The following is a 55,529-nucleotide window of genomic DNA, read 5'->3' on the forward strand; positions in this document are numbered from 1 at the left end:
GTGGAGGCGGGGTGGTATTCGATCGTGGCCGTCGCCTTTTCGGCCCGCCATCCGCGGCGTCTTTATCTTGCCGCCAAGGGCTGGATCGACGGGGCCGCCGGTGCCGTCATGGGGGGCCTGGGTTTGCGTCTCATTCTTTCGGGCCTGAGCGCCCGCTAGAGCCGAAAAGTGTGCGCGCTTTTTGGACGACATCATGCTCTAACTCTTTAAATTACATCATGATCTCTCCGAAGGCGTAAGCCTTTCGACGACGTGATTCGGTCAGTTGGTGTTGCTGTCGCCGGCTAGCTGCGGCGTCTTGTCCTTGGCGGCGAGTTTCTGCCAGGAATTTGGCTGTGAGAGCATGCCTCGGAGATAGGCGACATTGGCATCGGCCTGTTGCGGCGAAAGTTCGCGTCGGGCGATCTGCTCGGCTTCCGGGAAACGCCCCTGCAGACCGACGACGAGGGCAAGGTTCTGCCTGACACGGCTGTCGGCGGTCGGCTGGCTGGCGGCGGAGCGCAGATAGGTTTCCGCCGTGCGCAGATCGCCGGTCAGCACGTAGGACATGCCGAGGTTGGAAAGGATGGAGGGCTCGTTCGGCTGGATGTCGAGCGCGTCGCGGTAGCGCTGCCGGGCATCGCTTGCCCGGCCCATCTGGTCGAGGATCGCGCCTTGGGCCGAAATCAGCTTCCAGTCCGGACGGTCCGGTGTCTGGGCGCGGCCGATCGTGTCGAGCGCCTGCTGAAACTGACCGGCCGCCGCCTGCGCCTTGCCGTAGGCGGCCAGCACATTGCGGTCGCCGGGATTGGCGATTGCCACCTGCTGCATGACGGCGAGCGCCTGCGTGTCGCGGCCGTTCATGCGCAGCAGATTGGCGTAGTTGACGCCGGTGACGGGATCGCGCGGGTTCTTTTCATAGGCCTGGCCGAGCCGGTCCGTCGCCGAGCGCAGCTCGGTCGCATCCATCTCTTCGACCGGCTTGGTGAGTTTCGGCACCGAGCCCGTTGTCATCCGGTCCTTGGTCGTCGAGCAGCCGGCAAGTGCCAAGACGAGCAGCGATGCCGCAGCGCCCTGCAGGATACGATTGGTGAATGTGGTGGTGAGCGAGGCAGGCATGGCGCGTTCCTGGATTCCGAAATCGGCGCCTGACCTCGAAGCGGAACAGGGAAAGGTTTGACGCGTAATCTTCGCTCCAGCAATAGTCTGTTAACCCTAACAGACCGTTAAGGAACGATTCCTTACGACCGCCGAAGGACAATCATGGCCCCCTATCAGTTCATCGAGAGACCGACCCCTTTCAACGCGAAGGGCGGTTCGACGCTGCCGATCTTTGCCGTCACGCCTGCCCATATCGAGACCGGCACGATCGATCCGATCGCGCTCGATTGGGCGCGCAGGGCAGGCTACAAGGCCGAAAGCGGGTCGCTGCTGCTGATCCCGACGGCCGAAGGCCATCTCGGCGGCGCGCTTTACGGCCTCGGCACCAATCCATCCGAGCAGCCTTACATCACCGGCAGGCTCGCCCGTGCGCTGCCGGCCGGCGACTGGCACATCGAGACCGCGCCGCTGACGGCAAATCGCCTGGCCCTCGGCTTTGGGCTCGGCAGCTACCGTTTCGACCGGTACAAATCCGAAAAATCGCCGGCGGCGACGCTGATGATCCCCCGCGATGCCGACGCCGCCGACATCAAGCGCCAGCTCGCCGGCGTCTTTCTCGCCCGCGACCTCATCAATACGCCGACGAATGATATGGGCCCGGAACAGCTCGAGACCGTTTTCCGCGGCCTGGCCGGACACTACAAGGCGGAAATATCGGTTATATCAGGCGATGACCTGCTCAAGCAGAACTTCCCGCTGGTCCATACCGTCGGCCGCGCCAGCGCCGATGCGCCGCGCCTTCTTGAACTGCGCTGGGGCAAGAAGGGCCATCGCAAGGTGACGCTTGTCGGCAAGGGCGTCTGCTTCGATACCGGCGGTCTCGACATCAAGCCTGCCGCTTCCATGCTGCTGATGAAGAAGGACATGGGCGGCGCGGCGAATGTCATGGGGCTTGCCTTGATGATCATGGACGCCAAGCTGAAGGTAGACCTGCGCGTTATCTTGCCCGTCGTCGAAAACGCGATCTCGTCCAATGCCTTCCGGCCCGGCGACATCTACCGGAGCCGCAAGGGCCTGACCGTCCAGATCGACAATACCGACGCCGAAGGCCGTCTGATCCTTGCCGATGCGCTCGCCTATGCCGACGAGGAAGAGCCCGAGCTCTTGATCGACATGGCGACGCTGACCGGCGCCGCCCGCGTAGCGCTTGGTCCGGATCTCCCGCCCTTCTTCACCGATGACGCCAATCTGGCGCATGATCTGACCGAAGCGAGCCTGGAAACCGACGATCCCATCTGGCGCCTGCCGCTCTATTCCGGCTACGAAAAGGATATCCGCACCAAGTTCGCTGACCTCACCAACGCGCCGGCCGGCGGCATGGCAGGGGCGATCACCGCCGCCCTCTTCCTCAAGCGTTTCGTCAGCAAGGCGAAGAGCTGGGTGCATTTCGATATTTACGGTTGGGCTCCGTCCGAACGGCCGCATTCGCCGGGCGGTGGCGAAGCACAAGCAATCCGCGCGCTCTTTCACCATATCCGCGAAAGCCTGCGCTGAGCCACGCGCAAAAAAGCGTTGAGGCGCGCCGCGTATTCACGCGTTGCGCCCCGCTGCCGATCGTTAAAATTTTATTCACCTTGCCGGGCGGCAATTTCTGCCGCCCCTTGCATGTGCGTGGCAACTGCCGGAAAATGGAACGTTAGCGTAACGATCTTCCGGAGGGGCCGTGCCGATCGAACTGACCGCCTCGCAGGCGCTGGGGCTCTGGCATGGCGTGGCGCTCGATCAGGTCCGCCACGACGACCGCGATTTGACGTTGCGCCAAATGGCGATCCTGCTGCATATTTATCTGGTGCCGCCGCCGCACACCGTGCGCGGGCTTGCCGCCACGCTTGAGGTCACCAAGCCGGTCATTACCCGTGCCTTGGATACAATGGGCGAGATGGGCCTGGTCGATCGTGTGCGCGACGATGCCGACCGGCGCAATGTGATCATCAAGCGCACTGTCGGCGGTGCGCTTTATCTGGAAAAGCTCGGCGATCTCATCCGAGATCAGGCCCGCCGGTTGCCGATCTGAAAGGAATGCGAATGACGATGCTCGACCGCCGCCTGCATGCCTATAGGTCTGATCTCGCGGAAGCGGGGCTCGAAGGCAAGGTCGAGGCGTCGCGTTTTACGCAAGGCGCCCCGGCTCGCGTCGCCGTCCCGGTCGTGGCGTTGCGTCCCGAACCGAACCTTGCCCGCGGCATCGATACGGAACTGCTTCTCGGCGAGGACGTGACGGTTTTCGATCGCGCCGGCGGCTGGTGCTGGGTGAAAGCCGCCTCGGACGGCTATGTCGGTTATGTCGCGGCGGACGCGCTCTCGGAAGGCCGGCCGGCGCCGAACCATATCATCACCGTCCAGCGCACCTTCCTCTATCCGGAACCGGAACTGCGCAAGCCCCACCAGGCGATCCTGTCGATGGGAAGCCGCGTTCATGTCGCCGGTGAGGCGGAAGCGCGCGGCAATCGCTATGTCGTGCTCGAGGACGGAACGGCGATCTTCGCCAAGCATGTCCAGCCGATCGGCGTGCTCGATGGCGCCGATTACGTGGAGATCGTCGCCCGTTTCCTGGAAACGCCCTATCTCTGGGGCGGACGTTCCGGCCTCGGCATCGATTGCTCCGGCCTCGTCCAGCTGGCGATGTTGATGACGGGCAGAGCTGCGCCACGCGATACCGATATGCAGGCGGCAGGCCTCGGCCAGCCGATCGACCGATCCGAAATCCGCCGTGGCGACCTGGTATTCTGGAAGGGTCATGTCGCCGTCTTCGAAAATCCGGAAACCATCCTCCATGCCAACGGCCAGAGCATGACGGTGGCGCGCGAGAATTTCGCGGCCGCGGTCGAGCGCATCGGCTGGCTCTACGAGCAACCGACCGGCTATCGCCGCCCGATCAGCTGATCAGCCGATCGGAGGCTGCGGCCAGGATCTCACTCCGCCGGTCCAGTCCTCGAAGGCTTTCGACAGTCTCAGCACCCGCATGTCGTCGAAGCGCGGCCCGACGATCTGCAACCCGATCGGCATGCCCGATCGGGAGAAACCGCAATTGATCGAGGCGGCCGGCTGCTCCGACATGTTCCACGGCACCGTGAAACCGATATGTTCGAACGGCAGGGCCGGATCATTGGTCGGAGATGCCCATTCGGCCGGATAGGAGATGATCGGATTGGTCGGCGAAAGCAGGGCGTCGACCTCGGTGAACAGCCGTCCGCAGCTCTTGCGCATCTCGATCGTCTGGTTGAAGCCTCTGACCGCATCGACGCCGCGGATGTCGGCGCCGCCCTTCGCCCAATCCCTGATATAGGGCAGGATGCTGTCGCGCCTGTTATCGTCGAGATCGGCGATATCGCCCCACAGCCGGGACCGCCAGAAATTGTCGAGCCCATCCAGCATCGCGCGTGTCAGCACCGGCTGGACCGATAGAATGGTCGCGCCGGCCGCCTCGAACTGTTTCGCCGCCGTTTCGACCGCGGCCCTGATCTCGTCCTCCACCGCAAGCCCGCAGCCGGCATCGAGCATCAGCCCGATCTTCATGCCCGACAGGTCGATGTCGAGATCCATCCAGTTGAAATCATTCGGCGGCAAGCTTGTGCCATCGCGCCAGTCCGGCCGTGACAGCGTCGCCATTGAAAAGGCCGCGTCCTCGACCGTGCGCGCCATCGGCCCGACGCAGCGCCCGACATAATAGGGATCGGCCGGAATGCGCCCATGGCTCGGTTTGAAGCCGAAGATGCCGGTCCAGCCGGCGGGAAGGCGCACCGAACCGCCAATATCGGTGCCGATATGCAGCGGTCCGTAACCGGCCGCTGCCGCTGCGGAAGCCCCGGCACTCGATCCGCCGGGATTCTGCGTGATGTCCCAGGGATTGCGGCTGAGAGGATGAAAGCTCGAAAGGCCGGAGGACAGCATGCCGTAATCGGGGCAGGTGGTTTTGGCGAAGATCACCGCGCCGTCTTCCCGCAGCCGGGCGGCGGCAGGCGCATCGGCGTCCGCGGGTTTGAGTTCCACCGCCCTTGTGCCTGATGGCACCGGCTGGCCCCTCGTGGCGATCAATTCCTTCAGCGTCACCGGGATGCCGTCGAGGGGGCCTAGCGTTTCTCCCTTCGCCCAGCGCTCCGTCGATGCTTTCGCCTGGGCGCGCGCCGATTCCGGATCGTAGAGGTAGAGTGCCGAAATCGAAGGCTCCCAGGCGGCGATATGGTCTTCGAGAGCGAGCCAGTATTCGAGGGCGGAGAGGCTTTTATCGGCGAAGTGCTGCCTGAGTTCGCGAATGGTAAGGTCGGTTTCGGTCATGGCATGGTCTTTCGGGCTTTTCGTCTTGGGAGGACATCAGCGGCTCGCCTCGCGCGGGTCGAGCAGATCGCGCAAACCGTCGCCGAGCATGTTGAAGCCGAAGACGGTGAGCGCGATGGCAAGGCCGGGCAGGATCGCCAGCCAGGGGGCGAGCGCCAGATAAGTTTGCGCATCGGCAAGCATCCGGCCCCAGGTCGGCGCCGGCGGCGCCATGCCGAGCCCGAGGAAGCTGAGACCGGCTTCGGTGAGGATCGCCAGCCCCAGCTGGATCGCGCCATGCACGATGATCTGGCTGATGATATTCGGCAGCACATGGCGCAGCGAAATGGTCAGGCGCGTATTGCCGATCGCGCGCGCCGCCGTCACATAGTCGCGGCTCCAGGCCTGCAGCGAGGTGGCAAGCGTCACCCGGGCAAAGACCGGGATCATGAAGACGGCGATCGCGGTGATCGCAGTGAACCGCCCTGGCCCCAGAAAGGCGCCGAGCACCATGGCCGACAGGATCGGCGGCAATGCGAAGATGACGTCGCAGATGCGCATCAGCAGCGCCTCGAAAGGACCGCGGATTGCCGCTGCCGAAATGCCTGCGATCGAGCCGAGCGTCCCGCCGATCGTAACCGCTGTGATAGCGATCGACAGCGAATTCCAGCAGCCCGCCATCAGCATCGAAAGCACATCGCGGCCGAACTGGTCCGTGCCGAGCAGGCCGAAGCCAAGCGGCGGCTGCAATTTGTGAATGATCTGCATTTTCGCCGGCGGCAGCGGCGTCCAGACGAGCGACAGCAGTGCCACGGCGACCAGCAGGCCAATAATGACAGCCCCTAAAATCAGGTTCATTCGTCGGCTAAGTCTAAAGACCCGACGGTGGCTGGTGATGGCGGTGGATGCGATTGGTACCATGTTTCAGGCCGCCTTTCTCATCCTGGGATCGATCGCCAGATAGGAGAGATCGACGATGAAATTCATCACGATGACGAGGCCTGCGAAGAACAGCACGACATCCTGCATCACGATGATGTCGCGCTGGGAGAGCGCCTGTAGGGCGAGCCGCCCGAGGCCAGGCAGGTTGAACACGTTTTCCACGAGCACCGCGCCGGCGACGAGAAAGGTGAACTGCAACCCGATCATCGTCAGGATCGGGATCAGCGCATTCGGCACGATATGGCGCCACAGCACCGCACCGCGTGACAGCCCCTTGGCGACCGCGGTTCGGGCAAAATCCTCATGCATCGTGTCAAGCACCGCCGAGCGCGCCACCCGCGTCAACACGCCCGCCTGCGGCATCGCCAGCGCGACCGCGGGCATGACCAGCGCCTGCAATGCGGGCGTGAGACCGGCGCTCCAGCCCGGGAAGCCGCCGGCCGGCATCAGCCCGAGCATCGTCGAAAACAGGATGATCAACAGCAGCGCCACCCAGAAGGCGGGCACGGCGATGCTGATCTGCGAAAACAGCGTCGCGATGACGTCGAAGACACCGCCGCGACGCGAGGCGGCCAGCACGCCGAGCGGCAGGGCAATCGCCACCGAAAGCACGATCGCCATCAGCGCCAGCGGCAGCGTTACCGCCAGCCGCTCGACGATCAACCCCGCGACCGGTACGCCATAGGTGAGCGAATTGCCGAGATCGCCGGAGAACACGCCGGTCAACCATTGCCCGTAGCGCAGCAGCAGCGGCTGGTCGAGGCCGAGACTGTGGCGCAGCGCTGCAAGGGTTTCCGGCGTTGCCGAGGTGCCGAGCATGATCGAGGCGGGATCGCCGGGCAGAAGGTCCATGACGGCGAAGATCAGCAGCGAGACGACGATGAGCGTGACGATGAGACCGGCGAAGCGACGGGCGAGGAGTGGGATCATATGATACGTCCGCTCGCTGTTCTTGCGGCGAGTTTAGCTAGAACGCCAACTCCACTCTCCGTCATCCCAGGCCTTGAGCCTGGGATCCATGCCACTGCTGTTGATGGATGCGGTGTGGATGCTCGGCTCAAGGCCGAGCATGACGGAGGGTGGGGCGGGCGGAAGGAGCTATTCATGACTCAGGCGCCCGCACCAGGAATGCCATCCGCCAGCGAAACCAAACAATGTCGGCCCGAGCTGAACCGAAGAAGGGAGAGGGCTGTGCGTCATATCGGCCAAATGCATGTCGGATTTCTCCAAGGCCATCACCTCATCGCGTCCTGCCCCGGTCCGCCACCCTCACCCGTCCCAGGAAACACCAGACAGCACGTTGGAAGGGATCGGCTCGTTTTCCCACAGGCCCCTCAGCTGCTTGTCCCAGACGCCGAGTTTCGGCATGACGAAGAGGTAGAGCGCCGGCACGTCCTCGGCGAGGATCTTCTGCGCTTCGCCATAGATCGCATTCTGCGCGGCAGGATCGGCCGTCTCCTGGACCTTCTTCATCAGCGCGTTGAAAGCAGGGTTCTTGTAATTGAAATAATAGGGATCGCGGGCATAGATGTCGATGTCGAGCGGTTCGGCATGGGCAACGATCGTCATGTCGAAGTTGCGGTCCTTCATGACGTCCTGGACCCACTTCGCCGGAAATTCGGTCGGCTCGATATTCATCGTCACGCCGATCTCGGCAAACATCGCCTGCATCACCTGGGCGCTGCGCGGCGCATAGGTCATCTGCGGCGATTTGATCGTGAAGGTGAAACCGTTGGGGTAGCCGGCTTCGGCAAGCAACGCCTTCGCCTTCTCGACGTCGTAGGGCAGCACGCCTGTCATGTCCTGATAGCCCGGATCGTTCGGCGTGTAGTGGCTGCCGATCGGTGTGCCGAGGCCGGACCATGCGCCGTCGATTACCGTCTTGCGGTCGATTGCCATCATCAGCGCCTGGCGGACGCGTTTGTCGTCGAATGGCTTCTTGGCAGTGTTCATGCCGGCAACGACCTTGAGTTCGGTATTGCCGATCCTGGTGACGAGCCTTGCATCGCCGTCGAAGGAACTCATCAGCTCAGGCGCGGCAAATTCCGGAAAGGCGTCGAGATCGCCGGATTTCAGCGCAGCCGCCTGCGCCTGCGGATCGGCGATGAAGCGGAAGGTCACCTTGTCGAGCTTGGCGGCCGCATCCTTGTTCCAGTAATCGGCATTCCTGGCGAGCTCGACCTTGTCGCCCTTCGCCCAGCTGGCGAATTTGAACGGGCCGGTGCCCACTGGCGTCGTCTTGCCGTCGGCAGCCGTCTTCGGTGCGACCATCACCGAGGCGGGCCAGCCGAGCCAGTAGATCAGGCTGCCGGTCGGGGCCGAGAGATGCAGCACCAGCGTTTCGGCATCGGGCGTATCGATCGAGGCGATCGAGGCGAAAAAGCGCTTCTGTGGATTGACCGAATCCGCGCCGCGGGCGCGGTCGAGCGAAAACTTGGCGGCAGTGGCATCGAAGACCTCGCCGTCATGGAATTTGACGCCGGTCTGCAGCTTGAACGTATAGGTCAGGCCATCGGCAGAGATCTCCCAGCTTTTTGCCAGCTGCGGCTGGATCTTGCCGGCCTGGTCGATCGTCACCAAGCCCTCGAACACATTCTGCCAGGTCACCTGGCCGATCGCGACCGGTGCCGCGATCGTCGGATCGAGGCCAGTCGGCTCGACGCTCATGCCGAGATTGAGCGTGGTCTTCGCCGCCTCGGCCGGCGTCATCGCCGTCATCACCAGGCCGGCCGAAAGCGCGGCACCGAGCGAAAGCCGCCGGGCCAAACGCGCTGAAGGCGAAAACGAAAGCTTGATCATCATGTTCCCTTATCTGGCCGCGCGTCGATGACGAAGACCTTTTGCGAGGAGAGTGGCACTATGCCGGTGCACACACAATGACGATTTTGTGTGCTCAGTGTAGCCGAAAAAGCTACACCGCAAATCCGCGGGCAATGCAAGCCTGAAGCGTCAGTCTTTCGTCTCGCCCCGGCGGTTCGTGCGTTCGCGCATGAACCTCTCGATGAAGTCGAGCAGTTTCGTCGCGGCGAAGGATAGCTGACGGTCCGGCGCGACGCAGAGATCGACATGGGTGCGGATGCCGGTCTTGCCGGCCAGTGGAATGGCAAGGAGCTGACCCGCTTCGGTCTCGCGGCCGACGGTCAGCGCCGGCAGCAGCGTGACCGCAGCTCCGCTGAGCACGAGTTCCTTCAGCATTTCGAGCGAGCTGGTGACGAAGACCGGATCGAGGCTCAACCCTTCCTTCTCGAACAGTGCGTCGAAGGCCTGGCGAAAGCCGAAGGATTGATCCGGCAGCGCCAATGCATAGTCGGCAAGCATCCTCAGCGGGATCTCGGCATGCGCGGCGGCCGGATGCTGCGGCGTGGCGATGAGATCATAGGCGATCTCGGAGCGCAGCCGCACCTTGGTGCCGGACATCGGTGGCGCAAACAGCGTCACCGCAATATCCGCCTCGGCGCTGTTGACGGCATCGACCGCCTGCCGCGCGCTGGTGATCGTCACGGTAAAACGAAGCTTCGGATATTTCAGGCTGAATTCGGCAAGCGCCGGCGCCAGCAGATTGGCGACGGTCGCCCCATCGGCATAGATGCTGACACGGCCGCGCTGCAGGCCCTTCAAGTCTTCGATCAGCTGCTGCACGTGATCGAGCTCGCGCAGCGTCCGGCCGGCGCGGGCGGCAAGCAGCTCGCCGGCGGCCGTCAGCTTGACGCCACGGGCGCTGCGTTCGACGAGCGGCGCGCCAAAATGATATTCGAGGTTCTCGATCTGCCGGCTGATCGCCGTCGGCGCGACATTGAGGTTCTCGGCCGCCTGGCGCATCGAATTGGTCCTGACCAGCTCGTCGAAATACATCAGCGCCCGGATCTGCATTCACGTCTCTCCGCCATTCGGCATATTAGATCTGTAGAGGGTCTGACCCTATTCAATCAGCCGCTGCTCGCATAGCGGTCGCGCCAGGCCTTTTGTGCGCCCTCGACCGGAAGGGCGGTTGCCGCGTAGACGCCACGGGCGATCGCCCGCGCCATGACGAGGGTCGCAAGGTGGCACAGCTCCATCAGGCTTGCCATGTCGTCTCTTCGATGCCGGGCCGTCGAAGCGGCAAAGACGGTATCGCCGTCGAGCGGCAGGTGCGCCGGCAGCAGTGCCCTGCCAAGGCCGTCATGGCCGGCGAGCGAAAGCCGGTGCGCCTCGGCCTTCGTCAGCTGCGCATCGGTCACCACTGCGCCGATCGTCGTTGCCGGCGTGTTCATCCCCTTGAGCCGCATCCGGTGGTCGGCGACATCAGGCATGCCGAGCCCGCCGAATTCCGCGTCTTTTTCAAAGGGTGCCGCCCAGAAATGCGGCCCGTCGCCGATCGTTGCCGAGCCGAGCGCATTGACGGCGACGATCGCCGCGACGCGATGTCCGGCGCTGCTGACGGCGCTGGCCGAGCCGAGCCCGCCCTTGACGGTGGCCGTCGTCGCTCCCGTCCCGGCACCTGTCGTGCCGAGCGCGAATGTGCCCTTGGCCGCAGCCTTCAATGCCGTGTAACCCATGTCGCGATAGGGCGAGTGAAGGCCCCAATCCTTGTCGCCGCCGTTCAGCAGGTCCATCAGGATCGCCTGCGGCACGATCGGAATGCGCACCGACCCGACGGCAAAGCCGCGGCCGAGCTCGCGCAGGCCCGCCTGCACGCCGCCGGCGGCATCCAGCCCGAAAGCCGAGCCGCCGGAGAGCACGAAGGCATCCACGGCATTGACGGTCATCGACGGATCGAGCAGGCCGGTGTCGCGCCCGCCGGGCGCACCGCCGAGCACCGTGCCGGATGCGACGGCCGGTTCGTCGAAGACGATGACCGTGACGCCGGAACCGAGCGCAAGGTCGGTTGCATGGCCGACGGAAACGCCTTCGATGTCGGTGATGAGGTTGAGAAGATCGGGCAAGGGCGGATCCTTATCACGGAAAGGCGGCCGGTAGGACTGTACTGCATAATTCCTGAAATCGGAATCGATTTAAGGATAAAATTATGCAGCAATTCAAAGTGTTACAGCGTCACTTGCGCGTCTGATAAAGACGCGCGGCGCTGTAATGCCCTCAAAAAACAAGACCGGCCCCCTTTGGCGGGACCGGTCGGGCATCGGGAAAAGCCGTCAATTCTAATCGCCGCCTCATGCCCTCAGGCATGAAGCGGCTTCGGATGACGGCGGGTCATCAGGTCATGGATGGCCAGCCGCACCTCGTCCGGCGAGCCGAAACGCTGCTCGTCGAGGTCGTGGACATGAAATTTTACGGCGATGAACTTCAGCCGGTCTTCATCGGGAATGACGATCCCGACGGGAACGCCTGCATATTCGATAACTTGCTTCTTCATAGATAGAACTCCTGCCGCACAACATGCGCAGCCATGGCGAATTGACTTGTCTGGTACCGTTGAAAGGAGGACGAACGTCACATTCGACAGTTCGGGCGGGAGAGGGCGCCCGGACGGTCATTGCCAAGCACAGATCGCCCAAGGAGATCAGCGAGAATATCGATGTCTATCATGCTCGTTCCTTGTGTTGGCGTTGCACTTGAGGGGTCCCGGTAGAGCCCGGGGCCGGTGAAGGTTGTCTTCGATAATCCACTAACTTGGTAGAGATTACCCGACAGCCTGTCAGAAACATATTCCGAAACGTGTCAAAATATCGACGATTCGAAAAAATTCATTCCGTCACAGCCCGAACTTACAGAAAGAAACATATCAGCTCTTCGTTAAATTCGCATGACAGAATCGGAGGTTCGATCGATCACAGCGGCAGACATAGGAAGCCTTGCTGTATCAGGCAATGGCCGTTTCATTAAAAATCGACATGCCTCGAAATGACCGATTTGGTTAATGCTGGAAGCCCTGTGTCACCAGCCTTCTTCGAGCACCTTCTCCAGCATGTCCGCGAAGAAATCGGCGCTGTCGATGCTGAGGCAGAGCGGTGGTTTGATCTTCAGCACATTTTGGTGATCGCCGGTCGGCTGCATGATGACGCCGAGTTCGAAAAGCCGGTCGCAGATTGCAGCCGTCTCTTCCGTCGCCGGCTCCAGCGTCGTTCTGTCGCGGACGAATTCGAGGCCGAGATAGAGGCCCATGCCGTGCACCGCGCCTGCAATCGGATGGCGGTCGATCAGCGCGGCAAGCCGCGCCTTCAGATGATCGCCGACCGTCCGGGCATTTTCCAGCAGCTTTTCCTCGGCCATGATGTCGAGCACCGTCATGCCGGCGATGCAACTGACCGGGCTGCCACCGGTGGAGGAAAAGAAAGTTCCCTCCTTCTCCAGCGATTGCGCGATCTCCCGCGTGGTGATGACGGCGCCGAGCGGATGGCCGTTGCCCATGCCCTTGGCGATAGTGATGATATCGGGCACGACCCCTTGCTGTTCGAAGCCCCAGAAATAATGTCCGAGCCTGGAATAACCGACCTGCACCTCATCGGCGATGCAGAGGCCGCCGCGGGCGCGCACCTGCGCATAGATTTCCCTGAGATAGCCGTCCGGCAGCGGAATGCCGCCGGCATTGCCGTAGACCGATTCGCAGATGAAGCCCGCAAGGCCGTTGCCGCCGGCGTCGATCGCCTCCAGCACCGGCGTTACCGCGCTGAGATAGCCTGCCGCGGTATCGGGACCACGGAATGCGCCGCGATAGGTATTCGGTGAAACGACGGCATGCACCCAGTCCGGCCGGGTGGTCGGTGCCTGCGGATTGTCGGCGATCGAGGTGGAGACGGCATCGCTCGCCGCCGACCAGCCATGATAGGCTTCGAGCAGGCAGAGCATGTTGCGCGCGCCGCTATGGGCTTGCGCGAGCCGAAGCGCCAGATCGTTCGCCTCCGAGCCGCTGTTGACCAGAAAGACCGCGTCGAGCCCATCCGGCGACAGGGCGGCGAGGCGTTCGGAAAATTCCGTGATCGCCGCATAGTGGAAGCGCGAATTCGTGTTGAGCCGCAGCCATTGCGCGCCGATCGCCGCCGCGAACTTGGGATGGCCATGGCCAAGGATGGTGACGTTGTTGACCATGTCGAGATAGGCGTGGCCCTCGACATCGAACAAATGCTCCTTCCAGCCGCGCTCGATTTGCGGCGGTGCCGCATAATAATTCTTCTGCGGCCTTGCGAGATGCGCCCGCCGCCTGGCGAAAAGCGCGGCGGTTTCAGGTTGCGGCGCATCCGCTTGCGGGCTGAGAAGCAACGAAGGCGAAGGGCAGAGCACCGACCAGGCCGCCGCCGCGCGCGGTGAGGCAAAGAGCGGCGGTTCGAGACCGGCGACGCTGCAAAGCTGGACGCGCAGCCCGCCGAGCGACGACGCTTCTCCGAAAACCGTGCCGAGCGAATCGCCGGCGGCAATCTCGGCTCCATCCTCGACCGAGAGGTCGAGCCCATCGAGATGCAGGGTCATGTTGTCGCCGGCGAGCGTCAGATGCTGGTCCTTCCAGCCGATGCGGCCGGCAAAGGGCGCGGCAATGGCGCTGCCTGCGGCAAGGCATATGTCGACATGCAGGGCGCAGGTCGCCTGTCCCTTCGCAGTTCCCGCGCGGGAAAGCCGATATTCGCCGTAGCGCGTCGCTGCCGTACCGTTTTCGGTTGCCATGCGGGCAAGCAGCCGCCAGTCCATGTCGGTATTCAGCCAGTTGCCGGCGGAAAAATGCGGACTTTGCACCCCAAGATCGACATAGGCGATCCCGGCGGGATCGATGTCGGGCAGCAACGGCAGCCATCCCGATGTTTCCGGCGCGGCGACATCTGCACCGGCTGCCTTGAGGATCGCGGCTTCCATGAGTTCGAAGGGAATCGACATCGCCGTATCGAAGATCGTCCGCTCGCGGTCGAGATTGTCGCGGACATAGTCATTGTCGGGATCGACCGAAATCTGCTGCTCGCCGCTGGCGACGAGAATGACCGCGCGTGCGACGATCAACGGCCAGAGCGCCTTCAGTTCCTCGTCGCTCAGCGGATAGATCGCCTGATAGGCGGTGACGGCGGGCAGGATATGAAAAGGGTCGCCATCCGCCTGATGCAGCAGCGAAGCGCAGGTGACGGCGAGGTCGCCGACCAGCCAGCCGCGGATGATGTCGCCGAAATCGATCACCCCGTCGGGGATGATATGGCCACGGGCGTCACGGTGGCCGACGACATTGTCGCCGGTGACGTCGTGGTGCACGGCCTGCAGCCGAAGCGATGGCGCCAACGGCTGGATGCGGCGAACGGCCATCACCATGGTCTTGGCGATCCGGTCGCGCGCCGCACTGTCGGTGATGGCCGAAAGCAGCTGCACGGCAACGGGACCTGCCCGTCTGAGGTCCCATTGCAGGCTGCGGTCGAGACCGGGATGGTCGAAATCGGCAAGCGCCTGCGCCAGCCTGGCGCAGAGCGCGCCGAGGGCTGCAACGGAAGCCGGCGCCAGATAGGTCAGCTCCGTCAGCCCCAGGCCTTCCAGATATTCCAGCAGCCGGACCTGATAACCCTGCCCGCGCACGGTAAGGACGACGATCTCCCGCCCGTCATTGGTGGTGATCACCTTCGGAACGCGCGGCGCACCTTGCCTGCTTTTGAGGTGATGGATCGCCGCATTCTGTGCTTCGAGCTCGCGGGTCTCGTAGGCTGCATGGCAGATCTTCAGGACGTAGCGGCCACGATTGCTATCGACGCGATAGTTCCGATCCTGCTGGCTGCCGAGTTCGACAAGCGTGCCGGAGAGGCTGTAATGAGCAAGGAGGATCTCTTCCGCGTCGGTGGCGGTGACGTCGGGGCGCGGCAGCGCCATGCGATCAACAAGCGCCTCGTCGGTCATGACACCCCTCCCGCAGCATGATTCGATTACCTATTGAAGGCGATAATCAAGTACTTGCCGCTGGCAGGCAACGGGGATTGTCGTTTGCCAGCAAAAGAGATGCAGGGCTGCGCTCAGCCCATGCGTTCGGAGGCGTAACCACCGGGGCTTGCCGGGAAGACCACGGTGCGGTTGCCGTTCAGGAAGGTGCGGTGATGGATATGCGCGTGGATGGCGCGCGCCAGCACCTGGCTTTCGACGTCGCGGCCGATCGATACATAGTCGTCGGGCGACTGCGCATGGGTGATGCGCGCCGTGTCCTGCTCGATGATCGGTCCTTCGTCGAGATCGGCGGTGACATAATGCGCCGTCGCGCCAATCAGCTTCACGCCGCGTTGATAGGCTTGCTTGTAAGGGTTGGCGCCCTTGAAGCTCGGCAGGAAGGAATGGTGGATATTGATGATCTTCCCGGACATTTTCTGGCACATCGCATCCGAAAGCACCTGCATGTAACGCGCCAGCACGATCAGCTCGGTGCCGGTCTGCTCGACGATCTCCATGATCTGGCCTTCGGCCTGCAGCTTGTTCTCCTTCGTCACCTTGATGTGGTGGAAGGGGATGTCGTGGTTGACCACGACCTTCTGGTAATCGAAATGGTTGGAGACGACGCCGACGATGTCGATCGGCAGGGCGCCGATCTTCCAGCGGTAGAGCAGGTCGTTCAGACAATGGCCGAAGCGCGACACCATCAACAGCACCTTCATACGGGCATTGCCGTCATGGATCTCGGCATCCATGGCGAAGCGCTTGCAGATCGGTTCGAAGCCGTCCTTCAGTTCGGCAAGCGGCACGCCTTCCTCGGAGATGAAGCTCACCCGGGTGAAGAACCTGCCGGTATCGAGATCGTCGAACTGCGAACTGTCGACGATGTTGCAGCCCTTTTCGGCCAGATAGCTCGAAATCGCCGCCACGATGCCGCGCGTCGACTTGCAGGATACCGTCAATACGTAATTTGTCATGTCTTTCCCTCTTCCCTCTCCAAGGCCGCCGCTGTGCTTAGATCAAAGCTCGGGCCGCGAACAGGCCAGCGCACTTTCATTCATGCGACAAATTGCAAGAGAAACCATCACGTTTGTGCAAGTTCTCTCATTGCTCAGTCTGAAGCTTAGGAGAAGTTGCGCAAAAAACTGTACCGTCAGCGCCGCTTGGATGCGTATTCTCGCCTTCGTTGCTGAAGTTAGGCCGGCGGCCGGGTCGCCACAGCAACCTTCCGGCGGCGCGGCGTGGTGATCTCATGGATGATCGCGCCGCCGATCGACGAGAGCACCAGCGAGAGGATCACGAAGAGTACCGGCTGCTGCAGGATGCCGATCGGCAGGCGGTCGGCGGCGACCCTGAGAAAAGCGAGCGTGAAGGCGTGGGTGATATAGATGCTGTAGGAGCAGTCGCCGAGATAGTTCAGCCATCCGATCAGCGGCAGCCTGGAAAAATCGATGGAGATCGCGCCGTAGACGATGAAGATCGCCGGGATTCCCCAGGCATAGAACCGGCTTTCCGGTGGCATCAGCGCCTCGTTGATGAAGAGAAACGCAAAGCCGATGGCAAGGGCCGCCCAAGCCCAGCGGTTCGGCAGAAGCACCTTCTGCCCGTAGAGCCAGCCGAGCACGACACCGGCGAGAAATTCCAGCATGATCGGCTCGCGGTAGAACCGGGTCACAGTCGTTTCCGGCAGCAGCCGGCAAGCGATCAGGATGACGGCAAAGACGGCAAACATCGCCGGGATGCGCCGCACTTCCTGTAGCGGCAATAACAGCGCGAAGACGAAGTAGAAGAACATTTCGTAATTCAGCGTCCAGCCCGGAACGACTACCGGCGTGATCGTGCTGGGATCGGCAGGATTGCTCCACGGCAGGAAGAACAGCGAGGCGATGAGATGCGGCAGGTCGAACACCGTCGATTTCAGCAATGATGGAGCGACCAGCGCCACAGTCGCCGAAAACAGCGTCGCCAGCCAGTAGAGCGGCACGATCCTCTTGATGCGCCGGCGGGCGAAATCGATCGGGCTCATCGCGCGTCCGCTCGTCGTCAGCCACATCACGAAGCCGCTCAAGACGAAGAAGATGTCGACGCCGGTTTCGCCATAGACGAAGGCGGTGGCATCGACTGCGGGATTGACCTTGGCAAGCTGCAATACCGCGTGGAAATAGACGACCATCAGCGCCGCGATGGCGCGCAGATACTGAAGCTGGACAAGCATCTTGCTCCCTCGGGCGTCGGTCTCAGCCGCGCCGCTGCGGTCAACTCAATACATCTGCCGGACGACCCTGCCGGATGCGCGGGCTGTCGTGGAAGCGCATATATCCGACGACAAACCACAGGAGACCGGCGATCTTCATCGAGAAGACCGCGGTGCCCCCGATCATCATATTCAGAAAAATGAAAAGAGAAAGTGAATGGGCGCAGCGCCGCTGCGCTGCCGTGCGCCCGGCCGGAAAGAGGCAGACGAACAGCCATAAGGCGATGACGCCGAAGATTGTCGCCGCGTAGATCAGGTAGACGTAGCCGCTGTCGGCGAATTCGGCGACCCGGTCGACCGAAAGCCCAAGGACGGCGAGCGGATCAAGCTCCATGATCTTCTTCATCGTCAGGTTGATGCGGCCGGTGAAATTGTCGCCCGTCGCATTGGGTTTCAGGACGTAGACGAGAAAGCCCGCGGCGACGATCAGCGGCATCAGCGCCAGATTGAAATTCTTCGGGATCTTCGGAAAGACAAAATAGCCGACGATGCAGGCAAAGCAGAAAATCAGCATCGTGCGCGTGTCGTTTGTCACCAGGATCAGCACGGCCGTGCCGATCATCAGCAACCGGTCCCAGCGGCTGAGCTTTTCCCACATCGAAATCAGGTAGACGGCGATGACGCCGCAGAAATTGGCAAGCGACACCTGCTCGAGGAAGATCGACGAGGAACGGTGGTCGATGATGCCGAAGGAGAAGCGCTCCGGAAAGCCGAGCGCGTTCTGGAAGAGGCCCGTCGTGTTGTAGCTCAGCGGCAGCAGTCCGCGCGTATTGGCGAAATAATCGGACGGGTGGACGATGCTGACGTAGAACGGCACGCTGACGATCTCGAAGATCAGGAAGATCATCACGGCAAGGCTTGCCCAGCGAAAGGCGAGCTTCATCGTTTTCTCGTTGCTCCAGCTGCCGAGCCCGGTAAAGCAGAAGATGATCAGCACGTTGCGGAAGTGATCGATGAACAGCATGCGGTTGAGCACGCTGACATAGATGGTCACGATCAGCGTGAACAGCAGGAACAGGAAGGCCGGAAGGTCGGTCTCGTAGATCCCCTTGTGCAGGATATAGATGATGGCGCTCGCCATGATCAGGCCTTCGCTGGCGGCGACATGCGTCATCGAAAGCGGCATGATATTGTGGTTGATGAAGGCGAGAATGCCGTTATAGAGCACAGAGAGCAGGCCGAGCCAGAGCACCGTATAATCGGTGCGCGATGCCTCGCGGGCGGCATCGAGCCGGTTGCCGGCTACGAATGTTGCTGTCCTGTGATCGACGACCGCCATGCTCATTTCCCTGCAGGCTTGACGGCGGAGCAAGTGACGGCACCCGCTTTTGCCACCTCGGCAAGAAGCCGCATCTGCGGCCGCTCAGGACCCTTGCGCGGCTGGACGTTGAACGGCTCGTTCGCCGGCCACCAATCGCCGGCCGCCCAATAGGACCAGCCGAGCCAGACGTCGCTATTATCAGACATGGTGGCGTAGATTTCGGTCAACCCGCTCATGCAGTCCTTGTCGGCGGAGGCGCCGAATTCGCCGAGAAAGCCGCGCTTGTGGTTCTTCTTCAGCCAGGCGGTAACGCCGGTGATCGCCGCGACCGCGGCCCTCGCACCTTCGCAGGTCGGATGGGTGCCGGATGAATCGGCGTCGAGATACTGGTGAACCTCATAAGCGTAGAAGTCGAGCGGGTCTCGCACACCGAGCATCACCGTGCCGTTGGCACCGCCGATCACGTCCTTTTCCCAGCTGCCCGCGCCGCTCCATGCGGTGCCCGGCACCAGGATGAGGTTGCGGGCGCCGACGGCGCGGATGCTGCGGATCGCGGCATTGGCGGCATCCAGCCAGTCCGTCGCCTTGATGTCGTGCGGTTCGTTCATGAGGCCGAAGAGAACGCCGTCCTGATTGGCGAATTCGACGGCGAGTCTTGCCCAGAAATCCCCGAAGGCGGCATCCGTCGCCGGCGCCGTGCCGACCTGGGTCTTGTCGTAATAGCCGAAATTATGCGGGTCGAGCAGAACCGCCATGCCGTGTTTGCGGATCAGGCCGATCGTATCTTTGATCCGCTTGAGCTCATCCTCGTCGAGCCGTCCGCCGAGCGCCGGCTGCAGCCGCTCCCAGCGGAAGGGCAGCCGGATGATCGTCATGCCTTTTTCGGCGAAATAGCCAATCGTATCTTCGCCCGGATAGGTGTAGTTGGTGCCGTAGATGCCGCCGCGCTCGCCATATTCGCCGCCGGACAGATTGACGCCGCGGTAGCAGGGCGCACCAGCCGCAAGGGCCGGCGACGGGATCAGAGCGGCTGCAAGCAGCAGCGCTGTCAGATGTCGTGTCGTCTTCATGGCCATCCTCGCTATCGCGGCAAATCGCAACATCGGCGTCGCTGAGCTTATTTTAACGGTCCGTTAGCTAAGAATTTCTAAAGTATCGGCACCTCGGCTTCAGTCTTTCACGCTGGGCGGGACACGAGTGCGCGTATGAACCAGTATGACAGGAACAGGGTAAGCCGGCTCCCTGGCTGGCGCAGTTTTGAGCCAACTCAGACTGCGCCGGAAGGCGTGCGCATGCGCAGTCCTGTCATCCGCCCGGATGATTTCATCCGGCCATCGCCCGAACCCGCACCGCCCCCCTTCGTGCCGCCGCCAAACATTGCGGAAACCCGCCAATATGAGCGTCCGGCACCGCCTCCTCCGCCGAGACCGCCGGTCGTGGACGCGCCGCCGAATCCAGAGCCCGCGCCTGCCGCACCGCTTCTCGACCTCCGCTCGAGTATCGCCGCGATCTGGAGCCGGCGGCTCATCGTGTTCGGCCTGGCGCTTCTCGGAGCCCTCGCCGGCGGGGCGGTGGCGCCGCTCATCGCCCAGAAATTCACCGCCGTCAGCAGCCTCTATTTCGATCCGCGCCAGATCGGCCTTGCCGATGCGGGCGCGCAATCGTCGGGTCCCTCGCCGGAAATGATCTCGACGCTGATCGATAGCCAGGTGCAGATCCTGACCTCGGGCAATGTGCTGCGCCGCGTCGCCGAAGCCATGAAGCTCGATCAGGACCCCGAATTCACCGGCGGCCGCACGGATGGCGCCGCCGTGATCGGCACTCTGCAGAAGGCGCTGGTCATCACCCGTGAGGCCAGCACCTATGTCGTCTCGCTTGCCGCCACCACCAACGATCCCGAAAAATCCGCAAGGCTTGCCAATCAGGTCGTCACCTCCTTCACCGAGGAAGAGAACAGCGCCTCGAACGGCATTTATGAAAACACCTCCTCGACGCTTGACGGACGCCTCGACGACCTGCGCCAAAAAGTGCTCGAGGCCGAGCAGGCCGTCGAAACCTTCCGCGCCGACAACGACATGGCCGCGACCGAAGGCAATCTGATCTCCGATCAGCGGCTCGTCTCGCTGAACACGCTGCTGGTGACGGCGCAGGAAAAGACCATCCAGGCGAAGGCGCGCGCCGATGCCGTCGCCAATCTCCGCGTCGAGGACATCGTCGCCGGCAACCAGATGGAGGGCGGCGTCACTTCGCCTCTCGTCAGCCTGCGTCAGCAATATGCCACCCAGGCCGCCGCCGTCGGTAGCCTCGAAAGCCAGATGGGCACGCGTCATCCGCGCCTGCAGGCAGCCCGCTCGTCGCTGCAGAGCATATCGGTCGAAATCAAGGGCGAATTGCAGCGTCTCGCCACCTCTGCAAGGGGCGAATACGAGCAGGCCAAGGCCGCCGAGGACAGCATCGCCAAGGAGCTTTCCGTGCAGAAGGCGCTGCATGCCAGTTCATCGGACAAGCAGGTGGAATTGAACGAATTGCAGCGCAAGGCGACTGCGGCGCGCGACATTTACGAGTCGGTGCTGAAACGCTCCAGCCAGACGAGCGAGGAGCAGAACCTCAACCAGAGTAACATTCGCGTCATCTCGCCGGCCGAGCCGCCGGTCAAGGCCGACGGTCCCGGAAAGACGATTTTATTGGTTGCCGGCGTCATCGGCGGTTTTCTCGCCGGTTTCGTCGTCGGCGCCGGTTTTGCGATCCTCGCCGGTCTCTTCGGCCATCCCGTCATCAGAAGTTATTTCAGGAAGTCCCCCGCTGCGACGGCTTGATGACGGTCGTCGCTTTCCCTACATCGGGAGAGCGGTGTGTTGCCCGCAGGAGAGCTCCCATGCGGCTGTTGATGACGCTTCTGATATCGCTCGTTGCCGTGCCTGGCCTCGCACCGGCATCCGCCCTTGCCGTCGACTGGACGAAATCCGTCGATTCGGGCATTCAGCCCCTCTATCCTTATAAGGGTCTTCCCGGCGTCAAGGCGCAGCCGGACAAGAAGGAAGAGGAATCCTACAATTGCCGCACCGAAACCGTCCAGGTTCGCCGTCGTTATGACGAGATCTTCCGCTCCGGCGGCATGCCGACGCTGATGTATGTCTGCGAACGCAACGGCTTCGTTACCACGGGTGGCAAAGTTCCGCTCCGCGGCCACTATCAGCCGGTGCGGTGAGGGGCTTCAGGCGGTCAGCAAAGCCGATGGATGCGCCTGCCGGAAACGTTCGATCGGAAGCTCCATTCTCAGATAGTCGAAGCCGGCATTTGCTTCCGATGGATCGACGATCGAATATTTGACCACGCCTTCTTCCTCGGTGCGCCGCAGCGGCAGGTTTTCGGCCACCGCAAAGCCCAGCCGTGTGTAAAGGCCGATCGCTTTTTCATTGTGGGAGAAGACATGCAGCTCGGCGGTTTCGACCCCAAGCCCGGAAAACATCCACTCCAGCAGTGCCATGCCGCAATGGAACATCAGGTTGCGGGTATCGCTCGCCCGGCCGCGGATGACGTTGTCGAATTCGGCCGAGCCGGGCCGGATGTTACAGATGCCGAAATTGCCGAACCGGTTACCGCCTGGATCGCAAATGACGAATAGGATTCGGTCGGCGGCGGGCAGCGATATGGTTTCGAGCCACCGCCGTGTGCGTTCCTCGGTGGCGCTAAACTGGGTGAGGAAAAACGGCATCGACTGGTTGCGCCACGTCGTCAGATCGTCGATCAGGCCGGGATCGGCAAGCATCGACCTGTCGATGCATTGCAGGTCGCCCACATGCCTGCCGCTATCGTCCCTGATCGGAAGTCGGAGCCGCCTGGCCGGATCCCGATTATCCTTGAGGCTGACGATATCGACCTGCGCCATGAACGACTATCCCTGGTTCCGCTCACGCCTTGCGGCAGATGCAGTAGCCGCCCGGCGAGGAAGACAGCACGAGCTTGCCGTTCAGAACCGGATCGACTTCGAAGCGGTCGGTTTCCGCCAGATAATCGGTGACCGCCTTCAGCGGCTCGTTGCCGCGCAGCCAGACCTTGGAGCGCTTTGTGAAGGCCTGTTCCTCGGTCAGGTGGCCGATGAGCGTGTCGGCGACGACGAGGTAGCAGCCTTCCGTCACCAGCGGGCCGTAGGCTCGGCATTCCGCCAGAACATGCTCGTAGGAATGGTCGCTGTCGAGCACCACCATCACGCGGGCGCCCGGCGGGATCTCGGCTTTCACGGCGGCGAGCACGTCGTCGTCGACGGAACCGCCCTGGATCATCTTGATCCGGTTCGCCATCGGATGGGATTCGATCGACTCGCGATTATGGGCGCGGATGTCGATGTCGACGCCGACAACCTTGGCCTTGTCGTTGCCCATGGCGGCGAGGATCGACGCCATGAAGATCAGCGAGCCGCCGCGCGCAATGCCGGTTTCGATGATGACATCGGGCTTGGTCGCCCAGATGACTTCCTGGGTCGCCAGGATATCGACCGGAAGCTGGATGATCGGCACGCCCATCCATGACCAGAGATAAAAATAATCGAACTTGTCGAGCCCGATCAGCGTGTTCAGCGATTGTTGGAAACTTGCCTCGTCCTTGCCGAGTGCAAGCGACATTTCCCGCTTGTGGGCTTCGAATTCGAGACGATCGTCCTTCGTGGTCATGACTGTTCTGTGTCCTTCGCTGTAGGGCTGTCTTAGACCGACTGCCGCAATGCCGTGCTGTTGTGGTAGATCCGCCCGGCCGCCATATCGAGCAGCGTTGCCGCTACCCGGTCGATATCGGTTTCGCTCATGTCGTGATAGCTCGGCAGGTTGATCGCCCGGCCCGGGATGCTCCAGGCGTTCACGTTCTCGGGCCGATCTTCGAACATGGAGAGGCTGGAGAGGGGATAGAAGAAGACGCGCGCGTCGATATTGGCGGTCTCGAAGGTCTGCTGCATTATCTCGCGGGTAATGCCCGTCGACGGATGGAAGACGGCGGTCGGCATCCAAGCGCCGTTGATCGTGCCGGTGTATTCCGGGTTCATCGTGACGCCGGGCAGGGCCGAAAGCCGGATCATGTAGGAGGCCAGAATTTCGCGTTTGCGGTTGACGAGTTCCTCGATGCGCTCGAGTTGGGCGCAGCCGATGGCCGCCTGGATGTTGGACATCTTATATTTGAAGCCGATCGCATCCGGCCAGAACTGCTTCGTCTGTCCGCGAGCCCGGCCGTGGTTGCTGAGCGTCAGCACCTTTTCGTAAAGGGCGGCGTCATTGGTGACGAACATGCCGCCTTCGCCTGTCGTCAGCGTCTTGGTGCCATGGAAGGAGAAGGTGCCGAAGGCGCCCATCGAGCCGGCGCGGCGGCCGTGCCAGACGGAGCCGACCGCTTCAGCCGCGTCTTCGATCACCGGAATGCCCGTCCTCTTGCCGATTTCCAGCAGCGCGTCCATGTCGCAGAGATTGCCGTAGAGATGCGTGGCGATAATGGCCTTGGTCTTCGGCGTGATATGGCGCTCGACCTCCTCGGGATCAATGCACCACGTGTCGGCGCGCACATCGACAAAAACGGGTCTTGCGCCGAGATGGACGATCGGCGAGACGGTGGCGACCCAGTTCGTATCGGCGAGGATCACTTCGTCGCCTTCTCCGATGCCGAGCGCCGCCAAGCCCATGTGCATGGCGCCGGTGCAGCTCGAGGTCGCGATCGCAAAGCCGCTGCCGAGATAGGTTTTGAAGTCGCGTTCGAAGCGGTTGAGATAGTCGTAGCAGCGCGCGCCCCAGCCGGTGGCGGCGGCATCGGCCGCATAATCCGTTTCGAGCTGGGTGATCGAAGGCTTGGTGTAGAAGATCCTGTTTGTCATGCCGCTAATTTCTGTTGAATTGAAATCAAGACGCAGGCGCCCGCCACGACGCTAGTTTTTGAAGCTGGCGCGAGGCTCACATGATGATGTGCCGGGCGACATCGTGCTGGTGGAACACGAGATTGGGCAGGTAGCCGAGGGCTACGAAATACTCCCGGTCGCTGTCGGCGCTGATGAAGACGGCGGTGTTTTCCAGCGGACTGTCGCTCAGTTTCACCGTCACCTTCACCTTTTCGCTGAGGCCGAGTTCGCGCATCAGGCCTTCGAGTGCGGTGATTTCCGGGAAACCGCCGAGAAGCAGCGTATTGATGCCGATTGCCGAATTCACTTCACTCACCAGCGTCTGTATGGCGACCATCAGGGGCAGCCTTTCGCGGAAATTGCGGATTTCCGGGTGGTCGAACATCCCGCCCCACATGATGCGGGTGTAGAGCTCATAGGCCTTGATGAAGTTCTTGCGCTCCGCCCAGAAGCGGAAGGCGACTGCCATGCGATTGAGCGTGAAGATCTTGCACATCTCCTCATATTTGAGATGCGTCTCGGGCGTGAGGTTCAGCGCCCCGCGCCTGGCCCCCGTATAGAGAAAATATTCAAGCCCGCCGCGATAGCGATCCCAGCTCGTCATGACGTCGTTGGTGCCTTCTTGCGGGCGGTCGCGGGCGATCGCCGAATTGACGATGGAGCGGTAGAACGGCCGCTGCAGGAAGGTGACCGCGCCCTGATCGAGGAAATGCGCAAGAAACGGGAACGGATAGAAGCAGAATTCTCTTGGAATCCAGGCCGACCGCAGGGCTGATGAGCGATAGATCGCGATTTCCGGAAAGATGTGGCCTTCGCAGATATACTGGAAGACGTCGCCGAAACTTCCCTGCGGAAACTTTCGGTCCTCTTCGACATTGTAGAACTTCCTGATGTCGGTTTTGGCGACTTCGTCGTAGAAGAACCACGGCGCATGGGCGCAGGTCACCTCCTGATTGTTGTCGAGATATCTGATGGTGTCGGCCACCGCATCGGCGATCAGGATGTCATCGTCGGCAACATAGATGAGGTATTCGCCCTTGCCGAGGCGCAGAGCGCTCGTGACGTTTGCTGCGGCGCCGGCATTGGTTTCACGCTTGTAGTAGCGGATCGGCACCCCGCGGCCGATAAATTCCTCGACCACCTGCTGCGTGCGGTCCGTAGAGGCATTGTCGCAGATGACGATTTCGAAAGGAAAGTCGAACTTGTAGTCGTTCTCGCAGTAAGTCAGCGCGTTTCTGAGATAGGCTTCGCGGTTATAGGTCGGGATGCAGATGCTGAGTTTGATGCCGCTCAAAGGCGTGTCTCTTGGCTGAAGCTCTCAAGCGCGGCATCGCGCTCGCTGATGATGCTCGGCGTGAACGGCCAGGCGATGGAAAAGGCGGGATCGTCCCAGCGGACCCCGCGGGCAAGCTCCGGCACGTAGACTTCCGACATCTGGTAAAGGAGTTCGCAATCATCCTCGAGCGTCAGGAAGCCGTGTGCGCATCCGGCAGGTATGTAGAAGGCGTTATGACTGATGGCATCGAGCTCGACGGAGGCCCATTTGAGGTAGCTCGGCGAATCCGGCCTCAGATCGAGCGCCACGTCGAAGACCCGGCCGCGCGTGGCGCGCACCAGCTTCACCTCCGGCCGCGGTTGGGCTTGGTAGTGCAGGCCGCGCAGCGTCCCGCGCTTGTGGTTCTGCGAGACATTGCACTGTGGGTAGGCCGGCACGAGACCTTGCGCCGCAAAGGTCTGCGCGTCGAAGGTTCGTGCGAACATTCCCCGGTCGTCGGAGCGTACGTCGACTTCCACGACAAAGGCACCCGAAACCTCAGTCCGAAGAAACTTCATCCAAGCACCGTCAGTTCCGGCACGGCAACGGCGAAGCGTCCGCCCCAGGCGCCGATCCTGCTGTTGGCCGCAACGACCTCGTTCTTGATGTTCCAGGGCAGGATGAGGACATAATCCGGCTGCGTCTCGTCCATCTTCTCCGGTGCGTAGATCGGCAGCTTGCTGCCCGGCAGGAAATGCCCCTGCTTGTGCGGATTGCGGTCGACGACATATTCGATGAGGTCGGTGCCGACGCCGCAGAAATTGAGCAGCGTGTTGCCCTTGGCGGCAGCGCCATAGGCGGCGACCTTCTTGCCGCTGCGTTTGGCTTGTTCGAGGAAGGCGAGCAGCCCATCCTTGATCGGCGCCACGCGGCTCTGGAAAGCCTCGTAGGTCTCGACCCTGTCGAAGCCGGCGGCGGCCTCCTCAGTGCGCACCTTGGCAAGGCCATGGCCGATTGCGTGAACCATGGACGTTGCGCGGCAGGCAAGCACGCGGAGACTCCCGCCATGGGTCGGCAATTCTTCCACGTCGAAGATCTTGAGGCCGTGCGCCGCGAACACCTTTTCGACGGCGAGCAACGACAGATAGTAGAAATGCTCGTGGTAGACAGTGTCGAACTGGATATTTTCCATCAGCCGCAGCAGATGCGGGAATTCGACGCTGACGACGCCGTCCGGCTTCAGCACGGCCGAAAGCCCGCCGACGAAATCGTTGATGTCAGGCACGTGCGCCAGCACGTTGTTGCCGATGACGATGTCGGCGGCAAGGCCGCGGGAGACGAGATCGGCAGCGGTTTCCTTGCCGAAGAAGCGCGCTTCCGTGGGAACGCCGATCTGCCGCGCCACTTCCGCAACGTTCTCGGCCGGCTCGATGCCGAGCACCGGCACGCCGGCTTCGACGAAATGCTTGAGGAGGTAGCCGTCATTGCTCGCGACCTCGATCACCTGTGATGCCTCACCGAGGCCGAAGCGCTTGCGCGCCATGATCGTAAACTGGCGGGCATGCTCCACCCAGCCGTCGCTGTAGGAGGAGAAATAGGCGTAGTGGCTGAAGATATCCTCCGGCGGAACGAAGGCATCGGCCTGCACCAGCCAGCATTCCGTGCAGACGAAGGCGCGCAGCGGATAGGATGGCTCGGGCAGTTTGAGCTGCTCTTCCGTCAGATAGGCATTGGCGAGAGGCGTCGAGCCCAGATCGACGAAACGATGCTTCAGCGGAGCGTTGCAGAACCGGCAATTATGCGCTGTCATGATACTGTTTCCTCATAGGCCGCGATCTGCCCGAGCGAGAAGGCGCGCATGTCGGCTCCCTCGCGGTTGGCCTTGTACCAGGCGGCAGTCCAGTCGATTGTTTGCTGCAGGCTGAGGCGCGGGCGCCAGCCGATGGTATCGAGCGCCAGAGCCGAGCTCAGCGTCAGCGCCGGCGCTTCCGGCAGATGTTTTCCCGGCGCGGGCTTCCAGACGTCGTTCACGCCATGAGCAAGGCCGAGCGCGTCCGCAAGTTCGGAGACCGTCGCGAAGCTCTGCGGGTCTGGACCGAAATTGAGTGCTTCGGGCAACTCCTGCTCGCCGGCAAGTGTCAAGGCCTCGGCGAAGGCGAGATAGCCGCCGAGCGGCTCCAGCACATGCTGCCAGGGGCGGATCGCTTCGGGATAGCGCAGCAGGATCGGCTGGCTGCTTTCGAAGGCGCGGATGAAGTCCGGAATCAACCGGTCTTTCGACCAGTCGCCGCCGCCAATGACATTGCCGGCACGTACCGTCGCAAGCCTGATATCGCGCCCCTTGAAGAAGCTGTCGCGGTAGCTCTGGACGATGAGTTCGGTGCAGGCCTTGGAGTTGGAGTAGGGGTCCTTGCCGCCCAGCATATCCGTCTCGACGAAGGGAACGCCGCTGCCGTTGTTGGCATAGACCTTGTCGGAGGTGACGACGAGAGCCGTCTTGACCGAGGGCGTTTCCCGCACCGCGTCAAGCACGTTTGCCGTTCCCATCACATTGGTCGCGAAGGTTTCGGTCGGATTTTCGTAGGAGCGCCGCACCAGCGCCTGCGCGGCCATGTGGATGACGATTTCAGGCTCGAAATCGATGAAATGCTGCTTGAACGTCGCCGCTTCGCGGATGTCGGCAATGTGATGGCCCTGTCCGGCCCAGGGCGCAAGCCGCCCATAGAGCGAGGGATTGGTCTCGGGTTCGAGCGAGACCGCCGTCACTTCCGCACCGAGCTTTTCCAGCCACAACGACAGCCAGGATCCCTTGAACCCCGTGTGTCCCGTCAGGAACACGCGCCTGCCATTCCAGAAGTCCGTCAGGCCCATAGCTTCCACGGTGCCTTTCCGGAACTCCAGAGCTCCTCGAGCTGGTTGCGCTCGCGCAGCGTGTCCATCGGCTGCCAGAAACCGTCATGCTTGAAGGCGGCAAGCTGGTTGTTGGCGGCGAGCCATTCCAGCGGCCCGGCTTCCCAGATCGTGTCGTCGCCAGGGATGAGATCGACCACCGAAGGGTCGAGCACGAAGAAGCCGCCGTTGATGCGCTGGCCGTCGCCTCTCGGTTTCTCGATGAAGGAGGTGATGTACTGTCCCTCGATATTCGTGGCGCCGTAACGTCCGGGCGGGGTTACCGCGCACATCGTCGCCTTCAGGCCATGGCTGCGATGGAACGCGACCTCGGCGGCGATATCGATGTCGCCGACGCCGTCGCCATAGGTCATGCAGAAGGGTTCGCCTGGTGTCAGATGATCACGAATGCGCCCGAGGCGGCCGCCGGTCATCGAATACATGCCGGTATCGACCACGGTCACGCGCCAGTTCGGTCGTGTGCCGCCGTGGTAGTTGATGCTGTTGGAGGCGAGGTCGACGGTGATGTCGTTGTGGTGCAGAACAAGGTTTACGAAATATTCCTTGATCAAATAGCCCTTATAGCCGGCGCAGATGATGAAATCATTGAGCCCGTGATGGGCATAGATGCTCATGATGTGCCAGAGGATCGGCATGCCGCCGATTTCGACCAGAGGCTTGGGTCGGATACTGGTCTCCTCGGCAAGACGAGAGCCAAGGCCACCGGCGAGAATTACGACTTTCATCCCAAGCGAACTCCAGAGTGTCTAGTCAGGTTTCCCGACCACCCTCAGAGCCGCCCGGCTCTTTACAGGCGGAACGGCCGTATGTTCATCCTTGCCCCGGTATCCGATTTCGTTCTTGTGCGAGGCTTGCGGGGCTATCGGAACGGGCAGCCGCGCGTTTCGCAGGCCGTGCGTTTGAGCAATGGAACAGGCTCGCCGTTCGGGAATCCCGTTGGCCGAAGGCACGTCCTTCGAGTTTTACGAGGAGCGCCAAGCGGGCGCAATTGATCCGGCCAGAAGCGGCCGATCCTGATAGGAAAACGTCAGATACCGCCGGCCGATTGCCCCCAGCAAAGGCCCGGCGCATCAGCCTGAAGAAAAAATCCCACTTCGGAATCCCGAAATTCCCCCGCTTCGGGATCCCGAAATTCGCCGCCTTTCGCGGGCTGTCGCCGCCGAGAAACATCCAATGATTTCAGGCCCGCAACCAATTTCGGGATTCCGAAGTGCTATATAGATTATGGTGGGAGTTCTCCACGCGCCGCCATACGTTGGCCGGATCGTTGCGTCTAAGCCTCTAGACTAAGCTGGAGTGGAGTATCTGCCTCGGCGACCTTGGGCTTACGTTTGGTTGCCGCACGGCGTGGTGGTTTGGTGGTCTTCTGCAGAGTGTCGGAGCCGAGCTCATCTGATTCGCCGTTGGGCAGCAACGGGTAAGCAGCAAGCGCCGCGCCGGCAGAAGCTACCTCAATGACCGGCTTGGTACGCGGCATTTCAACGGCCGGTTCGGCAGCGGACACCTCACGCGCCTTTGGTTGCTGGGGGTTGCCGGCTGCGGACGTGGCGTATCGGATCATTGCAAGACTCCATTATGTTCGCTTTATGTTCGCATTTGGGGGTGAGGGAGTCAATGCAGGTCAGCTATCAAGACCTGTGGGAATAAGCGTCCAGAAATCCGGATTTCGGAGAGTTCTTGGGAGCGATCGAGTGAACAAGCCTCAAGCGCATCGCGGCTGGCCTTTGCTACAGGGCACCAATGCACAACTTGGTTGAAAAGGCTTAACTCCTTGATCTTGGTAGCGATCAAGAATGGAATGGTGCCCAGAAGAGGACTCGAACCTCCACACCCTTTCGGGTACCAGCACCTGAAGCTGGCGCGTCTACCAATTCCGCCATCTGGGCGACGGAGAGCGATGTAAGGGGGTGGCCCCTGACTGTCAACTGGGTTTTTGAAGTTTTTCTGACAGTTGGCGAGAAAGCTGCCGATCACATGGGCGGGAGTAACCCGAGACGGCATAGCGCTTCGGTGGTCACGCCCTATATAAAGGAAATATCGAAAGGAACGCCTCATGCCCGCTGCTCGCACGCTTCTGCTCGCCGGCCTTCTCGCCATTCTCACGCCCGCAATCGCCGGCGCTGATTCGCTGAAGCTCGGCAAGCCGGGGGTTGGGCCGCTGAACACGGGCTCGACGCTCTGCGACTTTCGCGGCTGCTTCGGTTTCGGGCCGCAGCAATGGCATCGCCCCGCCTATGTCCAGCCGAACTACCGGCCGCGCGGCGCGACCGGACCGACCTATTACCGGCCGGGCGCTGCCGGGCCGCCGCAGCTGACCTATGACCCGCCGCCGGTGCAAAGGGTGCAGCCGAAGCCGCGCGACATGAACAGCCATGCCGCCTGGTGCAGCAACGAATACCGCTCCTACAATCCGAGGACGGATCGTTTCCTCACCTATGAGGGCATCTACAAGACCTGCCGCTCGCCCTATCGCTGATCATCGTGGTCAGCTTTCGAGCGAGGCGCGGTCGACGTGGCCGAGATCGCGGCCGGGCTCGACGATGTCGCGGACCCGCTGCTTCAGCTCCTTCGGCCCGGGAAAGCCGCCGTCGCGCTTGCGCTCCCAGATGAGATCGCCATTGACGCGGATCTCGAAATTGCCGCCGGTGGCGGGGATCAGCGCCACTTCACCGAGGCTGTCGGAAAATGTGTGCAGCAGCTCCTGCGCCATCCAGCTGGCGCGCAGCAGCCAGTTGCACTGGGTGCAGTAGAGGATCGTGACGCGGGCTTTCTCGGTCATGGCGATGTCCTTTCGTTTGCTGAGATTTAAGCCCTGTGGCGCGTGCGCGCAATCGCCCTCTCACAAGCGTCTTGCACGCCGCGCTGCGCCATGGTCTTTTCCCGTGGTCGGCCATATCAGGAAGAGCCTATGCGCGTCGCAGTCATCGAAAACATGCGGAATACCGGCCTCGGCGCGCTTGCCGCGGCCCTCGACGAGGCGGGCGCGGAGATCGAGTGGTTTCGGGTGTGGCAGGATGGCGTCCTGCCGAAAGATATATCCGGCCATGACGCGCTGGTCGTTCTCGGCGGCGAGCAGAGCGCGCTGGATGATGAAGCCAACTCCTACCTGCCGGAACTCGTCCGGCTCACGCGCCGCTTCGGTGATGCCGGCAAGGCGGTGCTCGGCATCTGCCTCGGCAGCCAGATCCTCGCTCGCGCCTATGGCGCCGACAATCATTTAGGAATCGCCCGTGAATTCGGCTGGCACGGGATCGGCGTCACCGCCGAGGGCCGGGCCGATCCGCTGTTGTCGGCGCTTGGCGGTGAATTCACCATCTTCGAATGGCATGCCGATACGTTTTCCCTGCCCGAGGGCGCGGTCCGTCTCGCCTCGAGCCCCGTCGCCGAAAACCAGGCCTTCCGCATCGGCCGCGCCGTCTATGGCACCCAGTTCCATTTCGAGGCCAATGCAGCGGTCATCGAGCAATGGAAGGCCGAATTTGCCGATACGATCGCGCGCATTGCGCCGGGCTGGCTGGAGAACCATGCAGAGCTGGCGGCAAGACATGCCGGAGCCGCCGATGCCGCGGGCCTTGCCATTGCGCGCGCCTGGGTCGGCCTGATCGAACGGAAAGAGGTCGAAATGCTGTCGCAGGCCTCGGCGTAAGGGGTGATGCGATGCCGGCCAGCGAACGCGAAAAGATGGCGGCAGGCGAATGGTATTGCTGCCTCGATGACGAACTAGATCTCCTGCGTCGGCAGGCACGCTTGGCCGTCCACGCGCACAATACGCTGCCGCCGGATGAGCGCGGCGCGATGGCGCCGGCCCTGAAGGCGCTCTTTGCGCAGGCAGCACTTAATGTCTTCATCGAAGCACCGTTTCACTGCTCCTACGGCATCAATATCACTCTCGGCGAACGCGTCTATTTCAATGTCGGCTGCACCATCCTCGATTCCGGCCGGGTGACGATCGGCGATCGCAGCATGTTCGGCCCCGGCGTGCAGATCTATTGCGCCGAGCATCACAAGGATCCGGCACTGCGCAGCACAGGTATCGAGATCGCCAGGCCGGTCACCATTGGCAGCGATGTCTGGATCGGCGGCAGCGCCATCATCCTCGGCGGCGTCACCATCGGCGACGGTGCGATTGTCGGCGCCGGTGCGGTGGTGACCAGGGATGTGCCGGCCGGCGCAACCGTAGTCGGCAATCCAGCCCGCATCCGCTAACGCCGGCAAGACCGCCATTCCGCGATGATCTGCCATCTCGACAGCAGCGATCATTCCGCTAGATGAGAGGACAAACGGGAGGGAATCATGAGCGAACTGAATTTACCGATGGAGGGCGGCTGCCGTTGCGGCCGGGTGCGATTGAAGATCGGCGCCCCGCCGCTGCTCACCATGGCCTGTCATTGCACCGGGTGCCAGAAAATGACCGCGAGCGCCTACTCGCTGAGTGCGGCCATCCCGAGCGAAGGCTTCGAGGTGACACAAGGCGAGCCTGTCATCGGCGGCCTGCATGGCGTCACGAAGCATTATTTCTGCCCGCATTGCATGAGTTGGATGTTCACCCGCCCGGAAGGCATGGACTGGTTCGTCAATCTGCGCGCGACCATGCTCGACGACCCGAGCTGGTTCACGCCCTTCATCGAGACCTGGACGAGCGAGAAGCTGTCCTTTGCCGAGACCGGCGCAGTATACAGCTACACGGCGCTGCCGGAGATGGAGGCCTATGAGGGGCTGGTGAAGGAGTATATGGCGCGAAGTTGATCTCAGAAGCCCTGGAAGAGAAAGTCCATGGCGCCGATGATGGCATCGCTTTTGCCCGATAGATCTGCGACCGCTTTTCCTATTTCCGTGGTCGGGACCGATGCCATGCGCTGGGTGGCCATGACATAGGTTTCACCCTCGATGGTAAAGCGTGGGTTCAGTCGCGAGATCGACCAGCTCAGTTCCTGTACTGGATGCAACGGAACCATGACGCGCGAAGGCAGATCGTCAAGCAGATTGGCCTGAAGATCGATGGCCAGGAGATTTCCGCTTTTAAGGTGATAGACGTGAAAGCGTGCCATTAAAACTGACGGTATTTGGCGAAGGGCAAGCCGTGCTTTTCAACATATTCGTTTTCCAGACGGATAGCCTCGGCGTTCTCGATACGCCAAAGCCGCTCGCGCTCCGCCTTTATGGCCTTTGCGATACCATCTTCCGCCGCCCGGGAAATGTTGATCTGGAGCTCGCGCGCTTGGGAGACGAGACCTTCGTCAAGAGACAGGTTCGCTGCTTTTCTTGGCTGCTGAGCCATAACGATCTCCTCAATTTTATGCGCACATTGTATGCGCATAAAATACCGTTGAGAAGCGTTATTCGTCGCCCATCTTCAGCGCTGCGATGAAGGCTTCCTGGGGGATCTCCACCTTGCCGAACTGGCGCATGCGCTTCTTGCCGGCCTTCTGCTTGTCGAGCAGCTTGCGCTTGCGGGTGGCGTCGCCGCCGTAGCATTTCGCGGTCACGTCCTTGCGCAGCGCCGAGATCGTCTCGCGGGCAATGACGTTGCCGCCGATCGCCGCCTGGATCGGGATCTTGAACATGTGCTTCGGGATCAGCTCCTTGAGCTTCTCGCACATGTCGCGGCCGCGCTTTTCGGCTGCCGTCCGGTGCACCATCATCGACAGCGCGTCGACCGGCTCGCCGTTGACGAGGATCGACATCTTCACGAGGTTGCCCTCGCGGTGGTCGGTCAGCGTATAGTCGAAGGAGGCATAACCCTTCGAGATCGACTTCAGCCGGTCGTAGAAATCGAACACGACTTCGTTGAGCGGCAGGTCGTAGGTCAGCATCGCGCGCGTGCCGACATAGGTGAGTTCGATCTGGATGCCGCGCCGGTCCTGGCAGAGTTTCAGGATGCTGCCGAGATAATCGTCGGGCGTCAGGATCGTCGCGCGGATCCACGGTTCGTGGATTTCCGAGATTTTGACGACATCGGGCATGTCGGCCGGATTGTGCAGCTCGCGCTCCGTGCCGTCGTTCATGTACATCTTGTAGACGACGGAGGGTGCGGTGGCGATCAGATCGAGGTCGAACTCGCGCTCCAGCCGTTCCTGGATGATTTCGAGATGCAGCAGGCCGAGGAAGCCGCAGCGGAAACCGAAACCGAGGGCCGCCGACGATTCCATTTCGAAGGAGAAGGAGGCGTCGTTGAGGCGAAGCTTGCCCATGGCGGCGCGCAGATCCTCGAAATCGGCGGCATCGACCGGGAAGAGGCCGCAGAACACCACCGGCTGGGCCGGCTTGAAGCCCGGCAGCGCCTGGGCCGTCGGCCGCTTGTCCTCTGTGATCGTATCGCCGACGCGGGTGTCGGCCACTTCCTTGATCGAGGCGGTGATGAAGCCGATCTCGCCGGGGCCGAGGCGGTCGATATTGACCATCTTCGGCGTCAGCACGCCGACGCGCTCCACCTGGTATTTCGCATCGGTGCCCATCATCCGCACCGTCTGGCCCTTGGTCAGCACGCCGTCGATGACGCGGACGAGAACCATGACTCCGAGATAGGCGTCGTACCAGCTGTCGACCAGCAGCGCCTTCAGCGGCGCCTTTTCGCCGCCGGGGCTCTTCGGCGCCGGCAGCTTGTGGACGATCGCTTCCAGCACGTCGGGAATGCCAAGGCCGGTCTTTGCCGAAATCAGCACGGCCTCCGAAGCGTCGATGCCGATCACTTCCTCGATCTGTTCCTTGATGCGGTCGGGTTCGGCCGCCGGCAGGTCGATTTTGTTGAGGACGGTGACGATCTCGTGATTATTGTCGATCGCCTGATAGACGTTGGCGAGCGTCTGCGCTTCGACGCCCTGGCTGGCATCGACGACGAGCAGCGAGCCCTCGCAGGCCGACAGCGACCGTGAGACTTCATAGGCGAAGTCGACGTGGCCGGGCGTGTCGATCAGGTTGAGAATGTATTTCTCGCCGTTGTTCGCCTGGTAATGCAGGCGCACGGTCTGGGCCTTGATGGTGATGCCGCGCTCGCGCTCGATATCCATATTGTCGAGCACCTGCTCGGACATTTCGCGCTCGGCAAGGCCGCCCGTCGTCTGGATCAGGCGGTCGGCCAGCGTCGATTTGCCGTGGTCGATATGGGCCACGATCGAAAAGTTGCGGATATGGGACAGCGGAGTGGTGGAATTGGTGCTCATGCGCGCCATATAGCAGCGCCGCCCCCTGCCGCAAAGCGGTAATTATCCCGCTGTTTACGCTATTTCGTCCTATGTCGGGCGCGTATCAGACCGGCCACGTCTCCAGCCGCCAGGCCGAATCCCAGAACATCCATTCATATTGCGAGGCGCGCACGAAGACATCGGTCATCTGCGCCCGCTCCACCGGCGATGCGGCGCGGGCGGCGATGTCGGTCAGCGCGATCACCTCGCGGGCGCCAGCGGCAAATTGCGGATCGCCATAGGTGTTGATCCAGGCCTGGAAGGCATTGCCCTCGATAACAGGCCGGTTCTTGATCGCTTCGCCGACATGCCAGTAGATCCAGAAGCAGGGAAGGATGGAGGACAGCGCCACCGCGTAGGAGCTGTGATAGGCGGTGGCAAGCAGGAAGTTCGTATAGGCAAAGCCGGCGGGCGAGGGCTCGGCTGATGTGACGTCCGCAGACGTGATGCCGAATTGGGTGAGGAAGCCGGCATGCAGGCCCTGCTCGACGGTGATCGCCTTCTGCGCCGAACCGAGGAAGCGCAGGACCTGCGCATTGTCGGGCGCCTTGGCCGCGACGATCGCCAAGCATCGCGCATAATGCTTGAGGTAGAGCGCATCCTGCAGGATATAGTGCCGGAAGATCTCGGGCGGCAGCGTGCCGTCCGAAAGCCGCTGCAGCAGCGGCAAGGCCTCGATTTCAGCCATGATCGGCGCGATCCTGTCCCAGGCGGCAGCCGTGAAGCTTCCCGTCAGTTCCGTGCTCTGTGTACTGGCGTCCATCGTTGTCTCCTCGGATTACGCCGCCATATAGGGACGGCGCAGCGGCGAAAGCAAGGCGCGTTTGGCCGCTTTTGTAGCCACTTGATTCCATCATCAGATACTGTATTTCTCTTATAGTGGAATCATGGGACTGGAAAATGGAACCGGAACTCGAACAGGCGATCGGCATTCGCATCCGCACGCTGCGGCAGGAAAAGGCTCTGACGCTCGAGGATCTGGCTGCGGCCTCCGGCGTCAGCCGGGCGATGATCTCGCGCATCGAACGGGCGGAGGCGAGCCCGACCGCCTCGCTGCTGGCAAGGATCTGCGCCGCGCTCGGCCTGTCGCTGTCGGCCTTCTTTGCGGAAGAGGGGCTGGCCTCGCCGCTCGCCCGTCGGCAGGAACAGCAGGTCTGGCGCGATCCGGAGACCGGTTATCTCAGACGCTCAGTTTCACCCCCGGGCACGGCTTCCGATGTCGATATCGTCGAGGTCGAATTCCCCCCTGGCGCCCGCGTCAGCTTCCCCCCGCATGCGGGCGCCCATGGCATGACGCAGCATATCTGGCTGTTCGACGGCGAGCTGGAGATGACGGCGGGTGAAACCGTCTACCGGCTGCGCCCGGGCGATTGCCTCTTCATGCCGGTCGGCGAGGGCCACGTCTTCCACAATCCCGGCAACGCGCCGGCGCGTTATTGCGTCGTGCTCGATCGCGGCGGCCGATAACAATATTCTCAGGAGAACAGCATGTCCGCTATTCGTACCCTTTCCGCCGAGGAGGCCCGCGCCGCCATTCCGGCTCTTTCGGAGGTACTTGTCGATTGCGTCGCGGGCGGCGCCTCCGTCGGCTTCATGCAGCCCTATGGGCCTGAAGATGCCGGGCCCTATTGGCGCGATGTCGCCGATGCCGTCTCTGCGGGCGGCAATCTGCTGCTGGTCGCTGAACTCGACGGCAGGATCGTCGGCACGGTGCAGGTGGGCGCGGCGCAGATGCCGAACCAGCCGCATCGCGGCGATCTGAAGAAGCTGCTGGTGCATCGCTCGGCCCGCGGCAAGGGGCTCGCCCGGCTGCTGATGGATGCCGCCGAACGCGAGGCGGCAAGCCGCGGCAAGACCCTGCTCGTGCTCGACACGGCAACCGGCAGCGATGCCGAGGCGATCTATCCGCGCCTGGGCTGGCAGCGCGTCGGTGTCATTCCGGATTACGCGCTGTGGCCGGAAGGCGGTTTCTGCGCCACCACCCTGTTCTACAAACGGCTCGCCTGATTGCGCCGGCCCCGCTCAAGCCGTCCTGGCGAAGACAGCAAGCGCGCCGCCAAGCGTCGCGCCCGCCGTCCATTGCGCGGCATTCCAGCCGAATTGCCGCGCCGCTTCGATATTCACCGCCATATCGTCGATGAAGCCGATCTCGCCGGGCGGTACGCCGGCCCGCTCGGTCGCCAGCTGGAAGAAATCGGGCGAAGGCTTGCTGTGCCCGAGTGCTGCGGAATAGATGATGTCGTCGAAATGCGCTTTAAGGCCGATCTGCTCCATCAGGTAGCGTGCCCGCCTATGCTCCTGGTTCGTCGCCAGCAAGAGGGTGATGCCGCTTTGCCTGAGAGCGGCGAGCTCTTCCAGCAGATTGAAATCGAGGCGGGAATCGTTTTCGAACCAGTAGTCGATCAGTATTTCGGCGCTGAGGTGGGGCGCGATCTTTGCGAGAACACCGGCGAGCCTCGGCTCCAGTGCCTCGCGGCCGATGATGATATCCCGCCAGTGGGTCTGAAAGAATTCCTGCTGCAGCAGGTCGACACGCAGGCCGAGATCGCGCTCGAGATGGGTGAAATGAGGCAGACCATCGGTCGGACGACCATGAATGAGCACGCCGTCGACATCGACCATCAGCACTTTCATGCGGAAAATTTCCTTGTTCTCAAAACACCGTCGAAGGTGGCGTTATAAACAGTGCCACATCTCAATCCATATAAGTCCGCGGAGCCGAAAAGCCTGTATTCTTGGCGGCCGAGTTGTCCGCATTTGCAAAGTCGGAAGACGTCTTGAAAATGATCAATAGCAAGGAAACAGACCGCATCAATCCCCATGCCATGAAGATGCCGCAAGGAGTCCTAATCAGCTTCGGCGAGAGAAGGGTATAACGGGCCTTACGAGCTATGGCGCGTACGCAAAGCGATTTTCTGAGACGTTGAATGCCGTTGCTCTGGCCTTCATCCGAGCGGATGGGTCATCCGGAATTGGTTATTGATTTTCAGTATATTGTGTCTTCGCGCTGAACAGTAGGTGTCGAAACTCCGTTGGCTCATCCATTCAAAGTCGATCACAGATCGAGGCGAACTGGATTGGCCAGTATCGGATAGCCCCGTTTAGTGAACTGTCGCACCGCGCCACGCTTAAACTCTTCGCTGAAATTCGATTTGCGCATGATGCTCTCCCTCAATTTTAGGAAAGAAGGCATCTAAAATCTCGGGACTGCGTTTATATCTCAACAACCGTTCTTCGGCAGTCTCGCGATGAAATCCAGGGTTTGAGAGAGCGGCTCAATCGTACCATCACAGAATTGAATCTGCAGGTCTGCCACAGGTTTCACTCCATAGAGCTTGCCAACTGCGCCTTTAGGTTTCTGGTCTGTCATCGCCATGTCGTAGTAAACCGCAAATCCTTTATCGGATCCAAGGTCGACGCTCCGTAGGATAGTGTTGGATGGAACGAATTTACGTGAACCATCAGCAATGACTTCGTAAAAGACGTCCTTTGGGCTCAGCGATTTGACTTTGGCGGAGCGCCATTTGCCATTCAAATCCTTTATCCAGTCCATCGTGGGATCCAGTTGCATGAGAACAGGATCGACGACACCCGCCGCAACAAGCTTGTCAGCGATCGGCCAACTGGTGACCTGAACACGGCGCTTGGCGACGAAAGCGGCAAAATAGTCCTCCGGATATCGCCCAAGCATGTTGGCAATCGCGCCAGCGACAAAAGCTGTCGACGGCGAGGTCCCCTCCGCTTCACCCATACTCTTATCGTCAAGCCAGCCGGGTATGGCCTCGGCACCGGGGGCTGCTACATGAACCATTGGTGGCGCCGTATCATCGGAAAAATTCGCCGATCCAAGAGGCGCCGGATCCGCATCATTGCATTTTTCGCAAGCAGTCGCGACGAGAACGTTTTTCAATGATCCAAGGTTCTGCGGCGACAGCGACGATCCTTTTGAGATCGCACTTGGCGAGGCCCCTTCGTCCGGCTCACCGGCCGATACCACAAGAAGCGGCGACGTTTCTTCGATCGTCAGGCTTAGCAAGCTTCTATGCCCTGATTCCTTGGCGGCGAACTGTGTTGCCGCAACGAACACGTCGATCGGAAGGCCATGTTCAGCCTCCTCGTTTAGGAGGTTGCTGAGTTTTATATCTCGTTCCGGGAAAGCTACGAGCTCTCCTTGAGAATGTTGCACCCAGTCGAACGGTTTGAGGACGGCATTTGGAGCAAGCCCGATGAAGCCGGTGTTCGCCATCGTCGGGCTCGCAATGATGCTCGCAAGATGAGTAGAGTGATGCAGATTGCGATCGAACTGTGCCCAACGGCATCTTACGCCTGTTGTGAAAGGCACGGTCGGGAACGGGTTTAACGGCTCGTCGAGAAGATGCACCTGGACTTGTGCAGAGGCGCTACCGGTTACTGACGACATTGCCGACTTGTCGTAGCGCATCATCTCAAGGTAGTTGAGTTGCGGGGGCACGGTTCCCGCGCCACACGCGATTTTGATAGCGTCTGTTGACGAGTTGACCTTTCCACGCTCAGGCTCAGAACGTTGGGGATCAAGCGAGAAATTCGTGATCGACAGAGATTCCAGTGAGTTTTTGATCCGCTCCATGTCGTCGTCAGATGACGCTGGTAAAAAGACCCGGAATGCGTCGTAGCGAATTACTGTCGTCTTGCGATTAATATGGTTTTGAATCGGGTTCAGGTGCGTCCAGGTTTTCTGCAGGTTACCGGCTTTCTGCAGTTCAAGCTCGTCCCCGTCGAAGCGGCGAACTCCAGTGTACTTAATAAATCGGAAGTCTGGCACCTGAATCTGCTGGTTCTGCTCTAGCTTCACTGGGTCCAGGCCGGGATTCAAGGCCTCCGCGATGCCTGTAAATGCAGTGCATGGCGGGGGATAATTCAGCTTATCGAAGATACTGCAAAGACTTTCGCCCTGCATGACGGTGTATGCCCTCTTGGGCAAGGCATCGATTGATTGGAGGCTTTGCATGACGGTCGATGCATTGTCTCCTGGCGTGCCTCCTTGAAACGAAAGGAACAGGCCGGGCGTGGTCTGCGAATTGACAATAGTCTGGCTCGGCTGATTATCTGCTGGAGTCTGGTTGGACTGGCCCGGCTCCTGTCCCCGCACCATCGATGCGAATGATGATATAGCGGCTAGAGTGACTACTGGAATGAGAACAGATTTGGTCATTGCGTCCATCCCAATCGTTGAAGGAGTTCGGAATGATCAGTGCTTAGAGAATTCAGGATCGCGTCAATCCGGATCGCCTTGTTCAGGCGGTCGTCTGGGCAAGAGGGATCGACGTTGAACCCGGCATGATGCAGGCCCACCAGCCTGCCGGTGTCGTCAAACACGGGTGCGCCGGACGAGCCAGCCTCAGTTGGGCAGAAGTGAGTAAATTCGGTGAAGTTCTTCTGCGTGAGGCTGGGCGACCCAAGAGGCAGGGGTGTTGTCCAGCCGGGATACTGTGCGCCATCGACAGAGCAATTGCTTATCCGCTTAAAATTGCACATTGCGTGATGTATCACAAAAATTTTGCTCGTTGCTGCCGGCGGTTTGCCACGCTTGACGAAGGCCGGTTGTCCTACCACAGCGCCAGAGCCTATTACCGGTTTGATGGCCAGAAACGCGAAGTCGAGCTGCTCGTTTGCTGCAAGAATCTCGCTGCAACTATATTGGCGGCGGATCCGCTCAGCGCTTTTCAGCCATCCAAAATCAATCAGAATCGCCGAACAATCCGAGTTTTCCCAGCGGCGCCCTTCGTCCGAAACCGGCCCACAGTGCCAATTTGTCAGTGCGACGTCGGGGGCAACAAGGACGGCCGTGCAGCACCAGTTCTTTGCGTCTGCGCCCTCTATCGACGTGCCGACGAGAAAGCCAACCTTGTCGCTCAACATCTTGGCAGGAACGTCATCGCTATCCTCGACGAAAGGCCAGGTTGGTGTGGACGTTCGCGAGGAAAACACTCGTGCTGTTTCGGTCTGCTCAGGCGACGCAATCAAGGTATCGACGGTGAGTGTGGAAGATGGGTTGTCGGAAACATACTCAACCAACACGGATTTTGCGACCATGCTTCCGGTCCAAAGCGACGCCCCATCTTGATCGGTCGTAAAATCAAGAGGTCCCGCACTGGCAAGAAAGGAATAGTTCTCATCCCGGAACACCACTTGCGTTCCCCTGGATACCGTCCCGTCGACGTGCAAATGCAATCTGAGCGAATAGGCCGGCGCTCCGTTGGGCGGAGCAACTCGCTTCACTGACCCAGCCTGCACCTTGAGATCTTGCGAGAACGTCTTGCCGAAATCGGTGCGAGCTTCAGCCGTGCTACATTGCCGCACGGTCGGGCTTGATGCGATCGCGCGCTGGGGTGGCGAAACCACAGAACATGCGATGAGCGCCAATGCGATCAGCATTCTGAAGGTGATTGTGCTCGCTCTCTTTGTCATTTGACGATCCCGCAGTCGGTTCCCTTTTTACCATCGGTTACCTGCTCAATCCATCGCTTCACATCCAGCCGGCCTAGATGAGTATAGATGCCAACGCTTCCGCACGATGTTCGCAAGTACGAGTGAGAGGGAAAAAAGGCGCTTCTCGAAACGACACCAATCGGGAGGAGATGACCGTTCTCGATCCGAAACACCGGCCCACCGCTGTCCCCGCCACAGGCCATGACTTTCTTCGATTCAAGGTTCCCGAGCATAAACTCCTTGAAGGGCCTGCATCCTAAACTGCGGAAGAGGTTCGCCGTGCAAAACGCCGAGCGCATAGGAATTGATGCTGATCGCCGCTGTCCAGTTGAGCCCGGAATCCGTCCATCGAGTCCGAACCCGGCTACCGTCAAGTGTGTTTCCTGGTCGAAAGTTTCGCTTGCCAGCCTTATGTTGTTCGTCAGGCTAAATCCGCTGCAACTATCTGCTTCCTCCAGCACAAAGGCCTGCCTGAGTTCCAGGATCGCGAGGTCGTCGCCCGCCGCTTTGCCGGTCTGGCAGACATTCGGCGTAAACTGGGCGCGAAGGTCTGCCGTATGCCAGGAGGCATTGCCGTCGAGAACATTGTCATTGATCGATACAAGATAAGTGTGTCGATGACAGGTGCAGTGGGCGGCCGTCAGGACGAAGTTCCCGGCAATAATGAGACCGCTGCAGATGCGTGGGACGTTTTGTGCGTCGACATACTCAATGGCGGCCACCAGCCGGTTCGAGCTGTTCGTCCCATTCCAAATCTCGGTTGATGGTCTAGGGACAGGGAGAGGCTGATCGACGGGCCACTCGCCGCCTTCAAGAGTTTGCGCGCCCACCGCTGCCGGCAGGAGGTACAGCAGGCTAAGAACAATGATCATAGCCAGCCGTGCGGTCATGTCTCATTTCCCGGATTGAATGATTGCGCGGCAGACAGCTGGGTCGGAGTATCCAGCTTGCCGGCAGTCTGCCAGATCGCCAATACCGACACTCAGATTGCTTCCTTCGGCGCTGGCGCCTGGGCCTTCAGCTTCAAGCCTCGCCTTCTCAAGTGCCACGCGTTCTTTCAGCGTATTGGCTTGCGCTGTGTAAAGGGCGGCCCGGGCCTCCTGGACCGCCTTCCTTTGTGTCAGCGCGTCGACCGGCCCTTCTATCACGGCACTAACGATGGAAATCGGCAGCGACGCGATTGCAACGCCTTCGGACGGCTTGGTGACTTCCACATTCGTCAACTCCCCGTCTGTGAATTTAACAAGAGTTTCGCGCTTCACGAAGGCGGTGCGCTTGATATCCACGCGATAGATCGGCGAGGCGTTCGCCATCATCACGGTTTCCATCTGATAGGGTCGGCCGCCTTTCATCAAGCGGACAAGATGCGGCACAGCGCGCCGGTAATAGATGCCGGGTAGTCGAGGCAGCGACGATGCAACGTATCCTGCACGTATCCCTGCAGGCTCCTGGCAGCCACTCCAGACGCCGGGCGACAACTCCGCCTCGATGCAGAATCCCGGATAGGTTTTGCGAATGATTTCATTGGCCATGCGAGTTTGCGATAGATCATACGGATCAAACTCAACCGAATGCGTCCCTAGCTGTTCGTCAAGGAAGGCGCCAGCCGTCTTGGCGATTTTGATGAGTATGTCAGCCGTCTTGTCGTCATTGACGGAAGAGACTTCAGTAAGCATTCCGTTGGCGTAGCTAATTTTAATTGTGTCATCGGAGAAGCCTGAGAGGTTCATGCCGGTACGCATTTCTGCGCGACTGTCGGCGACCGCCCTCGTTGCGAATGTAACAGTTGGCCGAGACGTAGTGCCGGTAAAGGTTGCCTTCACCAGGTGTTTGGGAAGATAATAGGAGCCGGAAGCTTGACCGGTATTGTACTGGTCGGGACCGGCGCCCCGGTTGGTCGGGTAGCTATCGACGGTCGAGCAACTTCCAAGTATACTAACTAAGATTAGAGAAATTAGACGTAGTGAATCCATCAGCGCAGCCCTCAACGCCGTTAAATAAACGTCATTTTCCGATGTAAAGCGCCATCTCGCAAAGAATGCTTTTTGCGCCTTATAATTATACCCATGATTGCATAGCATGGCATTCTATCTAACGCAATAGGATGTAAAGCAGACTCAAGATTTGATGAATAATTGCAATACCGAGCATTCGATGAGCAGCCAATCATCCCACAGTCTATCGACAAAAACTTACTTACTTTATGATTGGTGGTGGAGTTGTTCGCGCAGAATAAGTCTTCAATCGAACCGAAGTCATTCTTCCCTAACGTTGACCCCGCGGTCTCCAGCTCGAACGCTGCCGCGACTAGTTAGGACGTCAGGCCAGGCCGGCGGAATCCCCGCGGCGATGTGGCGTTTGCCATACTTGCATGGCGTACTTTGGGTGCTCGAGCAATTTGCCGATCGTGGCGATGTCGAGTTCCGCATTTGCATGCGGGCTTGAGTCGTTTGGCAAATTATCGATGTTGTCGGTTGCCAGAAGAAATCCGGCGCCGTCTGGAAAAATCCTTAGCGAAAAATCGCCTTGTCCTCGTTGGCTAAACCTAGCAGCAGCATGCAAATTCCGAAATTGAAATGCCAAACTAAAATCCACACTATCTGATCGATTTTCCGTAAAGGACAGGATCTGAAATGCGCGTCATCTATTCCGAAGACCACAAGCTGCGCGATGCCAGGACCGAGCTGCACGCCGGTCAGCTGGTGACGCCCTTCGAGGCGCCGTTTCGAGCCGAATGGATCCTCGCGGCGGTCAGGGAGGCGGGCTTTACCGACGTGGTGGCGCCTGATGCGTACGGGTTGGAAACGGCTCGAAAAGTGCACGATCCCGCCTATCTGGATTTCCTCGCCACCGTCTGGGACCGCTGGGTGGCGGCTGGTTTCACCGGCGAGGCGATCGCCAATTCCTTCGCCGTTCGCCGCACCAGCCAGCGCGTGCCCGACAATATCGTCGGTGCGATCGGCCATTATGCCAATGCCGCCGATACCTCGATCACCAAGGGTTCCTACGAGGCGGCGATCGCTTCCATGCGCTGCGCGATATCAGGCGCCAACTGGCTGGCGCAGGGCAATCGCTTCGCCTTTTCGCTCTGCCGCCCGCCCGGCCACCATGCCGGCATCGATCTCTTCGGCGGCTATTGCTTCATCAACAATTCGGGCGTCGCCGCGCAGCGGCTTATCGATCGCGGTGCGAGAAAAGTCGCGGTGCTGGATGTCGATTTCCATCATGGCAACGGCACGCAGGATCTCTTCTATCGTCGCGGCGACGTCTTCACCGCCTCGCTGCATGGCGATCCCATGCACGCCTTTCCCTATTTCCTCGGCCATGCCGACGAGGAAGGCGAGGGAGAAGGCACCGGCGCCAACCGCAACTATCCGATGCCGCCTGGCACATCTTGGGATGTCTGGTCTTCGGCTCTTGCCGATGCGCTGGCCCGGATCGAGGCCTTCGGCGCCGAGGCGATCGTCGTGGCGCTCGGCGTCGATACCTTCGAGCGCGATCCGATCTCCTTCTTCAGCCTCACCTCCGACGATTTCACCCGCATGGGCGCGATGATATCAGCCGCCGGCCTGCCGGTGCTCGCCTGCATGGAGGGCGGCTACGGTGTGCCGGAGATCGGCCTCAACGTTGCCAATGTCCTCAAGGGTCTGGAAGCCTGATCACCACCGATGAACGACGAGACCGTTCCATCCGATATCCCGACATCACGCATGCTGAGCTGGGCGCGCAATTCCGCTATCTATCGCCTGGAGCGGCGGATGATGACGGAAAAGCAGCTCTTTGACGCCATCACCCGCAAGGCGAAGGAGAAATTCGAGGATATCAGCGCGGCGCAACTCAAGGCCATCGCCGATTTCGCGGTCAAATTTGCCTATGACAACAAGGTGCTCGACGACAGCGCCTATGCGGAGATCAGCACGCGCTCGGCCGTGCGCGGCGGTAAATCGAAGCGCGCGATCGCCCAGAAGCTTGCTGCCAAGGGCGTCTCCAGCGACAGGGTCGAGGCAGCACTTGAAGAGGCTGACGATCTCTATGCCGCAGCGATTTTTGCCCGCAAGCGTGCTTTCGGTCCCTTCCGCCGGGTCGAGCTCGACGAAAAGCGAAAGGCCAAAGAGCTTTCGGCTTTTGCCCGCAACGGCTTCAGCTTCGACATCGGCAGGAAGGTCTTCGACATGAGCGCCGAAGACGCCGAAGAAATCATCCTTACCGGCCGTCGCTGATTTCCCATAAGAGCTTTTGCTGGCCGGTTCGCGCCGATGGCTGCCCCTCATCCGGCTGCCGCCACCTTCTCCCCGCTCGCGGGGCGAAGGGGATATGCCGCGACCTCTCCGTTCCCACTTCGCTCTCGCAGGGCACGTCCCCTCGCCCCGTTTACGGGGAGAGGGTTAGGGTGAGGGGCACTTATCGGCGATCTCCTGGGCCAAGGCGCGGGATCGATCCCACACCGCCGGCCGTTCCCTAGCGCCCCAGCATCAGCGCTCTTGATCCCGGCATGAAAAGTTTGAATTTGGTTCTCCCCCGTCTTCGGCTTAGAACGGCGCCAGGATCGGGGGCCACATGGACATCAAGAATATCGAGACGAGGACGGACGGCGCAGCCTTGATCGCGCAGCCGGGCGTATCGCCGACTTCGGGCGGCTTGGCGGCGGGCGTCGTGATGTGCCTGATGTCGATGTCGTCGATCCAGTTCGGCGCGGCACTGTCTTCGTCAGCCATTGCGACTTATGGCGTTGCCGGTGCCACCTGGCTGCGGCTTGCTTTCGCGGCGATCATCCTTGCCGCCGTTGTCAGGCCTTCGGTGCTGCGTTATAGCGGCGCCCAATGGCGGGCGACGTTGCTGCTCGGCACGACGACGGCTGCCATGACACTGTGCTTCTTCGCGGCGATCCAGCGGCTGCCGCTCGGACTGGCGATCGCCATCGATTTCCTCGGGCCGCTCTCGGTCGCCGTCTTCGGTTATGGCCTGAGCTGGCGGCTCACCTGGCCGTTGATCGCTGCGGCCGGCATTCTCTTCCTCGCCCATGACGGCGAAGGCTGGGTCGGCAATCTCCCGGGTGTCCTCTTCGCCCTCGGCTCGGCTGTGGGATGGGCGGTGTATATCCTGCTGACGAAGAAGGTCGGCGCTGCCTTCAAGGGGCTGGAAGGTCTCTCCATGTCGCTGATCGTTGCCGGCCTCGTCGCGACACCCTTCGGTCTGGCCGAGACCGGGGGCGCCTTCACGGTGAAGGGACTGGTTGAGGTTCTCGGCCTTGCCATCCTCGTGCCGCTCCTGCCCTATGCGCTGGAGATGGTGGCGCTGCGGCGCATGCCGTCGGCATCCTTCGGCATCCTGATGAGCCTCGAACCGGCGCTCGGCGCGCTCGCCGGCTTTCTGATCCTCGCCCAGCCGATGACCGCGCTGCAGATGCTCGGTACGGCGCTCGTCGTGGCAGCCAGCGCCGGCGCCACCGCCTCGGCGGAAAAGGCCTGAGATTTCTTAGGTGGGTTTGCGCGCGGGATCGTCGAGCGCCGGATTGTAGAACAGCGACAATGTCAGGCTCTTGGCGATCCGCTCCGCCGTCGCCATGAACCAAGCCTTGGCCTCCGGCGTTGGCGCGATATCGTCGAGCGTTGCGGCAAACAGCGACAGCCACTTCGGAAAGAGATCGTGTGTCAGGTTCTGGACACCGGTGTGCGCTTGCACCGGCTTGCCGCCATAGGCGCCGCTGCGGAAGGCGACGGCCGACCAGAAACTCTTCATCTTCGCCATATGCTCCGGCCATCGCCCGGATAGCCTGGCGTCGAACACCGGGCCGAGATCGGGATGCGTCAGCACGCGCCCGTAAAAGGTCTCGACCAGCCTGTCGATGAAGGCCGCGTCGACGCCCATGTCCCGCATCTCAGCCTCCGCCCTTTCGCGGATCGCCGCGACATGGGCAGGGCGGCCCTGAATCTCATTATCCATTGCAAAACCCCGGCGCCGCGTGGTGCGGCGCCCTCCCATATAGGTGTTTATCGCAGCGTGCCAAAGTCCTCCGTGCCGCTTGCGGCATTCTGTCAGTTGGCTTGTTCGCGCACTTGACCGCTATCACCACGTTCTTTAGATTTAGAATAATTCTAAATTCTGGAGAAAATTATGCTGGCGCGATTTTTCAGATCCTCGAAACGATCTTTCGAGTCGCTGTCCGAGCAGGAGATCCTCGCCCTGGCGATCGCTTCCGAGGAAGACGATGCCCGCATCTATCTCGCCTATGCCGACAGGCTGCGCCGCGAATTTCCGGCCTCGGCCAAGGTCTTCGAGGATATGGCCGAGGTCGAGGACACGCATCGCAAGTCGCTGATCGAGATCCATCGCCAGCGTTTCGGCGAGCGCATCCCGCTGATCCGGCGCGAGCATGTGCAGGGTTTTTACGAGCGCAAGCCGGACTGGCTGAGAGCAAACCTTTCGCTGGATGCGATGCGGCAGGAATCCGAGGCGATGGAGGAGCAGGCCTATCGTTTCTATGTCGAGGCGGCCAAGCGCACCTCGGACGCCTCGACGCGTGAGCTTCTCGGCGATCTCGCCCTTGCCGAACAGGGGCATGAGGATATCGCCCGCATGCTGGGCGACAAACATACGCCCGAAGACATCAAGCACGACGAGGACGCGACGGTGCATCGGCAATTCGTGCTGACCTATGTGCAGCCCGGTCTTGCCGGACTGATGGACGGCTCGGTCTCGACGCTGGCGCCGATCTTCGCCGCCGCCTTCGCCACGCAGGATACCTGGCAGACCTTTCTCGTCGGTCTTTCGGCCTCCGTCGGCGCCGGCATCTCGATGGGCTTCACCGAGGCCGCCCATGACGACGGCAAGATCTCCGGCAGAGGTTCGCCGGTCAAGCGCGGCCTTGCCTGCGGCATCATGACGGCGCTCGGCGGCCTCGGCCACGCACTGCCCTATCTGATCCCGCACTTCTGGACGGCGACGATCACCGCTGCCGTCGTCGTCTTCTTCGAACTCTGGGCTATCGCCTTCATCCAGAACCGCTACATGGAAACCCCCTTCCTGCGCGCCGCCTTCCAGGTGGTGCTCGGCGGCGGCCTGGTGCTCGGGGCGGGTATCCTGATCGGGAATGGGTGAGGAGCGGTGGGGCGCAGCCCGAGCAATCGATCCAGTGAATCGATTGCAGCGACGAACGCCCTGAGCTTGAAGCGAAGGGCGGGGAGACGGTGCGTCATACTCGGCATCAAGCCGGCCCTTGCCCTTCGCTTACGCTCAGTGCACTCGCGGCTTCGCCGCTCACCCCCTCATCTGCCTGCCGGCATCGACCGGGGTCGAGCCACGGGTCTCGACCCGTCCTTCGGACCCCCGCTGGGGAGAAGCGGAGTCGTGGCGGCGCCTCGTTCCCCTTGCGGCATTGGTTTGGGAATGACACCCGTGTGGGATTGCTCCCCCTTCTCCCCAGCGGGGAGAAGATGCCCGTCAGGGCAGATGAGGGGGGTGAGGAGCGGTAGTGACGAACGCCTTGAGCGCAGCGAAAGGCAGCCCTCCCTATATTAAGAACCACCCGGCAAAACAAAAAGGCCGGCAAAACAGCCGGCCCTTTCCACATTCTCTATTGCAGCCCTTACCGCAGCGCGCCGACCAGGACGTCGCGGCCGTTTTCGATGGTGACCCAGCGGCCGGCATTGTAGCTCGACTGGCGCTTGACGAAGGAATAGGGCGTGCCGAACCACGGCTTGACGTCGGCGGCGAGGTTGTCGAGCACGAAATCGCCCTCGGCGGTGCGCAGCGTCAGCACCGCATGGCCTTCACCATCCGGCTTGCGCACGACGGTCATCAGCAGATCGGCAGCCGGAAAGCCGCGCTGGATCAGCATGCGGCGCTTCAACAGCGCGAAATCCTCGCAGTCGCCGGCGGTGGTCGGATAGGCCCAGACCTCATCCTTGCCGTAGATTTCCTTGTCGGTCATCGGTGTGATCGTGCGGTTGACCGTGGCGTTGAGCGAACGCACGAGCGACCACTTCCCCGGGGTCATGGCAACGGGGCCGGCGTTGCGGTTTGCGCCGCATTCAATACGGTGAATCTGACAGAAATCATAGTGCCCGATCGGCTGTGAGGTGGCATTGCCTGTCACCATGGAAGCATTTCTGCTGGGGGCTGGTATGGCGGCCGTCGCCATCGCAAACATGGCCATCATGGCCACAAAGATACCCTTGATCCGCACGCCCGCTCTTTCCTTGCATCGCCCTTATTTATTAACAAAGTGTTAATGGAGAGGGCCCAAAAGAGTCAATCGTTACTTCTTGGGAGGACCTTACGACCCGCCGATATGGTTAAAATGCAACGGGTTGCGGGACCTGCATCAGGCGAATTCATCCGCCTCTGCCGTTCAAGCGGGCATCTGCCTATTTGTTGATGAACGGATGATGCCTTTGACGGCACTCAGGAGAAGCGCGATATCGCCGGGGCGGGAAAGGCGGTGGTCGCCGTCGCGGACGAAGGTCAGCACCACGTCGTCGGCGGGAAGATGTTCGACCAGTTTCATCGCATGCGCATGCGGCACGTCGGTGTCTTTCATGCCTTGGAGGATGTGCACCGGACAGCCGGTTTCGATGATGCCGTCGAGCACCCGGTTCTTTCGGCCGTCCTCGATCAGCGCCCGCGTATAAATGTTCGGTTCCGGGCTATATTGCGAACGCTCTTCGAAATAGCCACGCTCGGCAAGCGACTTGCGCTCTTTCGCCTTGAGGTTCGGCTCGATCAGCTCCGAGGTGAAATCGGGGGCGGGTGCGATCAGCACCATCCCTTCGAGCTTTGGGCCTGCGAGCGTCACGCCGCCCTGCCGCGCAAGCTCCTGCGCCAGCCTGAGCGCGATCCAGCCGCCCATCGACGAGCCGACGAGGATCACCCGTTCGGGCGCGACATGGCGGATGACGGCCAGCGCCTCCTCCAGCCAGCGCGAGATCGTGCCGTCGCCGAAGCTGCCGCCGGAAAGTCCGTGACCGGAATAGTCGAGGCGAATGCAGGCGAGCCCAAGTTCTGCCGCCAGCCCATCGAGTTCCACCGCCTTGGTGCCGCTCATGTCGGAGCGGTAGCCGGACAGCCAGACGAGCGCCGGCGCGCCATTGCCGGCTTGCGCCGGGCGGACGAGCATGGCGATCTCACGCGCCGCTTCGCCCTCGCCGACCGTCAGGAACTGCGGCGCGGAATCGGGCATCTGATCGGACATCGGCGAAACTCCTGTTGTTTTGGCCTATAAAACAGATTCTTGGCAGGCTGACAGCGGGTGATTTTTCCGCTAAAGGATGATATTGACTCCGTTGCAGCGATGACGCGACACGTTTGTGCCCCTGATCGGGAGCGCGAGGCTGCAACGTTCCGAAAACAACGCGAGGAGAATACGACCATTCGCAGACCTTTTAAAACCGATGCGCCCGTGAAGGACGGACCGCGCTCGAACCGTGAAATCCGCATTCCCAAAGTTCAGCTGATCGGGGCTGATGGACAGAATGTCGGCATCGTGCCCACCGACCAGGCTTTGAAAATGGCGGAAGAAGCCGGCCTCGATCTCGTCGAAATTTCCCCCAATGTCGAACCGCCGGTGTGCAAGATCCTCGATCTGGGCAAGCTGAAATATGCCAACCAGAAGAAGGCTGCCGAGGCGCGCAAGAAGCAGAAGATCGTCGAAGTCAAAGAAATCAAGATGCGCCCGAACATCGACACCCATGATTATGAGGTGAAGATGAAGGCGATGGGCCGCTTCTTCGACGAAGGCGACAAGGTCAAGGTGACGCTGAAGTTCCGCGGCCGTGAAATGGCTCACCAGGAACTCGGCATGAAGCTTCTGCAGCAGGTCAAGGCCGATACGATCGAGTTCGCCAAGGTCGAAGCCGAACCCAAGCTCGAAGGCCGCCAGATGATGATGGTGCTGGCGCCGAAATAAGCGCCAGGCAGTTTTTCGCCCAAGGCCGTCCGCAAGGGCGGCTTTTGTGCTTTCTGCCATTCTGCTTTGGGCCGGTGTATTTTGGGAGCAGCGAAGATTCCTCCGCCGCCCCGTTGCACTTTCATGACGCTGCGGTTATAAGCGCGCGTCCGAACTGACCGGCAGGGCATGCCGTGGCAGTTTCGAATGCTTGCGGAACGGTTCGTCGCCGATGCCGCAGATCAACAACAAACGCTCCCGCACCTTGTTGCGACGGCCGGAGAACCGGACTTCGCGAGAAGGGCTTTTTTGATAAAGCGCGCAGGGAGGACAAAAGGAGTAGCAAAATGCCCAAGATGAAGACGAAGTCCTCTGCCAAGAAGCGGTTCAAGATCACCGCAACCGGCAAGGTCAAGGCTGCCGCTGCTGGCAAGCGCCATGGCATGATCAAGCGTTCCAACAAGTTCATTCGTGATGCACGTGGCACCATGGTTCTCGCAGAACCGGATGGCCGCAAGGTTATCAAGAATTACCTGCCGAACGGTCTCTGAGACTCGTCCGCGAACGCTAGATTTAAGGAGATCATGATATGGCACGTGTAAAAAGAGGCGTCACCTCTCACGCCAAGCACAAGAAGGTTCTGAAGGCCGCAAAGGGCTTTTACGGCCGCCGCAAGAACACCATCCGTACCGCCAAGGCTGCTGTCGATCGTTCGAAGCAGTACGCCTACCGCGACCGCAAGGTCAACAAGCGCAACTTCCGTGCGCTTTGGATCCAGCGCATCAACGCCGCTGTGCGTGAATCCGGGCTGACCTATGGCCGCTTCATCGACGGCCTGAACAAGGCTGGCATCGAAGTCGACCGCAAGGTTCTCTCCGACATGGCGATCCACGAGCCGGAAGCATTCGGCGCGCTGGTCAGCGCTGCCAAGAAGGCTCTTGAATACCTCAAGGAAGCCGGCACGGCGAACGAGTTTGAAGGCGCGGTCAAGTAACCAGCGCTTCCCAAGCTTTTGAATTTATGATTTTGGGAAACCCGCGCTGGTTTGGGCTAGCGCGGGTTTTTCTTTCTTTATATTCCTGGCGCCGGCCGGCGCCGCCTGCCTCCCGATCGCCCGCCTGATACTGGACGGAAAGAAGTGACAATGTCAGATATCGACCAGCTCAACGCATCGCTGCTCGCCGAAATCGCCGCCGCCGATGACGAGGCGGCGCTCGAAGCCGTGCGCGTTTCCGCCCTTGGCAAGAAGGGCTCCGTCTCCGGACTGTTGAAGACGCTCGGCGCCATGACGCCGGAAGAGCGCCAAAGCAAGGGCGCGGCGATCAACGTCCTGAAAAACGCGGTGACCGAGGCGCTTGCCGCCCGCAAGACGACGCTCCGGCAAGCCGCGATCGATGCGCGGCTGAAGGCCGAGACGGTCGATGTCAGCCTGCCGGTGCGCTCTTCGCCGGCCGAGCGCGGCCGTATCCATCCGATCAGCCAGATCGTTGACGAGATCACCGCGATCTTCGCCGACATGGGCTTCTCGATCGCCGAAGGTCCCGACATCGAGACCGATTATTACAATTTCACCGCGCTGAATTTCCCGGAAGGCCATCCGGCCCGCGAGATGCACGACACCTTCTTCTTCAACCCGGATGAGAATGGTGAGCGCAAGGTGCTGCGCACCCACACCTCGCCGGTGCAGGTGCGCACCATGGAGGCGCAGACACCGCCGATCCGCATCATCATTCCCGGCAAGACCTACCGCCAGGACTCGGACGCTACCCATTCGCCGATGTTCCATCAGGTCGAGGGCCTGGTCGTCGACAAGAAGGCCAATGTCGCCAACCTCCGCTGGGTGCTGGAAGAATTCTGCAAGACCTTCTTCGAGGTCGACAGCGTGACGATGCGTTTTCGCCCGTCCTTCTTCCCCTTCACCGAGCCCTCTTTCGAGGTCGATATCCAGTGCGACCGCTCCGGTCCGATCGTCAAGTTCGGCGAGGGTACCGACTGGATGGAGATCCTCGGCTGCGGCATGGTCCACCCGAACGTGCTGCGTTACGGCGGGCTCGATCCGGACGAATATCAGGGCTTTGCCTGGGGCATGGGCCTCGACCGCATCGCCATGCTGAAATACGGCATGCCTGACCTGCGCGACTTCTTCAACGCCGACGTCCGCTGGATGACGCATTACGGCTTCCGCCCGCTCGACATGCCGACGCTGTTCGGCGGCCTCAGCGCTTGAACGGAGAATTGGGACGATGAAATTCACGCTCTCCTGGCTGAAAGAGCATCTGGAAACGGATGCCGGCCTCGATGAAATCTGCACGCGCCTCACCGAGATCGGGCTGGAGGTCGAGGATGTCGACGACAAGGCGGCCTTCAAGCCCTTCGTTATCGCCAGAGTCGTCTCGGCCGAAAAACATCCGCAGGCCGATCGCCTGAAGGTGCTGATGGTCGACACCGGTTCCGGCACGCCGGTCCAGGTCGTCTGCGGCGCCCCGAATGCGCGCGCCGGCCTCGTCGGCGCCTTCGCAGCGCCCGGAACCTATGTTCCCGGCATCGATGTGACGCTCGCCGTCGGCAATATCCGCGGTGTCGAAAGCCATGGCATGATGTGCTCCGAAAAGGAGCTGCAGATCTCCGACAGTCACGACGGCATTATCGATCTGCCCGAGGATGCGCCGGTCGGCCAGAGTTATGCCGCCTATGCTCATCTCGACGATCCCCTCATCGAGATCAACCTGACGCCCAACCGGCCGGACTGCACCTCGATCCACGGCATCGCCCGCGATCTCGCCGCCTCCGGCCTCGGCACGCTGAAGACTCAGGCTGCCCCGTCCTTCTCCGTCGAAGGCGAGACGCCGGTGAAGCTGACGCTCGATCTCGACGATCAAAAACTCTGCCCGGGCTTTGCGTTGCGCCTCGTGCGCGGCGTCAGGAACGGCCCGAGTCCGCGCTGGATGCAGCAGCGGCTGATCGCCATCGGCCTGCGCCCCATCAACGCTCTGGTCGATGTCACTAACTACATGACCTTCGATCAAGGGCGGCCGATCCACGTCTTCGATGCCGCCAAGATCAACGGCCACCTGACCGTCCGCCGTGCCGCCGAAGGCGAGACGGTGCTGGCGCTCGACCAGCGCGAATACAAGCTGTCGCCGAACAACGTCGTCATCGCCGACGAGAATGGTATCGAATCGATCGGCGGCATCATGGGCGGCCAACATTCCGGCTGTGATGAAAACACCATCGACGTGCTGATCGAATCCGCCCTCTGGGACCCGATGAACATCGCCAAATCAGGTCGCAGCCT

Annotated in this window: 56 protein-coding genes, 1 tRNA gene and 2 pseudogenes (2 of these 59 only partly in view); 22 read left to right on the plus strand and 37 right to left on the minus strand. The window is 61.2% G+C overall.

The features are described 5' to 3' along the window. Window positions 1-159, plus strand: partial view of a LysE family translocator gene (locus V8P77_RS20280; RefSeq protein ID WP_335913971.1) — the 3' end only. The gene continues 474 nt to the left of window position 1, outside the view; only the last 159 of its 633 coding nucleotides appear in the window; the start codon falls outside the window, past its left edge; it ends in the stop codon at window positions 157-159. A gap of 102 nt (window positions 160-261) precedes the next feature. Here V8P77_RS20280 and V8P77_RS20285 read toward each other — a convergent pair whose 3' ends face one another. After that, window positions 262-1,098 carry a tetratricopeptide repeat protein gene (locus tag V8P77_RS20285; RefSeq protein ID WP_335913972.1) on the minus strand — a complete coding sequence of 279 codons (837 nt, stop codon included), beginning with the start codon at window positions 1,096-1,098 and terminating at the stop codon, window positions 262-264. 144 nt (window positions 1,099-1,242) lie between these two features. Here V8P77_RS20285 and V8P77_RS20290 point away from each other — a divergent pair, with 144 nt between their 5' ends. The 3 genes from V8P77_RS20290 (at window position 1,243) to V8P77_RS20300 (ending at window position 4,023) form a co-directional block, all read left to right on the plus strand. Then, window positions 1,243-2,634 (plus strand): leucyl aminopeptidase family protein, encoded by a 1,392-nt coding sequence (locus tag V8P77_RS20290; RefSeq protein ID WP_335913973.1) that lies wholly within the window; start codon window positions 1,243-1,245, stop codon window positions 2,632-2,634. Between the two features lie 169 nt (window positions 2,635-2,803). Continuing rightward, window positions 2,804-3,154 (plus strand): MarR family transcriptional regulator, encoded by a 351-nt coding sequence (locus V8P77_RS20295; RefSeq protein WP_027669177.1) that lies wholly within the window; start codon window positions 2,804-2,806, stop codon window positions 3,152-3,154. A gap of 11 nt (window positions 3,155-3,165) precedes the next feature. Continuing rightward, window positions 3,166-4,023: a C40 family peptidase gene (locus tag V8P77_RS20300; protein ID WP_335913974.1), complete on the plus strand. Its 858-nt coding sequence runs from the start codon at window positions 3,166-3,168 to the stop codon at window positions 4,021-4,023. Here V8P77_RS20300 and V8P77_RS20305 read toward each other — a convergent pair whose 3' ends face one another. The 12 genes from V8P77_RS20305 to V8P77_RS20360 form a co-directional block, all read right to left on the minus strand. Further along, the gene (locus V8P77_RS20305) at window positions 4,024-5,415 is read right to left on the minus strand and encodes an amidase (RefSeq protein ID WP_335913975.1); all 1,392 of its coding nucleotides are present in this window, start codon (window positions 5,413-5,415) and stop codon (window positions 4,024-4,026) included. It lies immediately after the preceding gene. A 36-nt stretch (window positions 5,416-5,451) separates the two neighbouring features. Beyond that, window positions 5,452-6,315: an ABC transporter permease gene (locus tag V8P77_RS20310; RefSeq protein WP_335913976.1), complete on the minus strand. Its 864-nt coding sequence runs from the start codon at window positions 6,313-6,315 to the stop codon at window positions 5,452-5,454. Between the two features lie 3 nt (window positions 6,316-6,318). Continuing rightward, the gene (locus V8P77_RS20315; RefSeq protein WP_335913977.1) at window positions 6,319-7,266 is read right to left on the minus strand and encodes an ABC transporter permease; all 948 of its coding nucleotides are present in this window, start codon (window positions 7,264-7,266) and stop codon (window positions 6,319-6,321) included. 339 nt (window positions 7,267-7,605) lie between these two features. Next, window positions 7,606-9,135, minus strand: a complete 1,530-nt coding sequence (locus V8P77_RS20320; RefSeq protein WP_335913978.1) for an ABC transporter substrate-binding protein — start codon at window positions 9,133-9,135, stop codon at window positions 7,606-7,608. Between the two features lie 150 nt (window positions 9,136-9,285). Continuing rightward, window positions 9,286-10,206 carry a LysR family transcriptional regulator gene (locus V8P77_RS20325; RefSeq protein ID WP_335913979.1) on the minus strand — a complete coding sequence of 307 codons (921 nt, stop codon included), beginning with the start codon at window positions 10,204-10,206 and terminating at the stop codon, window positions 9,286-9,288. Window positions 10,207-10,262: 56 nt separating this feature from the next. Beyond that, complete coding sequence (locus V8P77_RS20330) at window positions 10,263-11,258, minus strand: P1 family peptidase (protein WP_335913980.1); 996 nt, start codon at window positions 11,256-11,258, stop codon at window positions 10,263-10,265. Window positions 11,259-11,491: 233 nt separating this feature from the next. Beyond that, a complete protein-coding gene (locus V8P77_RS20335) occupies window positions 11,492-11,686 on the minus strand; it encodes a hypothetical protein (protein WP_003544544.1) in 195 nt (64 codons plus the stop codon). 521 nt (window positions 11,687-12,207) lie between these two features. Continuing rightward, on the minus strand, window positions 12,208-15,129 hold the full coding sequence (locus V8P77_RS20340) for an aminotransferase (RefSeq protein WP_335913981.1): 2,922 nt from the start codon (window positions 15,127-15,129) through the stop codon (window positions 12,208-12,210). 113 nt (window positions 15,130-15,242) lie between these two features. After that, window positions 15,243-16,127, minus strand: a complete 885-nt coding sequence (purU, locus tag V8P77_RS20345) for a formyltetrahydrofolate deformylase (protein WP_335913982.1) — start codon at window positions 16,125-16,127, stop codon at window positions 15,243-15,245. Window positions 16,128-16,345: 218 nt separating this feature from the next. Further along, complete coding sequence (locus V8P77_RS20350) at window positions 16,346-17,365, minus strand: acyltransferase family protein (protein WP_335913983.1); 1,020 nt, start codon at window positions 17,363-17,365, stop codon at window positions 16,346-16,348. Between the two features lie 40 nt (window positions 17,366-17,405). Further along, the gene (locus V8P77_RS20355) at window positions 17,406-18,683 is read right to left on the minus strand and encodes a hypothetical protein (RefSeq protein WP_335913984.1); all 1,278 of its coding nucleotides are present in this window, start codon (window positions 18,681-18,683) and stop codon (window positions 17,406-17,408) included. Window positions 18,684-18,685: 2 nt separating this feature from the next. After that, window positions 18,686-19,735 carry a glycoside hydrolase family 5 protein gene (locus tag V8P77_RS20360; RefSeq protein ID WP_335913985.1) on the minus strand — a complete coding sequence of 350 codons (1,050 nt, stop codon included), beginning with the start codon at window positions 19,733-19,735 and terminating at the stop codon, window positions 18,686-18,688. Between the two features lie 135 nt (window positions 19,736-19,870). On the opposite strand from V8P77_RS20360, the gene V8P77_RS20365 reads away from it, so the two are divergent. After that, the gene (locus V8P77_RS20365; protein ID WP_335913986.1) at window positions 19,871-21,481 is read left to right on the plus strand and encodes a GumC family protein; all 1,611 of its coding nucleotides are present in this window, start codon (window positions 19,871-19,873) and stop codon (window positions 21,479-21,481) included. A gap of 59 nt (window positions 21,482-21,540) precedes the next feature. Beyond that, window positions 21,541-21,873: a hypothetical protein gene (locus tag V8P77_RS20370; RefSeq protein ID WP_027669191.1), complete on the plus strand. Its 333-nt coding sequence runs from the start codon at window positions 21,541-21,543 to the stop codon at window positions 21,871-21,873. A gap of 6 nt (window positions 21,874-21,879) precedes the next feature. On the opposite strand, the gene V8P77_RS20375 is transcribed toward V8P77_RS20370, so the two are convergent. The 10 genes from V8P77_RS20375 to V8P77_RS20420 form a co-directional block, all read right to left on the minus strand. Further along, window positions 21,880-22,554, minus strand: coding sequence for a GNAT family N-acetyltransferase (locus tag V8P77_RS20375; protein ID WP_335913987.1), 675 nt, complete (start codon window positions 22,552-22,554; stop codon window positions 21,880-21,882). Between the two features lie 22 nt (window positions 22,555-22,576). Beyond that, on the minus strand, window positions 22,577-23,335 hold the full coding sequence (locus V8P77_RS20380) for a cephalosporin hydroxylase family protein (RefSeq protein ID WP_335913988.1): 759 nt from the start codon (window positions 23,333-23,335) through the stop codon (window positions 22,577-22,579). A 32-nt stretch (window positions 23,336-23,367) separates the two neighbouring features. Further along, window positions 23,368-24,516, minus strand: coding sequence for a DegT/DnrJ/EryC1/StrS family aminotransferase (locus V8P77_RS20385; protein ID WP_335913989.1), 1,149 nt, complete (start codon window positions 24,514-24,516; stop codon window positions 23,368-23,370). 76 nt (window positions 24,517-24,592) lie between these two features. Continuing rightward, window positions 24,593-25,831 carry a glycosyltransferase family A protein gene (locus V8P77_RS20390; protein ID WP_335913990.1) on the minus strand — a complete coding sequence of 413 codons (1,239 nt, stop codon included), beginning with the start codon at window positions 25,829-25,831 and terminating at the stop codon, window positions 24,593-24,595. Next, entirely contained in the window at window positions 25,828-26,370 is a 543-nt protein-coding gene (rfbC, locus tag V8P77_RS20395) for a dTDP-4-dehydrorhamnose 3,5-epimerase (protein WP_335913991.1), read from the minus strand. Before rfbC ends, V8P77_RS20390 begins: the two co-directional genes overlap by 4 nt. Then, entirely contained in the window at window positions 26,367-27,602 is a 1,236-nt protein-coding gene (locus V8P77_RS20400; protein ID WP_335913992.1) for a methyltransferase domain-containing protein, read from the minus strand. The genes rfbC and V8P77_RS20400 overlap by 4 nt, the downstream gene beginning before the upstream one ends. Next, window positions 27,599-28,663 (minus strand): CDP-glucose 4,6-dehydratase, encoded by a 1,065-nt coding sequence (rfbG, locus tag V8P77_RS20405; RefSeq protein ID WP_335914050.1) that lies wholly within the window; start codon window positions 28,661-28,663, stop codon window positions 27,599-27,601. Before rfbG ends, V8P77_RS20400 begins: the two co-directional genes overlap by 4 nt. After that, window positions 28,654-29,427 carry a glucose-1-phosphate cytidylyltransferase gene (gene rfbF, locus V8P77_RS20410; RefSeq protein ID WP_335913993.1) on the minus strand — a complete coding sequence of 258 codons (774 nt, stop codon included), beginning with the start codon at window positions 29,425-29,427 and terminating at the stop codon, window positions 28,654-28,656. Before rfbF ends, rfbG begins: the two co-directional genes overlap by 10 nt. Before the next feature lie 548 nt (window positions 29,428-29,975). Beyond that, window positions 29,976-30,263, minus strand: a complete 288-nt coding sequence (locus V8P77_RS20415) for a poly(hydroxyalkanoate) granule-associated protein (protein WP_335913994.1) — start codon at window positions 30,261-30,263, stop codon at window positions 29,976-29,978. Between the two features lie 238 nt (window positions 30,264-30,501). Then, a tRNA-Leu gene (locus V8P77_RS20420) sits at window positions 30,502-30,588 on the minus strand. A 167-nt stretch (window positions 30,589-30,755) separates the two neighbouring features. Here V8P77_RS20420 and V8P77_RS20425 point away from each other — a divergent pair. After that, on the plus strand, window positions 30,756-31,178 hold the full coding sequence (locus tag V8P77_RS20425) for a BA14K family protein (RefSeq protein WP_335913995.1): 423 nt from the start codon (window positions 30,756-30,758) through the stop codon (window positions 31,176-31,178). A 9-nt stretch (window positions 31,179-31,187) separates the two neighbouring features. Here the strand turns inward: V8P77_RS20425 and V8P77_RS20430 are convergent, their stop codons facing one another. Further along, on the minus strand, window positions 31,188-31,481 hold the full coding sequence (locus V8P77_RS20430; RefSeq protein ID WP_003544579.1) for an Rdx family protein: 294 nt from the start codon (window positions 31,479-31,481) through the stop codon (window positions 31,188-31,190). A 90-nt stretch (window positions 31,482-31,571) separates the two neighbouring features. On the opposite strand from V8P77_RS20430, the gene V8P77_RS20435 reads away from it, so the two are divergent. The 4 genes and pseudogenes from V8P77_RS20435 (at window position 31,572) to V8P77_RS20445 (ending at window position 33,448) form a co-directional block, all read left to right on the plus strand. Beyond that, complete coding sequence (locus V8P77_RS20435; protein ID WP_335913997.1) at window positions 31,572-32,348, plus strand: type 1 glutamine amidotransferase; 777 nt, start codon at window positions 31,572-31,574, stop codon at window positions 32,346-32,348. A 35-nt stretch (window positions 32,349-32,383) separates the two neighbouring features. Beyond that, window positions 32,384-32,515, plus strand: a pseudogene (locus V8P77_RS34815) (maltose acetyltransferase domain-containing protein); the annotation flags it as partial. Window positions 32,516-32,749: 234 nt separating this feature from the next. Further along, window positions 32,750-32,905, plus strand: a pseudogene (locus V8P77_RS34820) (DapH/DapD/GlmU-related protein); the annotation flags it as partial. Between the two features lie 90 nt (window positions 32,906-32,995). After that, window positions 32,996-33,448, plus strand: coding sequence for a GFA family protein (locus V8P77_RS20445; RefSeq protein WP_335913999.1), 453 nt, complete (start codon window positions 32,996-32,998; stop codon window positions 33,446-33,448). A gap of 2 nt (window positions 33,449-33,450) precedes the next feature. Here the strand turns inward: V8P77_RS20445 and V8P77_RS20450 are convergent, their stop codons facing one another. The 4 genes from V8P77_RS20450 to tenA all read right to left on the minus strand — a co-directional run bounded on the left by V8P77_RS20450 (window position 33,451) and on the right by tenA (window position 36,646). Next, window positions 33,451-33,750, minus strand: a complete 300-nt coding sequence (locus V8P77_RS20450) for a CcdB family protein (RefSeq protein ID WP_335914000.1) — start codon at window positions 33,748-33,750, stop codon at window positions 33,451-33,453. After that, a complete protein-coding gene (locus V8P77_RS20455) occupies window positions 33,750-33,980 on the minus strand; it encodes a type II toxin-antitoxin system CcdA family antitoxin (RefSeq protein WP_003544591.1) in 231 nt (76 codons plus the stop codon). Before V8P77_RS20455 ends, V8P77_RS20450 begins: the two co-directional genes overlap by 1 nt. Window positions 33,981-34,038: 58 nt before the next feature. Further along, a complete protein-coding gene (gene lepA / locus V8P77_RS20460; RefSeq protein WP_027669207.1) occupies window positions 34,039-35,871 on the minus strand; it encodes a translation elongation factor 4 in 1,833 nt (610 codons plus the stop codon). A 76-nt stretch (window positions 35,872-35,947) separates the two neighbouring features. Continuing rightward, window positions 35,948-36,646, minus strand: coding sequence for a thiaminase II (tenA, locus tag V8P77_RS20465; protein WP_026265542.1), 699 nt, complete (start codon window positions 36,644-36,646; stop codon window positions 35,948-35,950). 137 nt (window positions 36,647-36,783) lie between these two features. Here tenA and V8P77_RS20470 point away from each other — a divergent pair, with 137 nt between their 5' ends. Next, window positions 36,784-37,350, plus strand: coding sequence for a helix-turn-helix domain-containing protein (locus V8P77_RS20470; RefSeq protein WP_335914001.1), 567 nt, complete (start codon window positions 36,784-36,786; stop codon window positions 37,348-37,350). Between the two features lie 21 nt (window positions 37,351-37,371). Beyond that, on the plus strand, window positions 37,372-37,890 hold the full coding sequence (locus V8P77_RS20475; RefSeq protein ID WP_335914002.1) for a GNAT family N-acetyltransferase: 519 nt from the start codon (window positions 37,372-37,374) through the stop codon (window positions 37,888-37,890). 15 nt (window positions 37,891-37,905) lie between these two features. Here the strand turns inward: V8P77_RS20475 and V8P77_RS20480 are convergent, their stop codons facing one another. The 6 genes from V8P77_RS20480 to V8P77_RS20505 form a co-directional block, all read right to left on the minus strand. Beyond that, window positions 37,906-38,517, minus strand: coding sequence for an HAD family hydrolase (locus tag V8P77_RS20480; protein WP_335914003.1), 612 nt, complete (start codon window positions 38,515-38,517; stop codon window positions 37,906-37,908). 586 nt (window positions 38,518-39,103) lie between these two features. Further along, window positions 39,104-41,074 carry a S8 family serine peptidase gene (locus V8P77_RS20485; protein WP_335914004.1) on the minus strand — a complete coding sequence of 657 codons (1,971 nt, stop codon included), beginning with the start codon at window positions 41,072-41,074 and terminating at the stop codon, window positions 39,104-39,106. After that, the gene (locus V8P77_RS20490; protein ID WP_335914005.1) at window positions 41,071-42,330 is read right to left on the minus strand and encodes a trypsin-like serine peptidase; all 1,260 of its coding nucleotides are present in this window, start codon (window positions 42,328-42,330) and stop codon (window positions 41,071-41,073) included. The genes V8P77_RS20485 and V8P77_RS20490 overlap by 4 nt, the downstream gene beginning before the upstream one ends. Further along, on the minus strand, window positions 42,327-43,241 hold the full coding sequence (locus V8P77_RS20495; protein WP_335914006.1) for a trypsin-like serine protease: 915 nt from the start codon (window positions 43,239-43,241) through the stop codon (window positions 42,327-42,329). The genes V8P77_RS20490 and V8P77_RS20495 overlap by 4 nt, the downstream gene beginning before the upstream one ends. Window positions 43,242-43,244: 3 nt before the next feature. Further along, a complete protein-coding gene (locus tag V8P77_RS20500; protein ID WP_335914007.1) occupies window positions 43,245-44,432 on the minus strand; it encodes a hypothetical protein in 1,188 nt (395 codons plus the stop codon). A 238-nt stretch (window positions 44,433-44,670) separates the two neighbouring features. Beyond that, window positions 44,671-44,934, minus strand: a complete 264-nt coding sequence (locus V8P77_RS20505) for a hypothetical protein (RefSeq protein WP_335914008.1) — start codon at window positions 44,932-44,934, stop codon at window positions 44,671-44,673. Window positions 44,935-44,984: 50 nt separating this feature from the next. On the opposite strand from V8P77_RS20505, the gene V8P77_RS20510 reads away from it, so the two are divergent. The 3 genes from V8P77_RS20510 to V8P77_RS20520 all read left to right on the plus strand — a co-directional run bounded on the left by V8P77_RS20510 (window position 44,985) and on the right by V8P77_RS20520 (window position 47,820). After that, a complete protein-coding gene (locus V8P77_RS20510; protein ID WP_335914009.1) occupies window positions 44,985-46,010 on the plus strand; it encodes a histone deacetylase family protein in 1,026 nt (341 codons plus the stop codon). 9 nt (window positions 46,011-46,019) lie between these two features. Next, the gene (recX, locus tag V8P77_RS20515; RefSeq protein WP_335914010.1) at window positions 46,020-46,571 is read left to right on the plus strand and encodes a recombination regulator RecX; all 552 of its coding nucleotides are present in this window, start codon (window positions 46,020-46,022) and stop codon (window positions 46,569-46,571) included. Window positions 46,572-46,908: 337 nt separating this feature from the next. After that, window positions 46,909-47,820 carry an EamA family transporter gene (locus V8P77_RS20520; RefSeq protein ID WP_335914011.1) on the plus strand — a complete coding sequence of 304 codons (912 nt, stop codon included), beginning with the start codon at window positions 46,909-46,911 and terminating at the stop codon, window positions 47,818-47,820. Between the two features lie 6 nt (window positions 47,821-47,826). Here V8P77_RS20520 and V8P77_RS20525 read toward each other — a convergent pair whose 3' ends face one another. Further along, window positions 47,827-48,294, minus strand: a complete 468-nt coding sequence (locus tag V8P77_RS20525; protein WP_335914012.1) for a group III truncated hemoglobin — start codon at window positions 48,292-48,294, stop codon at window positions 47,827-47,829. A 171-nt stretch (window positions 48,295-48,465) separates the two neighbouring features. Here V8P77_RS20525 and mbfA point away from each other — a divergent pair, with 171 nt between their 5' ends. Continuing rightward, on the plus strand, window positions 48,466-49,449 hold the full coding sequence (gene mbfA, locus V8P77_RS20530) for an iron exporter MbfA (protein ID WP_335914013.1): 984 nt from the start codon (window positions 48,466-48,468) through the stop codon (window positions 49,447-49,449). A gap of 487 nt (window positions 49,450-49,936) precedes the next feature. Here the strand turns inward: mbfA and V8P77_RS20535 are convergent, their stop codons facing one another. Beyond that, the gene (locus V8P77_RS20535; RefSeq protein WP_131639995.1) at window positions 49,937-50,536 is read right to left on the minus strand and encodes a transglutaminase-like cysteine peptidase; all 600 of its coding nucleotides are present in this window, start codon (window positions 50,534-50,536) and stop codon (window positions 49,937-49,939) included. Between the two features lie 165 nt (window positions 50,537-50,701). After that, a complete protein-coding gene (locus V8P77_RS20540; protein ID WP_335914014.1) occupies window positions 50,702-51,541 on the minus strand; it encodes an alpha/beta hydrolase in 840 nt (279 codons plus the stop codon). A 177-nt stretch (window positions 51,542-51,718) separates the two neighbouring features. Here V8P77_RS20540 and infC point away from each other — a divergent pair, with 177 nt between their 5' ends. The 5 genes from infC to pheT all read left to right on the plus strand — a co-directional run. Continuing rightward, window positions 51,719-52,255 carry a translation initiation factor IF-3 gene (gene infC, locus V8P77_RS20545; protein WP_072640862.1) on the plus strand — a complete coding sequence of 179 codons (537 nt, stop codon included), beginning with the start codon at window positions 51,719-51,721 and terminating at the stop codon, window positions 52,253-52,255. A gap of 326 nt (window positions 52,256-52,581) precedes the next feature. After that, window positions 52,582-52,785 (plus strand): 50S ribosomal protein L35, encoded by a 204-nt coding sequence (gene rpmI, locus V8P77_RS20550; RefSeq protein WP_003544621.1) that lies wholly within the window; start codon window positions 52,582-52,584, stop codon window positions 52,783-52,785. A gap of 38 nt (window positions 52,786-52,823) precedes the next feature. Continuing rightward, window positions 52,824-53,228 carry a 50S ribosomal protein L20 gene (gene rplT / locus V8P77_RS20555; protein WP_335914015.1) on the plus strand — a complete coding sequence of 135 codons (405 nt, stop codon included), beginning with the start codon at window positions 52,824-52,826 and terminating at the stop codon, window positions 53,226-53,228. A gap of 150 nt (window positions 53,229-53,378) precedes the next feature. Then, window positions 53,379-54,461, plus strand: coding sequence for a phenylalanine--tRNA ligase subunit alpha (gene pheS / locus V8P77_RS20560; RefSeq protein WP_335914016.1), 1,083 nt, complete (start codon window positions 53,379-53,381; stop codon window positions 54,459-54,461). 16 nt (window positions 54,462-54,477) lie between these two features. Further along, window positions 54,478-55,529, plus strand: partial view of a phenylalanine--tRNA ligase subunit beta gene (gene pheT / locus V8P77_RS20565; protein WP_335914017.1) — the 5' end (the start) only. It continues 1,372 nt past the right edge of the window; the window shows 1,052 of its 2,424 coding nt (coding positions 1-1,052); it begins with the start codon at window positions 54,478-54,480; its stop codon lies beyond the right edge, outside the window.

Source organism: Rhizobium aouanii (genome assembly GCF_037002925.1).
Taxonomy (GTDB): domain Bacteria; phylum Pseudomonadota; class Alphaproteobacteria; order Rhizobiales; family Rhizobiaceae; genus Rhizobium; species Rhizobium aouanii.

What these genes read in the sequence shown, in the direction of transcription:
- V8P77_RS20285 (WP_335913972.1), bottom strand. Translation starts at nt 1,098, where the DNA reads ATGCCTGCCTCGCTCACCACCACATTCACCAATCGTATCCTGCAGGGC.
- V8P77_RS20290 (WP_335913973.1), top strand. Translation starts at nt 1,243, where the DNA reads ATGGCCCCCTATCAGTTCATCGAGAGACCGACCCCTTTCAACGCGAAG.
- V8P77_RS20300 (WP_335913974.1), top strand. Translation starts at nt 3,166, where the DNA reads ATGACGATGCTCGACCGCCGCCTGCATGCCTATAGGTCTGATCTCGCG.
- V8P77_RS20305 (WP_335913975.1), bottom strand. Translation starts at nt 5,415, where the DNA reads ATGACCGAAACCGACCTTACCATTCGCGAACTCAGGCAGCACTTCGCC.
- V8P77_RS20310 (WP_335913976.1), bottom strand. Translation starts at nt 6,315, where the DNA reads ATGGTACCAATCGCATCCACCGCCATCACCAGCCACCGTCGGGTCTTT.
- V8P77_RS20315 (WP_335913977.1), bottom strand. Translation starts at nt 7,266, where the DNA reads ATGATCCCACTCCTCGCCCGTCGCTTCGCCGGTCTCATCGTCACGCTC.
- V8P77_RS20320 (WP_335913978.1), bottom strand. Translation starts at nt 9,135, where the DNA reads ATGATCAAGCTTTCGTTTTCGCCTTCAGCGCGTTTGGCCCGGCGGCTT.
- V8P77_RS20325 (WP_335913979.1), bottom strand. Translation starts at nt 10,206, where the DNA reads ATGCAGATCCGGGCGCTGATGTATTTCGACGAGCTGGTCAGGACCAAT.
- V8P77_RS20335 (WP_003544544.1), bottom strand. Translation starts at nt 11,686, where the DNA reads ATGAAGAAGCAAGTTATCGAATATGCAGGCGTTCCCGTCGGGATCGTC.
- V8P77_RS20340 (WP_335913981.1), bottom strand. Translation starts at nt 15,129, where the DNA reads ATGACCGACGAGGCGCTTGTTGATCGCATGGCGCTGCCGCGCCCCGAC.
- purU (WP_335913982.1), bottom strand. Translation starts at nt 16,127, where the DNA reads ATGACAAATTACGTATTGACGGTATCCTGCAAGTCGACGCGCGGCATC.
- V8P77_RS20350 (WP_335913983.1), bottom strand. Translation starts at nt 17,365, where the DNA reads ATGCTTGTCCAGCTTCAGTATCTGCGCGCCATCGCGGCGCTGATGGTC.
- V8P77_RS20355 (WP_335913984.1), bottom strand. Translation starts at nt 18,683, where the DNA reads ATGGCGGTCGTCGATCACAGGACAGCAACATTCGTAGCCGGCAACCGG.
- V8P77_RS20360 (WP_335913985.1), bottom strand. Translation starts at nt 19,735, where the DNA reads ATGAAGACGACACGACATCTGACAGCGCTGCTGCTTGCAGCCGCTCTG.
- V8P77_RS20365 (WP_335913986.1), top strand. Translation starts at nt 19,871, where the DNA reads ATGAACCAGTATGACAGGAACAGGGTAAGCCGGCTCCCTGGCTGGCGC.
- V8P77_RS20370 (WP_027669191.1), top strand. Translation starts at nt 21,541, where the DNA reads ATGCGGCTGTTGATGACGCTTCTGATATCGCTCGTTGCCGTGCCTGGC.
- V8P77_RS20375 (WP_335913987.1), bottom strand. Translation starts at nt 22,554, where the DNA reads ATGGCGCAGGTCGATATCGTCAGCCTCAAGGATAATCGGGATCCGGCC.
- V8P77_RS20380 (WP_335913988.1), bottom strand. Translation starts at nt 23,335, where the DNA reads ATGACCACGAAGGACGATCGTCTCGAATTCGAAGCCCACAAGCGGGAA.
- V8P77_RS20385 (WP_335913989.1), bottom strand. Translation starts at nt 24,516, where the DNA reads ATGACAAACAGGATCTTCTACACCAAGCCTTCGATCACCCAGCTCGAA.
- rfbC (WP_335913991.1), bottom strand. Translation starts at nt 26,370, where the DNA reads ATGAAGTTTCTTCGGACTGAGGTTTCGGGTGCCTTTGTCGTGGAAGTC.
- V8P77_RS20400 (WP_335913992.1), bottom strand. Translation starts at nt 27,602, where the DNA reads ATGACAGCGCATAATTGCCGGTTCTGCAACGCTCCGCTGAAGCATCGT.
- rfbG (WP_335914050.1), bottom strand. Translation starts at nt 28,663, where the DNA reads ATGGGCCTGACGGACTTCTGGAATGGCAGGCGCGTGTTCCTGACGGGA.
- rfbF (WP_335913993.1), bottom strand. Translation starts at nt 29,427, where the DNA reads ATGAAAGTCGTAATTCTCGCCGGTGGCCTTGGCTCTCGTCTTGCCGAG.
- V8P77_RS20415 (WP_335913994.1), bottom strand. Translation starts at nt 30,263, where the DNA reads ATGATCCGATACGCCACGTCCGCAGCCGGCAACCCCCAGCAACCAAAG.
- V8P77_RS20425 (WP_335913995.1), top strand. Translation starts at nt 30,756, where the DNA reads ATGCCCGCTGCTCGCACGCTTCTGCTCGCCGGCCTTCTCGCCATTCTC.
- V8P77_RS20430 (WP_003544579.1), bottom strand. Translation starts at nt 31,481, where the DNA reads ATGACCGAGAAAGCCCGCGTCACGATCCTCTACTGCACCCAGTGCAAC.
- V8P77_RS20435 (WP_335913997.1), top strand. Translation starts at nt 31,572, where the DNA reads ATGGTCTTTTCCCGTGGTCGGCCATATCAGGAAGAGCCTATGCGCGTC.
- V8P77_RS20445 (WP_335913999.1), top strand. Translation starts at nt 32,996, where the DNA reads ATGAGCGAACTGAATTTACCGATGGAGGGCGGCTGCCGTTGCGGCCGG.
- V8P77_RS20450 (WP_335914000.1), bottom strand. Translation starts at nt 33,750, where the DNA reads ATGGCACGCTTTCACGTCTATCACCTTAAAAGCGGAAATCTCCTGGCC.
- V8P77_RS20455 (WP_003544591.1), bottom strand. Translation starts at nt 33,980, where the DNA reads ATGGCTCAGCAGCCAAGAAAAGCAGCGAACCTGTCTCTTGACGAAGGT.
- lepA (WP_027669207.1), bottom strand. Translation starts at nt 35,871, where the DNA reads ATGGCGCGCATGAGCACCAATTCCACCACTCCGCTGTCCCATATCCGC.
- tenA (WP_026265542.1), bottom strand. Translation starts at nt 36,646, where the DNA reads ATGGACGCCAGTACACAGAGCACGGAACTGACGGGAAGCTTCACGGCT.
- V8P77_RS20470 (WP_335914001.1), top strand. Translation starts at nt 36,784, where the DNA reads ATGGAACCGGAACTCGAACAGGCGATCGGCATTCGCATCCGCACGCTG.
- V8P77_RS20475 (WP_335914002.1), top strand. Translation starts at nt 37,372, where the DNA reads ATGTCCGCTATTCGTACCCTTTCCGCCGAGGAGGCCCGCGCCGCCATT.
- V8P77_RS20480 (WP_335914003.1), bottom strand. Translation starts at nt 38,517, where the DNA reads ATGAAAGTGCTGATGGTCGATGTCGACGGCGTGCTCATTCATGGTCGT.
- V8P77_RS20485 (WP_335914004.1), bottom strand. Translation starts at nt 41,074, where the DNA reads ATGACCAAATCTGTTCTCATTCCAGTAGTCACTCTAGCCGCTATATCA.
- V8P77_RS20490 (WP_335914005.1), bottom strand. Translation starts at nt 42,330, where the DNA reads ATGACAAAGAGAGCGAGCACAATCACCTTCAGAATGCTGATCGCATTG.
- V8P77_RS20495 (WP_335914006.1), bottom strand. Translation starts at nt 43,241, where the DNA reads ATGACCGCACGGCTGGCTATGATCATTGTTCTTAGCCTGCTGTACCTC.
- V8P77_RS20500 (WP_335914007.1), bottom strand. Translation starts at nt 44,432, where the DNA reads ATGCTATGCAATCATGGGTATAATTATAAGGCGCAAAAAGCATTCTTT.
- V8P77_RS20510 (WP_335914009.1), top strand. Translation starts at nt 44,985, where the DNA reads ATGCGCGTCATCTATTCCGAAGACCACAAGCTGCGCGATGCCAGGACC.
- recX (WP_335914010.1), top strand. Translation starts at nt 46,020, where the DNA reads ATGAACGACGAGACCGTTCCATCCGATATCCCGACATCACGCATGCTG.
- V8P77_RS20520 (WP_335914011.1), top strand. Translation starts at nt 46,909, where the DNA reads ATGGACATCAAGAATATCGAGACGAGGACGGACGGCGCAGCCTTGATC.
- V8P77_RS20525 (WP_335914012.1), bottom strand. Translation starts at nt 48,294, where the DNA reads ATGGATAATGAGATTCAGGGCCGCCCTGCCCATGTCGCGGCGATCCGC.
- mbfA (WP_335914013.1), top strand. Translation starts at nt 48,466, where the DNA reads ATGCTGGCGCGATTTTTCAGATCCTCGAAACGATCTTTCGAGTCGCTG.
- V8P77_RS20540 (WP_335914014.1), bottom strand. Translation starts at nt 51,541, where the DNA reads ATGTCCGATCAGATGCCCGATTCCGCGCCGCAGTTCCTGACGGTCGGC.
- rpmI (WP_003544621.1), top strand. Translation starts at nt 52,582, where the DNA reads ATGCCCAAGATGAAGACGAAGTCCTCTGCCAAGAAGCGGTTCAAGATC.
- rplT (WP_335914015.1), top strand. Translation starts at nt 52,824, where the DNA reads ATGGCACGTGTAAAAAGAGGCGTCACCTCTCACGCCAAGCACAAGAAG.
- pheS (WP_335914016.1), top strand. Translation starts at nt 53,379, where the DNA reads ATGTCAGATATCGACCAGCTCAACGCATCGCTGCTCGCCGAAATCGCC.